We start from the raw sequence: 56,936 nt of genomic DNA on the forward strand, positions 1-56,936 counted from the left end.
CCCGGCCAGCACGTTGCCGTCCAGGTAATCCATCCGCCCCGGATCTGGTCGGAGCTGCTCGGTCATCTCGCCTCCAGGGTCCTCGGGGTCAGCCGGTCGGACCGAACCGTTCGGTCTTGATCCGCCGGGGCTCGTGCCCGAGCGCGACCAGGATGTCGGAGACCGCCTCGACGAAGCCGGTCGGCCCGCAGACGAAGTTGACCGGTTCGAGCTGTGCCGGCCAGCCGTGGGTGTTGACGTCGGCGACGGCGACCCGGTGTGCCTGGGCGGAGAGCCCTTCCGGCACCTCCCGGGTGTAGACGTAGGCGACGTCGAGGCCCCGGTCGTCCCGGGCGCGCCGACGCAACTCGTCGGCGAAGTAGACGTCCCGCTCGGAGCGGACCGAGTAGATCAGCCGGAATGGTGTCCGGCTTTCGGCCTCCCGGCGGGCCCGGATCATCGCCATCAGCGGTGCGATGCCCGAGCCACCGCCGACCAGCAGTACCGGCGAGGGGTCGGTCACCCGCCAGACGAAGTAGCCGCCGACCGGGCCGCGGACCTCGATCTGGTCGCCGACCGAGAGGCCGTCGAGCAGGTACGGCGAGACCTCGCCGTCCGGCACCCGCTGGACGGTGACCTCGATCCGGTTGCCGTCGGCCGGCGCGGAGACCGAGTAGCTGCGGGCCGCCTGGTAGCCGTCCTCGGCGGTCAGCCGCAGGTCGACATGCTGCCCGGGCAGGTGCCCCGGCCAGTCCGGTACCTCCAGCACCAGCGTGCCGGAGGTGGCGGTCTCGGTCCGGCGGTCGACCAGCCGGGCGACCCACCAACCGGTCCGCTTCATCAGTCTCCCTGGTACCGCTGTTCGCGCCATGGGTCACCGTAATCGTGATAGCCGGCGGTCTCCCAGAAACCGGGCTCGTCGGTCAGGCCGAGGCGGATGCCGCGCACCCACTTCGCGGACTTCCAGAAATACAGGTGCGGCACCAGCAGCCGGGCCGGGCCACCGTGCTCGGCGGGCAGGTCGGCACCGTCGTACCGGTGCACCACCCAGGCCTGCCCGTCACGCAGGTCGTCCAGCGGCAGGTTGGTGGTGTAGCCGCCGTACGAGTGCACCAACGCGTAGTCGGCGGCGGTGTCGACGCCGTCGAGCAGGGTGTCCAGGGAGACGCCCTGCCAGTTGGTGCCGAGCTTCGACCAGTGCGTCACGCAGTGGATGTCCACCGTCGGCGTCTCGTTGGGCAGTGCCCACATCTCGTCCCAGCTCCACCGGAACTCGGTGCCGGTCTCGGTGGTGATCACGAACTCCCAGTCCGTCAACGGCACCCGGGGGGTGGGGCCGGCGGAGAGCACGGGGAAGTCCTCCGTCAGGTACTGCCCCGGTGGCAGGTTCGGCCCGGACTGCCGACGCCGGCCCTGGAAGCCTGGTGACACGATGCCCACCCGCTAGTCCTACCACCTCCCGGTGCACCGCAGGTCACAACCGGGGTTTCCGGCCGGGCACCGGCACGGCGGGGCAGCCGTCAGGACCGGTCCGGCCGGGCGGCCGCCGAGCCGGTCCGCTGGTCCGGTGCCGGCCGCCCCGGCGGCTCGTCGACCTCGCCCAGCACCTCGGCGGGCAGCCCGGGCCAGTACGCCGACGCGCTGTCGAGGAAGTAGCCCTCGCCCGGGTCCCAGGTGTGCCCGGTGGCCCGCCGGTGGTAGACGTAGCCGAGCGGGTGGGTCCGGTAGATCCCGCCGCCGTCCCGGCGTACCCGGTCCAGCAGTCCTAAGTCGACGGACCGGGGTACCGGCCGCCAGCCGCCGACCGCCTCCAGGTCGCCCCGGGCAATCAGGATCGTACCGCCGGCCACCACCTGGCAGTCGGACTCGGCGGTGCCGGACGGCCGGCGCAGCGTCACACCCCGGGTCTCCAGGTGCACGAACTCGGAGCCCTTGCCCACCAGCGTCGCCCCGGAGTAGTGCCGGGCCAGCACCAGGTCCCAGACGTGCTCGGCGGCGTAGCTGTCGTCGTCGTCGAACTTGCTGACCAGGCTGCCCCGGGCCCGCCGGGTCGCGGCACCGAGCGCGGCGCCGAAACTGGCGGCGGCCGGCACCCGGACGATCTCGTATGGCCGGCCGCAGCCGGCCAGCGCGGCCCGGACCGGTTCCGGCAGCTCGACGCCGTGCAGGCAGAGCACGATCTCCAGCTCCGGGTACGTCTGCGCGACCAGCATCCGGACCGCCTCCGGCAGCCGTTCGGGGCGCCGGGTCGCCAGGATCGCGCTCACCGACGGCACCGGCCCGAGCTGCGGGAACACCGCCGAGGCGAGCCGGGGCACGGCGAACGCGGCGGCGTGCCCGCGCAGCGCCGCCCGCCGCTGCACCACGCTGCGCACCTCCAGCGCCAGCGCCCCGGTCTGCGGCACCGGGGTGGTCAGCAGGACCCGCAACTCCGGCGCGATCAGCCCGGCGACCCGCTCCGGCAACGCCGGCACGGAGAGCACCGCGCCGGTCATCGCGATCTGGACCAGCAGCGCCGCCACCGCCACCGGTTCGGCGTCGGGGACCTCCGGGCAGTCGACCACGCCGGTCTGGCGCAGCGCGGCGAGCACCGGCGCGGTCACCCCGGGTCCGTCCAGCGGGTACGCCCCCGGGCCGGGCCGGCGGGCGGCCGGGGTGAAGTCGAGGCGTACCCGGGGAGCGTCCGGCTGGTAGCAGTCGGGCCGGCGGCCGCGCGGGTTGATCCGGAGCGCGTCGACCAGTACGGCCGGCGGGGTGTCCGGCGCCTCGATCCCGTGCCGGGTGGTCTGCCAGCCGACCGCGTACGGCGGTGTGCCCGACCCCACCCCGGTGCCGCCCGGCGCCCGCAGCAGTACGTCGTACGCCCGGATGTCGGGGCTGCCGACCAGCTCGCCGAGCAGCACCGTCCCGCCCGCCGGCAGGTACGCCGGCAGCGTCCCGTGGCTGGTCAGGCTCGGCTCGGCCGGTGCCGGCAACGGCCGCCCCGGTGCCAGCGCGTCCAACGCCGCCCGCAGCACCTCGCGCAGTTGCGCCGGCCGGGACAGCCGGACACTGACGACGGCGGTCCCCCGTCCCCGGCCGGGCAGCGCCACCCGGTGCCGGCGCAGGTGGTCCAGCGGCCCGATGCCGCTCGACCAGCCGCGCCGGGGCGCCCGCCAGTACGCCACCACGACGACCGCCCGGCGGGTCAGGTGCAGCGAGACGGGCTGGGCCAGCAGGTCCCGGAGCCGGTCGGTCGAACCGGCGACGACCCACACCCGGGGTAGGCCCGGGATCCGCAGCACACGCAGGCCGACCAGCCGACCGAGCCGTTCCGCCCGACCGGGCCGGGGCACACCCACCAACCGCCAGTAATCGGGCCACTCCACGCGGTGACGATACGTCCTGTCGTGCCCATTCGACGGCAACCGCCCGGGTCGACACGGCGACCATGCCGTGCCGACGGGGCCGGGCGGTGACCCGTTAGAGAGGGATTTCACCTCGGCCAGGCCGCAGCACGGCGACCAGGGCGGCCGATGACCACCACCGGAGCACGACGACCGAGCCGGGGGGCACAGCGACCGGGCCGGGGTATGGCGGCCGGCGGCGGCACCGCCTGGACCGGGACAGGGCGGGGTGTCCTATCGTGCACGGATGACCGCACCCCGACCGGCTGGGGCCGGCCCGCTCACCGGCGTCCGGATCGTCGAGCTGGCCGGCATCGGCCCCGGTCCCTTCGCCGCGATGGTCCTCGCCGACCTGGGCGCCGACGTGGTCCGGGTGGACCGGGTCGGCGAGGTCCGGCCGGAGCGGTTCGGCACCCCCCACCCCGACCTGCTCAACCGGGGCCGCCGGTCGCTCGCCGTCGACCTCAAGGCGCCGGCCGGCCGGCAGGTGGTACTCGACCTGGTCAGCGCCGCCGACGTGCTGATCGAGGGCTTCCGGCCGGGCGTCACCGAGCGGCTCGGGCTGGGCCCGGACGACTGCCTGGCGGTAAATCCCCGACTGGTCTACGGCCGGATGACCGGTTGGGGCCAGGACGGCCCGAACGCCCGGTACGCCGGGCACGACATTGATTACCTTGCGCTGACCGGCGTACTGCACGGGATCGGCCGGGCCGGCGAGCGGCCGGTGCCGCCGATGAACCTGGTCGGCGACTTCGGCGGCGGCGGAATGCTGCTGGCCCTCGGCGTGGTCTGCGCGCTCTTCGACATCCGGGGCGGCGGCACCGGGCAGGTGGTGGATGCGGCCATGGTGGACGGAGTGTCGCTGCTGGCCACGATGATCCACTCAATGCGCGGGATGGGCCAGTGGGGCGACGACCGTGGAGTGAACATCTTCGACGGTGGCGCCCCGTTCTACGACACCTACGAGTGTGCCGACGGCAGGCACCTGGCGGTGGGCGCCGTGGAGCCGCAGTTCTACGCCGAACTGGTCCGGCTGACCGGCTTCCCGCTGCCGCCGGACGAGGCGCTGGACCGCACCGATCCGGCGAACTGGCCGGCGCTGCACGACGCCTGGGCCCGACTGTTCCGCACCCGTACCCGGGACGAGTGGGCCGCCCTGCTGGAGCACACCGACGCTTGCGTGGTACCGGTGCTCGACTGGCGGGAGGCGCCCCGGCACCCGCACCTGGCCGCCCGGGACGTCTTCGTCGTACACGCCGGAGCCGAGCAGCCGGCTCCGGCGCCCCGGTTCAGCCGTACGCCGGGGGCGATCCGCCGGCCGCCGCCGCAGCCCGGCGAGCACACCGACGAACTGCTGGCCGAGCTCGGCCTCGACGCCGACCGGATCAGCCGACTCCGGGCCGACGGCACCGTCGCCTGAGCCCCCGGCCGGCGGTCCGGGAGGAGCTACCGACGGTCGCCGTCCTCCCGGTGCAGCCAGTCGAGCAGGTCCGCCGGGCCCAGCGTGGCCAGCCGGCGGCGGTAGTGCGCCAACTCGTCGGGACGCAGCATTTCCCGTCCCGCCCCATTGCCGCCCCGCCGGAAGAACGCCGCCTGGCTCTTCAGCACCCCGGACCGGTCCGGTACCAGCTCCGGCGCCCGGTCCCGCATCCGGGTGAAGGTGGCCGCCTCGACCAGCGCCGGCCAGCGCCGCTCCGGCACCTCGATGCCGAGCCGCCGCGCGATCCGGCGCATCTGCCCGCCGAGGTCCGCGGAGAGGTCGGCGTAGTGCACCAGCAGCACGTTGGGCAGGTGCCGCCGGGCCCAGGCGTCACCGAGGTGCCACAGTACTCCCGGCAGGGAGTCGAGTTCGTCGGCCGGTGCGACGTCCCGGTCGATCCAGGACAGCAGCCACTCCCGCACCGGTGGGCGTACCCGGGGTGGGCCGGTCGGCGCGGGCTGGCCGGTGAGCTGTGCGACCCGCTCCCGGTCCAGGTTGCCGCTCTGGTGGTAGAGCGACACCGCCATGTCCAGCGGATCCCGGGCGACCACGACGTAGGTGGCGCGCTCGTCGAGGGGAATCCCGTCCAGCGGGGTGTGTGTCTTGACGAACCGGCGGTGCGGCTGGGCCTGGAGCGCGGCGACGACGTCGTCCCGGGGCTCGCCGAGCCAGTCGAGCCAGGGTGACAGCTCGGCCAGCGGGGCCGGCAGCTCCGCCCGCTGGAAGACCAGCAGCGCGCAGATCATCTGCATCCAGGTGGTGCCGCTCTTGGAACGGGTGCTGATCACGATGTCACCCGGTCGGAACGGGAAGCCGGTCCACCGGGCGCTGTCCTCGTCGCCGGACCGGTACCGGACGAAAGCTTCGGGCATTCGGCCGAGAATACCGGCCGGTGATCCATCCGCCCGGGCAGGCGTGAGGGTGCGTACAACGGGTATCCGGCCGGCCGGTGAACCAGACAACGGGCGAGGAGCGGGATCCCATGGTGACCAACGCGGACGTACTGCGGTACCTGGAGTCGATGGACTTTCCGGCGCCCAAGGAGGACATCGTCCGGGAGGCCGAGCGCGCGGGGGCGCCCCGCGAGGTACTTCAGGCGCTGCGCGGGATGCCCCCGGTGGACTACCAGAACACCGAGGAGGTGGCCCGGTCCGCCAAGACCGATTTGGCCCCGGACGCCAGCCCGGCGGAGATGGCCGCCAAGACCCGCGACCGTACCCACCAGCGGGTCGCCCGGCACCAGCGCCAGATCTGACTCCCCCGTTCCGCGGATGCGGCGCAGACCCTGGTCCGACCCGCCGAAGGCCTCGATCCAGATGGCCGTCATCACGCTGGTCGGGGTCTGCGTCGGCATACCGGCCACTCTCCTGCTGTCGCCGCTGCTCGGGCCGCTGATCGGCTGGGACGCGGCGGCGGCAGCCTATGTGGTGTGGGCGTGGCGGGTGCTGTGGTTCCGGGACTCGCAGCAGACCGCCGAGCTGGCCGTCCGGGAGGACCCGAGCCGCCCGGTACGCGACGCGGTGCTGGTCGGGGCGGGGCTGGCCAGCCTGTTGGCGATCGGCATCCTGCTCGCCACCGACCACGAGGTCCGCGGCATCGACCGGGAACTGCACATCGGACTCGGCATCGTCAGCGTGCTGCTCTCCTGGACGGTCGTGCACTTCGTCTTCACCGCCCGCTACGCCCGGCTCTACTACACCGGCGACGACGGCGGGGTGGACTTCCACGAGGAGGACCCGCCAAAGTACACGGACTTCGCGTACCTCTCGTTCACCATCGGGATGACCTTCCAGGTCGCCGACACCGACCTGACCACGAAGACCATGCGGGTCACGGTGCTCGGGCACGCCCTGCTGTCGTACCTGTTCGGCGCGGTCATCATCGCCGCGACCATCAACCTGCTCGCCGGGCTCGCCAAATGACGGTCCGTCCCGAAGGGAGGGAAGGCACCGGACGGGGCGCCCGTCACATCCGCGCTCACACGCGTGTCCCGGGCGCCACGTCCGCCAGTGCCCCGGTGAGGTCACACGTCCGAACCGGACCCGCTCACCGGATCGCGGCGGCCGGCCCGAACCGGGCTGGCTGACGCCGCGCACCCATCTTACGATCCGGGATGGACCGTTCGGCCAGAATCCGGGAAACTGTGTGTGAAAGCACGCTGTTTCGCTGCTCAACGGGCGATTTCGTGGTATCTGTCCTCGAGATCAATCCTGGCCAGAGTACCCACCAACCAGGCCAGTTTCTCCGATTCCCCGCCGCCGGCCAGCGTGGCCAGGTCGGCCGCCGAACGCCCGAGTCCGAGCCGGCGCGCGGCGGCGAGGGCCCGGCGGTCGGCGACCGGCGCCGTTTCCGCCCACAGCGCCTGGACCTCGCGCAGGAACAGCTCCACCACCTCGGCGTCCACACCCGGCAACTCGGCGAGCAACGCCCGCTCCCGGGCCGGCGCGTGCTTCGCCGCGGCTCGCAGCCGGCGCAGGTCGCCGTGGTATCGCGCGACCAGCGCCTCGGCCAGCTCGCCCAGGGTGCCGGCCAACCGGTCGGCGTCGGCACCCCGACCGTGCTCGCGCAGCACCGCCGCCCGCGCCTCGGTGCGGGACCGCGCCATCCGGGCCGGGCTCTCCCAGCCCGCGTCCCGCAGTGCCCGGGCCGGATCGACCGCGCGCCGGACCTCGCCGGTGCGGCGCAGCAGGATCGCCAGGCAGAGCACCTGGAACAGGCTCGCCGGGTTGTTGGTGACCTGGAAGCCGTACTCCTCGGCGAAGCCCCGGCTGCGTGCCACCAGCCGGCGGACGAGCCGCTTACGGTCCTCGACGCTCGTCGTCGCAGTCGTCGCCATGCCGGCGACTACCCACGACGGGTCGGGCCAAAGCTGGCCGGGGCGCCGTTTTCCCGCCACCGCTGCGGCGGCCCGGCATCCTCGTCAGCCGACGGTCCGGCCGTACCAGTCAGCCGACGGTCCCGCCGTGCCAGTCAGCCGACGGTCCGGCCGTGCCAGTCAGCCGACGGTCCGGCCGTGGCGGTCGCGGCTCTTCAGCCGGGTTGTCGGCATCGGCGGAGCCGGCAGCGGATCCGAGTCGTCGCCCTGCACCCGGCCGAACCGGAGGCTGCCGGCCGCCCAGTCCGCGCGGGCCTCGGCGATCTCCTCGTGCGAGCGCCCGACGAAGTTCCACCACATCACCAGCGCGGAGTCGAACGGCTCGCCGCCGAGCAGCATCAGCCGGGTCGGGCCGGTCGCCCGTACCACCAGCTCGGGACGGCCGGCTCCGAGGTAGAGCAGCGAACCGGGGGTGAGCGTGACCCCGCCGATCTCGGCGGCCCCGGACATCACCAGCAGGCCGTGCTCGAAGCCGGCGGTCAGCGGCAACCGGGCCGGGCCACCGTCGGGCAGCCAGAGCTGCGCCCCGAGCAGCGGCGAGTGCACCACCGCCGGCGACCGGACCCCGGCCAGCTCCCCGACGAGTACGGTCACCGAGTAGTCCGGCTCGGTCAGCACCGGAAGCTCGGCGTGGTGGGCGAAGCCGGGCGGGCCGGACCGGGCCCCGTCGGGCAGCGCCACCCAGAGTTGCAGGCCGTGCAGGGTCGGCGGGTGCTCCGGTGGCGAGTACTCCGAGTGCGCGATGCCGTGGCCCGAGGTCATCACGTTGAGCTGACCGGGCCGGATGAGCTGGTCGTTGCCGAGGCTGTCCAGATGCCGTATCTCGCCGTGCACCAGCCAGGTCACCGTCTGCAGCCCGGTGTGCGGATGCGGCCCGATCCCCATGCCCGGCCGGTTGGCCACGTCGTCCGGACCGAAGTGGTCGACGAAGCACCAGGCACCGATGGTGCGGAGCTGGCGCTGCGGCAACAGCCGGCGCACGGTGGTGTACCGGCCCAGCGGCACGTCGTGACCGGGCAGCAGCACATTGGTCGGCCCGGTGTCCGCGCCCGTCCCGGTGCCCGGCGGCAGGGTCTCCCCCGGCATCGGCTCGGTGATGCTCACCCGTCGAGCCTACGCGGCGACCAGGGCGCCAGACCCGACTACCCGGCCGGCCGACACTGCCCGGATACCAGCCGACCGGCGCTGCTCTGATACCAGACTGGCTGGACCCGGATCGGCCGGATCCCGGCCAGCGGTGCGGTACGCCGGTTGACCTCGACCGTGGTCGAGGTTGTTGACTGGCCCGGTGGAGGTGCCGGCAGGCCGGGAGGGGCTGGGATGCGGGCGGTGTGGTTGCGGGAGTTCGGCGGTCCCGAGCGGCTGACGGTGGCGGAGACGCCCGACCCGGTCGCCGGGCCGGGGCAGGTGGTGGTCGACGTCGAGTTCGTCAACATCACCTTCGTGGAGACACAGCTCCGGGCCGGCACCGGCCCGTTCCCGGTGCGGTTGCCGACGGTTCCGGGCAACGGCGTCGGCGGTGTGGTCGCCGAGCTGGGTCAGGGGGTCGCACCGGCGCTGCGCGGCCAGCGGGTGGTGACCAGTACCGGCGGGTCGGGCGCATACGCCGAACGCGTGGCGGTGGACGCCGACGGGCTGGTCGAGGTACCCGACGGGCTGCCGCTGGACAGCGCGGTGGCGCTGCTGGCGGACGGGCGTACCGCACTGCTGTTGCTGGAGACCGCGCAGGTACGCCCCGAGGAGCGGGTCCTGGTCGAGGCCGCGGCCGGCGGCGTCGGCAGCCTGCTGGTGCAACTGGCCCGCGCGGCGGGTGCCACCGTGGTCGCCGTGGCCGGCGGTGACCGGAAGGTGGCGCTGGCCCGGGACCTCGGCGCCCACCTCGCGGTCGACTACTCGGTGCCCGGCTGGCCGGACCGGGTCCGGGCCGGGGCCGGCGGGCTCGACGTCGTCTTCGACGGGGTGGGTGGCGCGGTGGGCCGGTCGGCGTTCGACCTGCTCGACCGGGGCGGTCGGCTGGTCAGTTTCGGGTTGGCCAGCGGTAGCTGGACACAGGTCCCGGACGAGGTCGCGAAGGAACGGGGGGCGACCGTCGTCCGGTCGCTGACCCGATCACCGGAGCAGTTGCGGGAGCTGACCCGCCGCGCGCTGGCCGAGGCGGCGGCGGGCCGGCTGCGCCCGGTGATCGGGCAGCGGTTTCCACTGGACCTGGCGGCCGACGCGCACGAGGCCATCCAGTCCCGCCGCACGCTGGGCAAGACGCTGCTGGAGGTCGGCTGACTGTGAGCATGGCGGGATCGGTTCATCAGTGGTGAGCTGATTGTCGGCAGTAGTGGGTGTGACCCTTCGTCCGACTGGCTTTGTGCCTCTGGCGGGACCTGTCCGCCCACTGCTGCCGGCTCGACTCCTGACCGCGCGGCCACCGGGGCGGCGGCGAGCACTGCCGCCGCTCCGGGAGGTCCGGCCGAGAAACGAAGGCGCCTGCCGGACGAGGTGTCTCGTCCGGCAGGCACTCCTGCGAGGTACGGGTCGGCTCTCGCCGCCCGCCCGACGGTCAGCCGACCGAGGTCAGCTCTCGCGAACGGCCCCGGCGGCGGCTCGCGGTCCGCCACGCGACCGCCACCAGCACCAGCAGCACACCGGCGATCAGCAGCATGGTGCCGAGCGCGATCTGCGGCCCGGTCTCGCTACCGGTGACCGGCAGCGGTGGCTGCGCCTGCACGACGGTGACCGTGGTGCTCGCCACCCGGCCGGTGGTGAGCCCGGTGCCGGTGATGGCGACGGTGCCGGTCCGGCTGAACCGGACCCGGACCGAGAATTCCCCGGTCACGTTCGCCCGGACGGTCAGCGTGGTCGGGTTCCGGTGCACCGTTTGCGCCTGCTGCGCAACCGGCAGCATCGCGCCGACCCCGCCGGTGTCCTGCACCGCCGTCCCGGCACCGAGCCCCAGCGGCGTACGCGTGAAGACGAGCCGGACGAGTTCGTTACCGCCGTACCCGGAGCCGAAAACCGTGAAGGTCTGGTTCACCTCCACCGTCGGGTCACTGACGGTCAGCGCCGGCGCCTGTGGTGGGTACGGTGGTTGTGGTAGTGGCTGGGCCTGTGCGGGCGACCCCGCGATGGCGAACGCGCCCACCGTGGCGAGCGTCGCCACCGCCGAGCCGATGATGCGGGATAGCCGCATGATGGATCCTCTCTCTACTGATCGCATGACGTTCACAACGGATCGCATGACTTGTTCTGACGTGCCGGCCTACTGGCCACACGCGGGTGCGGAACTGACACGGGTGGTCCATGGGGTCGGGCCCGGGGTGAGCCACAACTCGACCGCGCCACTGGATTTCGGCGGGGTCAGCAGGCCCACTTCCAGTACGCGGGTACGTCCGGGTCCGATGTCGACGGCCAGTACCCCGACCTTCCGGCCCCGCTCGATGCCGCCGCCCATCGGCTTCGACTTGCCGTCCAGCCGGGCGCTCAGCGGCGAGCCGCGTACCGGGCTGAAGACCGAGACCAGAACGCGGGCGGTGTACGGGTCGCCGGACATCGCGAGGCCGCGCACCGACTCGCTGAGCCCGGAGGAGGGTGCGGACGAGCGCAGGGTGAGCCGGAGGTGGAGTTCCCGGCTACCGTCCGCGCGGCAGTCGCCGACGGTCAGCTCGGCCGAGCGGTGCAGGTAGTAGCCGAGCTTCGCGCCGCTGCCGTCGTTGAGGAAGACACCGACGTCGTGCACCGACTCCCGCTCCGGCAGCACTCCGGCGAGCCGGGTGTCGACGAGTTCCCGCTGCTCGCTCGCGTGCGCGCTCCAGAACAGGATCCGGCGCTCGGCGACGGCCGCGTTGACCGCCTGCACCACCGCGCGGGGGTTCACCGACCGCTTCAGCAGGGCGTCGAAGACCGCCCGGGCCGAGACGGCGAAGTACTTGTCCTGCTTGGCCGGCTCGTCGATCCGGCGGTACGCGTCCGACAGCAGGGTACGCACCGCGGTGGACGCGGTGAGGGTCGGATGCCCCGGCACCGGCACCGGTCCGATCGCCTTGAGCAGGTAGGAGAGCGCGACCGGGTCGGTGGCGAGTACGCCGTCGATGGCGCCGCCACCGGCCCGCTGGTACATCCGGCGGATCAGGGTGGCCGCGGTCGGGAAGTGCGGGGTGAGGTTCACGTCCGCCGGATAGATCCCGGGCAGGTCGGTATAGAGCGCGCGCAGCTCCCGGCTCAGTGACAGCGGCGGCTGGCCGTGATTGCTCAGGTCGGTGACCGGGCCCTGCTTGACCAGTTTCACCTCGCCCTTGCTGGCCCGGATGACGGCGTAGGCGCCGAAGATCCCGCCGGTCGCCCGGGGCTCGGCGAGGTTCTGGAAGACCGCCAGGTAGGTCCGGGTTCCGTTGCCGCCGAGCAGGGCGGGGAGCAGGGCACCGCTGCGCCGGACGGCGGAGATCGCCTCGACCAGTCGGTCCAGCTCGGCACGCAACTGTGACACCGCGTCCCGGACCGTGGGCACGAGCCCGGAGGTCGGCACCGCGAGGATCCGGTCCCGGACCTCGCGTACCGCGCTGTCCGCCTCGGCGACCGCGGGTACCGCGCCGCGCATGGCGGCCAGGTCGAGCCGTCCGGAACTGGGCAGCAACGTCTGAGGGTTCAGTTCGACCAGGGCCGGGAAGGCCCGCCGGGCGAGTTCGTCGACGCCGACCGCCAGCTCCCGGACCGCCGACATGCTGCGGCCGGCGTACGGGGCGGAGCCGGCGGCACGCCAGCCGATGTCACCGGTACGCGAGCGGGCGGCGGCGGTCTGCTGTTGCAGCGCCTCCAGGGTCCGGCGCGCCTGCCCGGTCTGGCCGTCCAGCACCTGCTGGCTCAACTCCCGGGCCAGGCTGGCGGCGTTCTCCAGGTGTCCACCGGCCTGCCAGCCGCGCAGTCCGAGCCAGCCGCCGCCGACGGCCAGCAGGCAGCCGATGACGAGTGCGGTGAGCAGGATCCGGCGGAGCTTCCGCCGGACCACTCGACGGCCCGCCGTCCGCCGTCCCGGGGACACGTCCCCCACCGCCACCACCGCTTTCGACTAAGTCGGATGAACTGGACACAACGCCTTTAGTGCCTATATCTCTATAGCACGGCTCACAGTTCACTGTTGGTATTTCAACCGCCCTTACAATGCTTTTGTGGGGCTATAGTGAGGAAAGTTCACAAACCGGCCAGGGCGATGCTGCGGTGACGGGCGAAGAGCCAGGTCAGCGCCGCCGGCGGCTGGCCACCGCTTCGGCCAGCAGCTGCTCCATCTGATCGACGCCGGTGCGCAGCGACATCCGGGACAGATAACTGTCCCGGGCCCGCTGCGCCATCTCCGCGCGAGCGGTACTCGGAATCACCGCAGCCAGGGCGAACCGGTCCGCCAGCGCCTGCCAGTCCTCGGGCGGACAGGAGAGTCCCGCCCGGGCCCGCTCCACCAGGTCGGCGGTGTCCCCGCCGGCGGAGGCGACCACCGGCGCCCCGGCGGAGAGCGCCGCCTGCAACTTCGCCGGCACCGCCCCGCGCAGCGCCGGAAGATCGCGCAACAGCACGAGTTGGTATTCGGCGGCCGCGTACAGGTCGGCCACCTCGGCCGGTGGACGCCAGCCGAGGAACCGGACGTTGGTCGCGCCGAGTTCCTCGGCGAGCTGCCGGGACTGCCGCTCCTCCGGCCCGGAGCCGACCAGGACGAGATCGAGGTCGACCTTGCCGTTGATCGCGGCGGCGGCCCGGACCGCCGTGTCGACGCGCTGGAACGGCCCCATCGTGCCGGCGTGCATCACGGTGGTGTGCCCGCGGTGCCCGATCGCCCGCCGGGCCGCCGGAGTGGTGCCCATGGGCCGGAACAGCCGCTCGTCAGTCCAGTTGAGCACCACCCGCACCCGGTCCGGATCGGCGCCCCGCTCGATCACCACGTCCCGCATCGACGGCGAGATCACCGCGATCCCGGCCGCCGACCGGTAGATCGCGCGCATCGTCCGGCCGAGCAGCCCGTGGGTGAACCCGCCGGAAGCGTCCCGCCCCGACTCGCCAGGCGGCGCGGTCACCCCCTCCGGCCAGATGTCCTGGATGTGCACCACCGCCGGCACCCGGCGCAGCATCCGGAGCAGGGCCGCCGCCGCGTACGCGCCGGCCGGCGGGAAGTGGACGTAGAGCGCGTCCACCCCGGCCAGGAAGCCCGGCGCGGCCAGCGCGCTGCTCATCGCGTACGTGAGCTGCCGCGCCGCCCGCCGGGCCGCCGTACCGTCGTGGCTGGCGTACGCCGGCACCCGGCGGATGGTGACCCCGCCGTCGTCGGTCTGGTGCCGCCACCGCTGCCGGTACCCGGGATAGACCTGGCCGGTCGGATGGTTCGGAAACCCGGTGAGCACCCGCACCTCGTGACCGCGTGCGGCCAGCTCTTCGGCCAGGCAGCCCGGTATGAAGGCGGGCTCGGGCGGAAACCAGTACGAGATAACGCCGATCTTCATTTTTCATCCCCCGATCACCCCGCGACCGGGCGAGCCCGCGTTATCGCGGTACCCGGTCGAGCTCCTCCGTGTTGTCCGCGGGCGCGGCGGCCACGACACCGTTCAGGGGGACGCGTACCGGGTCGGCGACGGGTGGCTCCTCGCCGCGCGTGGCGAGGACCGTCTCCACCGGCCCACCCTTCCGGTACGCCCGGTACTGCTCGACGTCGATCTTGTTCTCCTTCGACATGTTCAGCACGCAGCCGAGTACCCGGGCGGAGACCGCGTGCAGCGCCTGCGCGGCGGCGGCGGTCTGCGCGCTCGGGGTCTTGCCCTGCCGGGCCACCAGCAGCGCGCCGTCGGCCTGCACCGCCACCACCACGCCGTCGGTGAAGGCCAGCAGCGGCGGGGTGTCGATGATGACGATGTCGGTCAGCTCGCGCAGCGACAGCAGCAGGTCGGCCATGGCCTTCGAGCCGAGCAACTCGCTCGGGTTCGGCGGTACCGAACCGCCCGGCAGCACCAGCATGGACTTGTCGCCCCACGGTTGCAGCACGTCCTCGACCGCGACCTCGCCGATCAGCACGTCGGTCAGGCCGGCGCCCGAGCCGAGCCCGAGATAGCCCGCGACCCGGGGCCGGCGCAGGTCCGCGTCGACCAGCAGCACCTGCCAGCCCGCCTCGGCGAGCGTGATCGCCAGGTTGCAGGCGAGCGTGGACTTCCCCTCGGCCTGCACCGCACTGGTCACCGCGATGACCCGGGCCGGCTCCTGGGCGTCCACGAACCGCAGGTTGGTCCGGAGTTTCCGCATCGCCTCGGCCCGGGCCGTCTGGGCGGCGCCACCGACGATCAGCGGGCTCGACCGGGCCTGCCCGTCGTACGGGATACTGCCGAGCAGCGGTGCCGAGGTCGCCTCCTGGAGCGTCTCGCCGTCCCGGAAGGTGGTGTCGGTCAGTCCGCGCAACACGGAGAGCGCGGCGCCGAGTACCAGCCCGAACACTCCGGCCAGGACGAGGTTGCGGACCGGGCGGGGCGACACCGGCTCGGCGTTCACCCGGGGGCCGCCGACCACCTCGATCTTGATGGGCGGTTCCTTCGCGCCGGGCGGGGTCTCGATGCTGTGCACGAGTTTCACGAACTGCGCCGCCAGCGCCTCGGTGAGCCGGAGCGCCCGGGCCTGGTCGGTGTCGGTGACGGTCGCGGAGAGCAGGACGGTGTCCGCCTCGACCTGCGCGCTGACCCGGGAGCGCACCTCGTCCGCGGTGAGTCCCACGCGTTCCTCCGCCGCGACGGTCTGCGCCAACCGGTCGCTGCTGAGCAGGTCGACGTACGACTTGACTCGCTGTTGGAGGAAGAGGCTGCCCTGGTACGCGTCGGTCATGCCGTGCCCGGAGGAGGTGACGAAGAAGGTCACCGAGGAGGCGTACTGCGGGGTCGCCCGTACCGTGACGAACCCGGCGAGGCCCAGCGCGACCATCACGGTCGCGAGTACCACCCACCAGCGTTGGCGCAGCGCGCGCAGGTAAGTGTGCAGATCCATCAGCCCCGGCCTTCCGTCCCGGCACCAATCGGCGCCAAGACCTCTAGTGATCATAAAAAAGGCGACAGTATGAAAAGTTCCCACTTGTCGCTCGGCAGTTCCTACCGAATGTAGATGATTGGGCGCCGTCAGTAGTCACACTCGGCCCAATAAGGCCGATAAGTACCAGCGACGTCTTCAGCCAGCGAGGTGTTCAGGCAGCGCACCCGGAGCAGGGCGGACGGGAGCGGCGGCGGAGCGGGCAGACGAAACGGCGCCGGCCATTCGGCCGGCGCCGTCGATGATGCCCGGGACTCAACGCGACGGGGGCGGCTCCGCACCCTCGTCCGCCTCCTCCACCTGGTCCGAGTCGGCGAGCGCCTCCCGGAACTCACGCGACAGGTCCGAGCCGGGAACGGCGGCCTCCTCGGCCTCCTCCGCGACCACGTCCCGCTTGTGCGGCCGTTCCGGCTCGGGCAGCGCCACGTCACCGGCGAACCCGTACTCGTTCGGCTCATCGTGCCTGGTCATGCAGTGATCCTCCGTTCGGGCCACAGGTCGGCCGTACCGACCGCCGGCCATCAAAACGGCTACCCGCATCCCGGCCGTCCCACACCCGGCAGTGGTCGTCAGGTCAGTTGGTGCACGGCGTCCACCAGCAACCAGACCCCGCAGATCCCGAACAGCGCGCTGGCGCCGTACCGGATCGTCTTCTCCGGCAGGCGGCGGCCGAGGATCCGGCCGACGCCGATGGCCAGGGCGTCGGCCGCCACCATGCCGACGGTGGAGCCGAGCCAGGTGCCGAACCAGCCGTACTGGGTGGCCAGGGTGATCGTCGCCAGCATGGTCTTGTCGCCGAGTTCGGCCAGGAAGAAGGCGACCGAGACCGCGATGATCGCGGAGCGGCGGGTCCGTTCCGCCTTGCGCCGCTCCTCCTCGGTGAGCGAGTCGCCGCGCAGCGTCCAGATGCCGAAGCCGAGGAAGGCGAGCCCGGCGACCAGCGCGATCCAGCCGGTGGGTAGCGCGGCACCGAGGCCGACACCGAGGGCGACCGAGGCCAGGTGCACGACCGAGGTCGCCACGGTGATGCCGATGATCACCGGTAGTGCCTTGAACCGGGTGGCGAAGGTCAACGCCATCAACTGCGACTTGTCGCCCAGCTCGGCCACGAAGATGACGCCGAAGCTGATCGCCAAGGCGGTGTTGAAGTCCTGCATGTCACCCTTCCCGGTCGATGCCGGGCGGGGGCATGGGCGACCTCGACCCGGCATTGCTGCCTGAGTCGAAGGTCTCGCCCGCCCCACCGGGGTGAGGCCGCGTGGCCGGGTGTGCGACACGCGCGCACCAGTATGTCGACCACGACATTGGGAGCTACTCCCCTTCGCTGCCGACGACCCTACCCGAGCACGCCCGACGGCGGCGAGGCGCCCTTCGGCTGACCGGGACCTCAGGTGGCCTGGGCGAGGGTCACCGCGAAGAGGCCGTCGTCGTCGGTCCACCGGGCCTGCACGGTGAAGCCGCCGGCGGCCAGTTCCGCGTCGACGTCCTGCGGACGGAACTTCGCCGAGATCTCGGTCCGCAGTTCCTCCCCCTCGGCGAAGGCCAGGTCGAGGTCGAGCACCCGGACCCGCATCGGCCGCCGGGCGCGCAGCCGCATCTCGATCCAGCGCTCGTCCGGGTCCCAGAGCGCGACGTGCGCGAACCCGTCCACCTCGAAATCCGCGCCCAGCTCGCGGTTGAGCACCCGCAACACGTTGCGGTTGAACTCGGCGGTGACCCCGGCCGCGTCGTCGTACGCCGGCACCAGCACGCCGGGGTCCTTGACCAGGTCGGTGCCGAGCAGCAGCCAGTCACCCCGCTCCAGTGCCGAGCGCAGCGCGGCCAGGAATCCGGCCCGCTCCGCCGGCAGCAGGTTGCCGATGGTCCCGCCGAGGAAGGCCACCAGCCGCCGGCCGCCGGTGGGCAGCCGGTCCAGGTGCCGGGTGAAGTCGCCGACGATGCCGCGTACCCGCAGCCCTGGATAGGCGGCGGCGATCTCGGCGGTCGACTGCTCCAACGCGCTGACCGAGACGTCCAGTGGCACGAAGGTACCGAGGCTGCCCCGCGCGGTCAGCGCGTCGAGCAGCAGGCGGGTCTTCTCCGACGAACCCGACCCCAGCTCGATCATTGTCTTCGCGTCGGTGAGCCGGGCGATCTCCCCGGCCCGGGCCGCCAGGACGGCCCGCTCGGCCCGGGTCGGGTAGTACTCGGGCAGCCGGGTGATCTCCTCGAACAGCTCGCTGCCCCGGGCGTCGTAGAACCACTTCGGCGGCAGCCACCGGGGCGTGCCGGTGAGCCCGGTCCGGACGTCCTCCCGCAGCGCCCGCTCCAGGTCCCGTTCCTCCAGATATATCTCCAACGGATCAGCGGTCACCCGCACACTCCCCTCGGTCGACACCGCCGCACCGTGCGGCGGGTCCGGTTCCTCGCACCGGCCGCACCGGCCGCTCAGCCCGGACTCTGCTGTTGCTCGCGCCGGCACTCCGGTCGCGCACGCCCCGGTGGCGCGCTCGGCGCTGCGTCGCTCGGCGCTGCGTCGCTCGGTCGAATCGCGGCCGACGGATCCGGGACGCGCTGGTCGCCGGCTCCGCGCCGGTGGTCCGTCGGCCAGATCGGCGCGATGTCGAGGTGGCCGGCGGCGGCCACGACGAGATGGCCGTCGGGGACCGGCCGCCAGCCCGGTTCCTCGGCCAGCGGCTCGGAACTGACCAGCACCGACTCCCCGGTGGCCCGGACCGACAACGCGTGCCCACCGGCGTTCGCCACCACCAGCCGCCCGTCGGTGAGCATCAGGTTCAGCCGGGAGCCGGGAGCCGCGGCGGCCACCTCCCGGACGGTCTCCGCCACCGCCTCGGCCGGCCCGGCCCCGGCGCGCAGCCGGTGGCGTACCAGGGCCCAGAGCAGGGCCGCGTCGGTCGGGGCGTCCAGGGTCATCAGGTCCCGGGTCGGCAGCCGGCCGGCCAGCGCCGCGATCGAGTCCGGCCAGCCGTGGACCGCACCGTTCAGGCTGAACAGCCACGGTCCCTCGGCGAACGGGGCGGCGGCGGTCTCGACCACCGGCATGCCGACGGTGGCCGAGCGCACCGCCGCCAGTACCGCGCCGGCCGAGGTCGCCGCGGCCAGCACCGGGAGGGTGTCGTCGGCCCAGATCGGGGTGGCCCGCCGGTAGCGCACCGGCGGGCCGTCCAGGGGGTACCAGCCGACGCCGAAGCCGTCGGCGTTGACCGTGCCGCCGCCGCGCATGTCCAGGGGTGCCCAGGACTGCCGCGCCAACGAGTGCGGCGGGTCGAACAGCAGCGCGGCCAGCGGTAGCGCGGGGCCGAGATAGGCCAGGTGACGGCACATCAGCGGGCCCCGCTCCGCCGGCCGGGCAACCGGTCGGGACCGGTCACGCCGTCTCGTCCGGCCGGGCGTCCCGGGCGCACCGGAAGCCGCTGAAGATCTGCCGGCGGATCGGCAGGTCCCAGTTGCGGAACGTACCCCGACAGGCCACCGGGTCGGTGCCGAAGGAGCCGCCCCGGAGCACCCGGTAGGCGGAGCCGAAGAAGACCTCGGAGTATTCCCGATAGGGGAAGGCGGCGAACCCGGGATAGCCGAGGAACGGACTGGAGGTCCACTCCCAGACGTCCCCGATCAGCTGGTGGACGCCGAGCGGCGAGGCACCCGCCGGGTACGCCCCGACCGGTGCCGGCGCCAGGTGCCGCTGCCCCAGGTTGGCGTGCTCGGGCGTCGGGTCGTCGTCCCCCCACGGATAGCGGCGGGACCGGCCGCTGTCCGGGTCCCAGCGGGCCGCCTTCTCCCACTCGGCCTCGGTCGGCAGCCGCTTGCCGGCCCAGGCGGCGTACGCCTCGGCCTCGTGGAAGCCGACGTGTACCACCGGCTCGTCCGGGACCAGCGGGGCGAACCGGCCGAACCGGGTGTAGCCCCAGTCGGTGCCGTCCCGCCGCCAGTGCATCGGAGCGGTCAGTCCGGCCGACGACCGGTGCCGCCAGCCCGCCTCGCTCCACCACCGCTGGTCGGCGTAACCGCCGTCGGCGACGAAGGCGAGGTATTCCGCGTTGGTCACCGGCGCCGCGTCGATGACGTACGCCGGCAGTTCCACCGGGTGGCCGGGGCGCTCGTTGTCCAGCGCCCACGGGTCGGTGGAGGTGCCCATCGTGAACCGCCCGGCCGGAACCAGCACCTCACCGGCGACCGGTCCGGCCGAGGGCGGCGGCTCGGGTGCGGAGAGCACCGGCGGGCCGGTCCGGAGCTGGTGGGTGGCGAGCATGGTCTCGTCGTGCTGCTGCTCGTGCTGGGCGATCATGCCGAACGCGAACCCGTCGGCGACCAGCCGGCTGCCGTCGAACCGTACGCCGTCGAGCAGGTCGAAGACCTTGTCCCGGACGGTCGCGACGTAGCGTCGGGCCTCGGCCGGGCCGAGCAGCGGCAGGGCCGGCCGGTCCTTGCGGGGGTGCTTGAAGGCGTCGTAGAGGTCGTCGATGTCCTGCCGCACCGGATCGCGGCCGCCGACATCGCGGACCAGCCACAGTTCCTCCTGGTTGCCGACGTGGGCGAGGTCCCAGACCAGCGGGGACATGATCGGTGAGTGCTGCCGGACCAGGTCGTCGTCGTCGACCGCCTCGGTGAGCCGGACGCTGCGGTCCCGGGCCCGGGTGAGTTCGGTGGCGATCCGGTCGCGCAGCGGCCCGGTCGGCCGGTTGTCGGGTCGGACGTCGGTCATGTCGATCCCTCCCGCGCGGCGGCGAACCGCCGCGCCACGATCCGGGTGATCTCCTCGCAGGTCGCCGGCGACAGTCCGGTGCGGTGCAGCGACCGCAGCGCGAGGTCGAGCAGGGTAGCGGCCGCTTCGGCCAGCAGCGGGTCCCGCAGCCCGCGCCGGGCCGCCTCGGCCCACCGGCCGGCGACCGGTTCGCAGGCCGCCCGGGCGGCGTCCCGGGTGCGGTCGTCGTCGAGCAGCGCCGCGAGCACGCCGACCGGCGCGATCCACTCACCGTCGGGTTGCGCGTCGAGGTAGCGGATCTCCAGGTACCCCCGGGGGCGTACCGGCGGAAACAGGGTGCTGAGGTGGTAGTCCAGGTCGTCGGTGGTCGGCGGCCGGGGCAGCGCACCGGCCAGCCAGTCCCGGAAGGTGATCCCGGGCGGGACCGTCCAGTCCCCGCCGTCCCGGCGTACGCAGAGCAGCGGCGCGGCGAGCGCGTACCGGACCCAGGCGTCGACCGGGTCGGCCGAGCCCGGCGTCGGCGACCAGGCCGGACGGGTCCGGGCCGGGTCGATGAACTGCCAGGCGGCCATCCGGGCAGAGGCCCAGCCGGTGTCCCGGCCGGCGTGCCGACGGGCGGTGGCGAAGAGCGCGAGCAGGGGCGGTCCGAAGGCGTGTGCGGCGGCCCACCGGTCGGCGAACCGGTCGACGGTGCCGGCGTCCAGGCAGACCTGGAGCCCGGCGGTGCTGTACATCATGGTCCGGCCGGCCGCGCCGAGCCGGTCGAAGGCGCAGCGCATCGCGCGGTAGCGGGGGGTGTCGACCACCGGCGTCGGTGGCCGGTGCGGATCGATGCCGGTGTCGCCGCGGACGAGTCCTGCGGCGCCGAGCAGATCGGTGAGGTGGGCGAGGTCCGAGGTGGTGCTCTCGTGCAGCTCGCCGAGGAGGTGACGCGGGGCGGTGGAGAGTTCCACCTGGCCGCCGGGCTCCACGCTGACCGTGCCCGAGCGGGGCAACGGCTGGCCGGGACTGTCGGGATCGAGGGTGGTCGGGGCGTACGGGCCGAGTGCGGTGCGGAGCCGGGCCGGGTCCACCGGTCGGCTCGGAACGGCCGCGTCGTGCACGGTCCATTCCAGTTCCACGCCGCTGAGCGTGGGTGGCCCGGTCTTGAAGCAGATCTTGGCGACATATCCCTCGGCGTCCTCCATCGCCCGCAGGATCGTGCCGCTGTCCAGGTCGGATGGCATCAGTGCAGGTCCTCCCTCCTGGGAACCGACTCCCCTTACCCGCTTTTCCGATGCACACGCTCCGGACTACTGCCGAGCGCCGCGCATGCATAACTTGCTCGGCATATTACTGAGTTGGTATGTTCGGGGTCATGGCCACGCCGTTCGAAGTCCTCGCCGAGCCGGTCCGGCGACACATCCTGGACCTGCTCCGGGAGCGCCCGCGCTCGGTGGGCGAACTCACCGAGCAGTTGGGGCTGACCCAGCCGGGCACCTCGAAACACCTGCGGGTGCTGCGCGACGCCGGGCTGGTCCGGGTCCGCCCGGAGGCGCAACGCCGCTGGTATGAACTCTGCCCCGAACCGCTCGCCGAACTCGACGCCTGGCTCGCACCCTACCGATGGATGTGGTCCAGCCGGATCGATGCTCTTGAACGGCATCTGAACACCATGCCACCCGGGTCCGACAATTCCGCCGGGCCCGAGCACCCGCCGGTCGTCGAGCCGCCGCCACCGGCGCGTTCCGGCCCCGCCAAGAAGCGGCGGACCGATCCGAAATCCGAGGAGTTGTCGTGAACGAGAGCCTGGACACCGCGCACGGACGGCAGGTGCTGCGCATCGAGCGCCGGCTGGCCCATCCGGCGGAGAAGGTCTGGCCCGCCGTCACCGAGCCCGAGCACCTCCGCGAGTGGTTCCCCGCCGAGATACGACTGGACCCGCGCCCCGGCGGGCGGATCACCTTCAGCTTCGGGTCCGGTCCCGACGCGCCGCCGGAATCGATCGGCCGAGTCGACGCGTACGAACCGCCCCGGCTCTTCGCCTTCACCTGGGAGGACGAGCTCTTCCGGATCGAACTGCACCCGGACGGTCCGGGCTGCCTGCTGGTGTTCAGCCACGTCTTCGACGACCGGGCCGGCGCCGCGAGCTTCGCCTCCGGCTGGCAGATCTGCCTCGACGCGCTCGAATGTGTGCTGGACGGCCGGTCCGTCGACCAGTCGGCACGCCCGTCGGGGCGGCTGCACGAGTCGTACGTCGAGCGGTTCGGGCTGGCCGAGGGGGTCGCCGACACCACCGGGGACGGCTGGCGGGTGCGCTTCGAGCGGCAACTGACCCGGCCCGCCGAGGCGGTCTGGGCGGCACTGACCCGGTCCGCGCCCGACCGGCCGGCCACGCTCGGCGCGCCACCGCCGCCGGGCTTCACCACCGACGAGTTCCCGGCCGGCCCGGTCACCGCACTGCACCCCCCGACCCTGCTGGAGTACGCCTGGGAAGCGGCCGGAGCACCGGCCGGCCGGATCCGCTGGGAACTGGCCCAGGGCACCGGGCACGGCGCCCGGCTGGTACTCGAACAGACCGGGCCGGCCGACGCGCCGGGCGGCAAAGCGACCGCGCTGGCCGCCTGGCGCTGCCGGATCGAGCCGCTCGCCCGCCAGCTCGCCGAGGAGGCGGACCAGCTCGCCGGCTGACCCGACCGGGTCAGCCGGTGAGCCGGACTCGGCGCGGCGCCGGTTGGATAACGGGACGGAACGTAACGGCGTTCCCGGCTTGACACCAAGCTTGCGAATATGTGCACTTGTGACACTCCGCTCCAGCCGGCACCGGTGCCCGCTCAGCAGTCGGAACCGGACCGGCCACCACCGTCACGGGGAGGCACGATGGCACGACGCGCAGGCACGCCCCGCACAGACCTCCGGCTCGACCGGCGCCGGCTACTCGGGCTCGGCCTCGCCGCCGGGGCCGCTCCACTACTGAGCGCCTGCGGCGGCGCGTCGACCACGGGCTCGGACGAGGAGGGGTCGATCACCTTCCTCTCCACCCAGTTCACCCCGGTCGAGGAGCGGCAGCGGTTCGAGCAGATCCTCCGGGACCGGGTCAAAGGCGGCGCGGTCGCGTACAACACCGTCGAGCCGAACGTCTTCTCCTCGACCATCACCTCGCAGGTCGGTGCCGGGCGGGTCGAGGTCAGCCTCGCCGGCGGGCTGCACGGCGACTTCGCCCCGCACGCCGACAAGTTCGAGAACCTCGACGACCTGGCCGGCAAGCTGGCCGACCGGAAGTTCCCGACCGACCTCGCCCAGCTCGGCAAGCTGGCCGGCGGCGCCACCACCTACCTGCCCTGGATGCAGGCGTCGTACGTGCTCGCCGTCAACAAGCGGGCGTTGCAGTGGCTGCCCAGCGGTGCCGACGTGCAGAACCTGACGTACGACCAGTTGCTGACCTGGGTCGGCAACGCCCGGCGGGCCAACGGCAACAAGCCGGTCTTCGGCCTGCCCTGCGGCCCGAAGGGTCTCTACCACCGGTTCTTCCAGGGCTACCTGCTGCCGAGCTTCACCGGCGGCCAGATGACCACGTTCCGGGGCCCGGAGGCGGTGCGGGCCTGGCAGTACATGGTGGAGCTGTGGGCACAGACCGCGCCGGCGTCGACCAACTACGACAACATGCAGGAGCCGTTGCAGCGCGGCGAGGTGCTGATCGCCTGGGACCACGTCGCCCGGCTGGTCAACGCCCCGGCCGACAAGCCGGACGACTGGATCATGGCGCCCGCGCCGCGCGGTCCGAAGGGGCTCGGCTACATGCTGGTCGTCGCCGGCCTGGCGATTCCGAAGGGCGCCCCGGAGCCGGACCGGGCACGCCAGGTGATCGAGGCGTTGACCACTCCGGACGTGCAGTTGGAGGTGCTGCGCCGCAACGCCTTCTTCCCGGTGATCGAGGCCGCGCTCCCGACCGACCTGCCGCCTGCCGTGGCGCTGGAGGCCGAGGCGGTGCGCCGGCAGCAGGACGCCGAGGGCGCCGTGCTGGCCCTGCCCCCGGTGGGGTTGGGCGGCAAGGACGGCGAGGTGTCCCAGATCTTCAAGAACTGCTTCAAGGAGATCTGCCTGGACCGCCGGCCGGTGCAGCAGGTCCTCGACCGGCAGGCCCAGCAGCTCAACAGCATCCTGGACGAGGTGAAGGTGCCCTGCTGGCGCCCGGACCCGGTCGCGGCGGGGCAGACGTGCCGGGTGCAGTGACCACCGCGCCGGATCCGGCGCCCACCGAACGGTCCCCGGCGGCACCGGCCCGGCCGGGCCGTCGGCGACCCCGGCCCCGGGTGCCGACGGCGGCGCTGCTGGTCGCCCCCTCGGTGCTCTTCCTGGCCGCGCTCTTCCTCTGGCCGATCGTGGTCGGCGTCGGGCAGGCGTTCACCGGGACCGACGGGCCCACCCTGGCCCACCTGCGCCGGATGCTGGACGACCCCTACTTCTGGACGGCGACCCGGAACACCGCACTGCTGATCGTCGTACTGATCCCGTTGCAGTTCGCGTTCGCGCTGACCATGGCGCTGCTGCTGCGGGAGCGGCCGAGGCTGTCGTCGTTCTACTTCTACGTCTGGTGCGTACCGCTGGCGATCAGCGACCTGGCCGCCGGGCTGGTCTGGCTGTCGATCTTCGCCGACCGGGGCTACCTCAACTCGGTCCTGGCCCACCTCGGGCTCGGCGACGGCTACGCCTGGCTCTCCTACGACAACCAGACCACCATGTTCGTCGCGGTGCTGCTGGCCGAGCTGTGGCGGGCCACCTCACTGGTGCTGGTGATCGTGGTGGCCGGACTGCAGAACATCCCGCGCGACTACGACGAGGCGGCGGCTGTCTTCGGCGCGACCTACTGGCAGCGGCTGCGCCACGTCATCCTGCCGCAGTTGCGCCCGAGCCTCCAGGTGGCGCTGATCCTGCGGACCATCCTCGGGTTGCAGACCTTCGCGGTCGCCCAGGCACTCACCGGCCGGAGCTTCCCGCTGCTGGTCGGCGAGACCTACCAGTGGTACGTGACGTTGCAGAACGAGCGGGTCTCGGCGGCGATCGCCCTGGTGATCCTGCTGATGTCCCTCGGCACCGCGGTGGTCTACCTGCGGGTGCTGCGCGACCCGGCAGCCACCGGCGGTGGTCGGTGAGCCGGCTGAAGGCGGCCCGGCGCCGCACGATCGTGATCCACGTCGCCTGCGTGGCGGTCACCCTCTTCATGGGGCTGCCGATCTACCTGATCGCGCTGGCCGCGCTCTCCAGCCGGGAGTCGCTGAACCGGTTCCCGCTCTCCCTGCTCCCCACCGACGTCTCGACCGAGACGATGCGGGTCTTCCTGGACAGCACCGGGGTGGTCGGCGGGTTCCAGAACTCCGTCGAGGTGGGCCTGCTCAGTCTCGCCCTCTCGCTGGCCCTCGGGGTGCCGGCCGGCTACGCCGTGGCCCGGTACGCCTTCCGGGGGCGGGAGCCGTACCAGCTCTTCCTGCTGCTCACCCGGGCGCTGCCGATCGTGGTGCTCTCGGTGCCGCTGGCCCGGGTCTTCCTGGCCACCGGGCTCTACGACACCACGTACGCGGTCGCGCTGCTGCACACCGCGCTGGCGCTGCCGACCACCGTCCTGATCACGTCGGCGATCTTCGTGGCGGTACCGGTCGAGCACGAGGAGGCGGCGATGGTCTTCGGGGCCAGCGCGCCGCGGGCGTTCGCCCGGGTGGTACTGCCGCAGGCGCTGCCCGGGATCGCCGCCGCCGCCATCTTCACCTTCGTCACCTCCTGGAACGAGGTGCTCGGCGCGGCCGTGCTCACCCTCAACCGGCGTACCCTGCCGGCCCAGGTGCTCTCCACGCTGGCCGACTCGCCGCTGGCGTTCCGGTTCGCCGGGGGCTTCGCGCTGGTCGTACCCGCCCTGGTCTTCATCGCGTTCATGCGCCGCTACCTGTTGAACATGTGGGGAACCACGATCCGCTGAAAGGGACGAGCGTTGGCCGAGATCGTGTTGCGGAACCTGGTGAAGACCTATCCGGGGACCCGCTCCCCCGCCACCGACGACATCAGTCTGGAGGTACGCGACGGCGAGTTCCTGGTGCTCGTCGGGCCGAGCGGCTGTGGCAAGACCACCCTGCTGCGGATGATCGCCGGGCTGGAGACCCCGGACGCCGGCAGCGTACACATCGGCGGCCGGGACGTGACCGACCTGCCGGCCCGGCAGCGCGGCCTGTCGATGGTCTTCCAGTCGTACGCCATCTGGCCGCACATGCGGGTACGCCAGAACATCGCGTTCGGGCTGGCCATGCGGAAGACGCCGAGGGCGGAGATCGACCGCCGGGTGGGCGAGGCTGCCGAACTGCTGCACCTGACCGAATACCTGGACCGCTATCCGGCGCAGCTCTCCGGCGGGCAGCGGCAGCGGGTCGCGGTGGCTCGGGCGATCGTGACCGACGCCGACGTGCTGCTGATGGACGAGCCACTGTCCAACCTGGACGCACTGCTCCGGATGGAGTTCCGCACCGAGCTGAAGCGGATCGTCGGCAAGCTCGGCACCACCACGGTCTACGTCACGCACGACCAGGCCGAGGCGCTCTCCCTGGGTGACCGGATCGCGGTGCTGCGCGAGGGGCGGGTCGCGCAGGTCGGCCCGCCGCTTGCGGTCTACGACAGCCCGGCCGACGAGTTCGTCGGCGGTTTCCTCGGCGCCCCGCCGATGAACTTCCTCCCGGCCCGGGTCGACCGGGCCGACGGCCGGCCCCGGCTGCGGATCGGCGACCAGTCCACGGCCGCCCCCACGGTGCTGGGCGACTATCCGGGCGACGAGGTGACGGTGGGCGTCCGGGCCGAGAACATCGAGGTCTTCGACGCCGACGGGCCGGGCCGGCTGGCGGCCCGGGTGGAGGTGGTCGAGCCGACCGGGGCGGCCATCCTGCTCACCGTGGACCTGGCCGGCCGGCAGCTCAAGGTGCAGGCGCCGCCGACGTTCCGGATCGGCCCCGGCAGCCCGGTCTGGCTCGCCGTCGACCCGGACCGGGTGCGCTGCTACCACCCCGCCGACTCGACCGCGATCGCCGTCTCCGGCTGATCCGGCGACCGGTCCGGCGGGGTGCCGGACCGGTCGCGGTGGCCTCCGGGTACGGTGATCGACGGCACCACCAGCCGACGCGGCACAGTCGCCGCCGCGATTGCGTACCCGGCCACACGGCTGGGTACGGTGTGCACGTGCTGGAATCGGGAGTCCTGCTGGGCGGTCGTTACCGCCTTGACGAGCGTGTCGCCACCGGCGGGATGGGCGACGTGTGGCGCGGTACCGACGTGGTGCTCGGGCGCCGGGTCGCGGTCAAGGTGCTTCTCCCCTCGCTGCTGTCCGACCCCGACTTCATCGCCCGGTTCCGCGCCGAGGCCCGGATGCTGGCCACCCTGCACCACCCGGGCATCGTGCAGGTCTTCGACTACGGCGAGGACGAGCTGCCCTCCGGCCGGACCGACTACCTGGTCATGGAGTACGTCGACGGCGAGCCACTGTCGGCCCGGATCCGGGACACCGGACGGCTGAGCGTGGTCGACGCGATGCGCGTGGTGGCCCAGGTCGCCCAGGCACTGCACGCCGCCCACCAGGGCGGGATCGTGCACCGCGACGTGAAGCCGAGCAACCTGCTGGTGCAGGCCGACGGCGCCGTCCGGCTGCTCGACTTCGGGGTCGCCCGCTCGGTGAACATCACCAGCATCACCAGCTCGAACGCGGTGCCCGGGACGGCGCTCTACATGGCGCCGGAGCAGGCCGCCGGCAAGCCCGTCTCGGCCGCCACCGACATCTACGCGCTCGGCGCGGTGGCGTACCAGTGCGTGGCCGGGCAGCCACCGTTCACCGGGGAGAACCCGTTGCAGGTCGCGGTGAAGCATCTGCACGAGGATCCGGATCCGCTCCCCGCCGACGTGCCCGGGCCGGTGGCCGAACTGATCGGGCGGGCCCTGGCCAAGGACCCGGCCGACCGGTACCCGGACGCGGCGGCGCTGGCGACGGCGGCCCGGGCCGCCGCGAACCACCCGGAGGTGCTGGCGGCGGACGCGGTGGGCGGGGTCGACGGTGGCGGCATCGCCCCGGCGGAGCCGACCGCGGTGACCGGTCTCGGCGTTCGCGCGGGCGCGGCGGGTGGCAGCGGCAAGGCGGGCACGGCGAGCGGGCCGAGCACGCTGACCGACAATCCGGTGGTCGGCCCGGACGGCCGGGACCGGGAACCCGGAGTCCGCGTCCTCACCCTGGCCGGGATCGCCGCCGTGATCGGGCTGGGCGCGGCGGTGGTCACCGCCGTGATCGCCTTCCGGTTGTCCGACGACGCCCCGGCGACGAACGCACCGCCGTCCCCGACGCCCAGCAGCACCGCGACGGTCGAGGCCCACACTCCGGAACAGCCGTCGCCGACGCTGCCGAGCGGGCAGGATGCGAACTCCCCCCGGCCTCGGGACAGTCCCCGGCCGCGTCCCACCGCCTCGCCGACGCCGAGCCCGACCCCGGACAGCGAGCCGAGCGACGACCCGACCGAGCCGCCGCCGACCAATCCGCCGGCGAGCAACCCGCCGACCGGCCCTGAGGACCCGCCGGGCAGCGGCGGGCCGGTCGAGCCGGGGGACGGCTGAGCCGAACCGTGCCACACTGTTGGTAGCCTCTCCGCTACCAACAGTGTGTGTAGCGTCGCGCTGCCAGCACGACGATGGGAAATACTTCCCTTTATCCCTGTTTCGAGGGTGATCAACGATAAATCACCCTAAGGTGTGCACCACGTCGTCCGAGTACGGTGGGAGCCCCTTATGAGCAGCGAAAAGCTGGTTGTCGTCGGTCAGGGATACGTCGGTCTGCCCCTCGCGGTGGCCGCTGTGGAGTCCGGACTGGACGTCGTCGGACTCGACCTCGACACCGACCGGATCAAACGGCTCGGCAGTGGGGAGTCCTTTGTCGAGGACATCTCCGACCAGCGGCTCGGTACGGCGCTGGCCACCGGCCGCTACCTGCCTACCAGCGACTACGCCGACGCCCGGGACTTCGATGTCTGCGTGATCAGCGTGCCGACCCCGCTGCGGGACGGCGTACCCGACCTCAGCTATGTGGAGCAGGCCGGCATGGCACTCGCCCCGTACGTCCGGCCCGGCTGCATCGTCATCCTGGAGTCGACGACCTATCCCGGGACCACCGAGGAACTGCTCCGGCCGCTGCTCGAATCCGGCAGCGGGCTGCGCAGCCCGGACGACTTCCATCTCGGCTACAGCCCGGAGCGGATCGACCCGGGCAACCCGGTCTGGAGACTGGAGAACACCCCGAAGGTGGTCTCCGGAATGGGACCGGAGGCGCTGGACCGGGTCGACTCGTTCTACCGCCGGATCGTCCAGCAGACCGTACCGGTCGACTCGACCCGGGTCGCCGAACTCACCAAGCTGATCGAGAACACCTTCCGCCAGGTGAACATAGCGCTCGTCAACGAGCTGGCCACCTTCAGCCACCAACTCGGCATCGACATCTGGCAGGCCATCGACGCGGCGGCGACCAAGCCGTTCGGGTTCATGTCCTTCCGGCCCGGCCCCGGAATCGGCGGCCACTGCCTGCCGATCGACCCCTGCTACCTGTCCTGGCAGGTGAAGCGGCGGCTCGGCCGGCAGTTCCGGTTCGTCGAGCTGGCCAGCGACATCAACCACGCCATGCCGGAGTACGTGGCGCAGCGGGTGATGGCCGGGCTGAGTAGCCGGGGTCGGCCGCTGCGGGGCGCCCGGCTGCTGATGATCGGCCTGGCGTACAAGAAGAACACCGGCGACCTCCGGGACTCTCCGGCGATCGACCTGGCCGGCCGGCTGCACGCGCTCGGAGCCCGGATCAGGGCGGTGGAGCCGTACGCCGATCCCCGGCAGGTGCCGACCGAACTGGCGATGGTCGAGTTGACCGAGGACGAGGTCCGGGACGCCGACGCGGTGGTGGTGGTCACCGACCACGACGTACTCGACTACGACATGATCATCAGAACCGCCCGGTACGTCTTCGACAGCCGCGACCGCTGCCGCGGCCCGGTGGTCGAACGCCTGTAGCCCGGGTGGTCCACGCACCGGTAGGTCGGCGCGGCCCGTCGGGTAGCGGTAGGTCGGCGACCCGGCCCGTCGGAGCGGCCAGGCCGGTGGTCCGGTCCCTCGTACACCGGCAGGTCGGCGACCCGGCCGCCGGATGGCGGTGGGTCAGCGGGCGCGGGCCAGCGCGCCGGGGGACTCGGCAGGCTCGGTCGGCCAGCAACCCCGGGCCATCGCGAGCCTGTGGTAGAGGTCCCGGGTGGCCGCCACCAGCCGGGGCGTGCCGAACGCCTCCCTGGTCTCGGCCAGCGCGGTGCGGCCCATCCGGTGCCGCAACTCGTCGTCGGCCAGCAGCCGCAGCACCGCACGGCTCAGCCCGTCGATGTCCCGGCGGTCGCAGAGCAGCCCGGTCCGGCCGTGCCGGATCACCTCGGCGGTGCCGCCGACGTCGGTGGCCACCACCGCCCGACCGGCGTGGCCGGCCTCGATCAGCGTCAGCGGCGTCCCCTCGTGATCCGAGGTCTGCACCACCAGGTCGGCGGCCGCGTAGACCGTCTCCAGATCGGACCGCCAGGGCAGGAAGGTCACCTCGATCCGGTCGGCGGCGGCCGCCCTGACCGTCTCGGCCAACTCGGCACCCTCGCCGCAGACCACGAACCGGACATCGGCCCGGGTACGCCGGACCGCCCGGGCCACCGTGAGGAACCGGTCCGGCCGTTTGGCCGTACTGAGCGGACCGATGTACGCCACCACCGGCCCGGTCTCGGGCAGTCCGAGGGTACGCCGCGCGTGGTCCTGCCCGGGCAGCGGCGACAGGCTCGCCCCCGGTGGCATCACGGTGTACTGGTCAGGACGGCCGATCGAGGCGGCCAGGAGTTCGTCGCGGAGCCGGGCGCCGACCGCGACCAGGGCGTGGCTGGTCCGGGCCAGCATCCACTCGGCACCCGCGGCCACCTGGCCGGCGATGCGCGACGAACCGGGCACTGGATGGGTGTGGAAGGTGTGCACCCGGATCGGCACCCGGCAGGTGACCGCCGCGACCCGGCCCAGCACGCCGGCCCGCACGTCGTGGGTGTGCACCAGGTCGGGCTGGAAGTGGCGGATCTCCCTGATCAACGCGGCCAGCGCCCGGAGGTTGTCGACCGGCCGGGCCGGACTGCGGAGCGCGGGCAGCACCCGGACGGGTACGTCGGAGGCCCGCAACCGGCGGTAGTCGCCGGTACCCAGCTCGACCGGGCCCGCGTAGAGCCGTTGCTCGAAGCGGTCCGGATCGAGCCCGCGCATCAAGGCGCCGACCTGCGGCGCGGCCTCGCCCACAGCCATTCGGGAGATGATCCGCAGCACCCGAAGCGGTCGCATGACCAGACCTTTCACGCCTCGCGGCACGGCCGATCCGGTGATCGGTCGCGCCGAAATCAACCTTTGGTCCCGTTATACGCTGATTTGCAGGGGCAGACCGATGATCGGGCAAATTAGGAGGGTCGACAATGGCCGGCGGCCGACGGCCTTGCTGGTCGCCCCTACCGGCGGCGCCCGGACGAGGGCCGGCGACCGAACGGGAGGACGCGGATCAGTCACCCGCCCGGAACGTGCCGGATTTCGGCCGCCAGCCCGCCGGAGGGTCCTCGCCGACGAGTCCGTCCACCGCCTCCCGGAGCAGGTCGGCGTGCCCGGTGTGCCGGCCGTACTCCTCGACCAGATCGAAGACGAGCCGACGCAGGCTGGCACGCCGACCGTCCGGCCAGGACAGGTGCACAAGCTGGTCGAGCCCGTCGGTGGCCAGGGCCGCCCCGAGCCGCGCCCGGGACCGCTCGACGGCGCCGTCCCAGTATCCGTAGAGCTGTTCGGGCGTGTCGTCGGCGGCGGAGGTGAAGACCCAGTCGCCCCCGCCCGCGGCCTCGATGGTGTCCCACGGTGCGCCGATCGGCTCCCCGGTCAGCCTGGTGGTGAAGAGATGGTCCTCGACCAGGGCAAGATGCTTGAGCAGGCCGCCGAGGGTCAACGCGGAGACGCCGAGCCGGGTGCCCAGCCCGGCCGCGTCCAGGTTGTCGGCCTTCCACCGGAAGGTGGTGCGCAACCGGTCGAGCGCACCGAGGAGGTGCGCGACCTCGGTGCCGACCAGGGGCGGTTCCCAGGGACAGTCGCTGTCGGTCATGGGCGCTACCGTAACCGTCGGCACCGACGGCCGACCCGCACACCGGCCGCCGGTCAAACCCCCGCCGCGACCTCGACCGACTGGACCGCCTCAGCGCGGTGGTGCTGCGGGGACGACTCGTCCGGGCGGCGGCCGGATAGTCCAGGACCGGTGTACGTCCCGGCCAGCGGTCCAGCCCGGACCGGGCCGGCGGCTCAGCGGCGTTCCAGCAGCACCACGGGGATCTGCCGGGGTGCCTGTCCGGCGTATGTCCGGTACATCGGGAAGATCCCCGCCATCAACTCCCAGAGCCGGGGTCGCTCGACGGGGTCGGCGACCCGGGCCCGGGCTACGAACCGGTCGGCCCGCACCTGTACCCGCACCACCGGGTCTGCCAGCAGGTTGAGAAACCAACTCGGATCGCGCGCGGCGGCGCCGTTCGAGGCCACCACGACGTACCGGTCGCCGTCCCGTCCGTAGATCAGCGCGGTCCTGCGCAGGGCGCCGGTCCGCCGGCCCCGGGTGGTGATCAGCAGCGTCGGAAAGCCGTGGTAGTCGTGTCCCTCCGCCCCGTCGGTCGCCAGATAGCGCCGGATGTGCGCCGACACCCAACCGGTGGGGCTGTCCCGGACCTCCTCCGGTGCCTCGTGCCGTTCGTCGTGCGTCCCGGTCATCCGTCGCCCCCGATCGTCCGCCGTCCCACCGCTCGGGGCCGCGCCGGTTGCGGTGACTGGTTGTCGCTGCCGCCGCCCGCCGGACCGACCGCGCTCCGCCCGAGGCGTACCTCCGGCGGCACGACGCGAACCGGCGGCACCGCGACGCTTCGCCGGGCCTGGCCGCCACTGCGTGAGTGGCGGCGTTTGCGCCTGATCGGGCGATGGGTATCAGGTCGGCAACACTCCCGGCGGGCCGGGGCCGGCAGGAGTTCGGCCCTCGGTCACCGCGCCGGGTCGATCCGCATTCCACCCCCGAGGAGGCTCTCATGCGTTACGGATCGATAGGCGGCGTCATCGTACTGCTATGGCTGATCATCGGCGCGATCGCGGCCGGACAGCGCGGATACTTCGACCGGAGCAACGACAACTGCGCCGAGGTGGGCACCACCGCCGTGACGGTGGTCGCCGGACCGCTCAACTATGTCGGCTTGAACCCCGAGATCGAGTGTGACGTGCCCGAGCCCTCGCAGTGACCTCGGCCGGTCGGGACGGCCAGCCGGATCCCTCGTCCGGGCCCGTCCCGGCGGCGAGTTCCCGCTGCACGGTGCCGATCTCCCCGGCCCGCAGCGGCAGCCGAAGACAACCCGTCCACCCCACCGACAGCATCGCGCCGGGCCGACCTACTGGGTCGGCCCGGCGCGGTGCCGTCGGGCCGGTTGCCGGCCGGCCGACGGGGGGACGTCCGGGCGGACGTATCGGAATAGACGGCTCCAACCAGCGGAGATTCGTATATCCGGATTTAGCTATATAGATGATTCTCATTCACGTGCAAGCCCTGACATTTGTCATAGGTACCCGTGCACGACGCACCTCTGGGGATGACTTAACACACTAGTAACACCTCGGATCCGACCAGGAGACTCGGATGCGTCGATGAAGCACGGTCGCCCAGGGACCACCCGAGGAGCCGCGACGATGGACGAAAGATACGACGCCTACTGCGCGGTCGATCCGCTGTTCTACGACTCCCTCAGCACCACCTCCGCAACCACCGCCGCCGGGTTCACGGCCGCCGACCGCCCGGTCCCGGCCGGCTGGCAGCGCGAGCCGAGCGAGGACTGGCTGGTCTACGGTCCCGAGGACGGCAAGCTGCCCCAACAGGGCTGGAAGATCCATGTGTCGGCCTGTCTGGACAACGCCGATCGGATCCTGGACAGCGTCTTCGACTACTGCGTCCCCCGGGGGATGTCGTTCAAGTTCCTCCGCGGTCCGCGGATGCTGCTGATGCGCAACTCGAAGTACGCCCGGCGCGGCTCCAGCGGCAAGTTCGTCACCATCTACCCTCGGGACGAGGCCGAACTCGAACTGGCCTGCAAGGAACTCGCCGAGCGGCTGGACGGCGAGGCCGGGCCGTACATCCTCAGTGACCTGCGCTACGGCGCCGGCCCGGTTTACGTCCGGTACGGCGGCTTCGCCGCCCGGTACTGCGTCGGCGCCGACGGCCAGGTGGTACCCGCCGTCGAGGACGGCACCGGCACCCTGGTACCGGACCGGCGCGACCCGGTCTTCCACGTACCGGACTGGGTGACCCTGCCCGAGTTCCTCGGCCCGCACCTCGCCGCCCGCAACGCGACCACCACCACCGAGCTGCCGTACCGGATCGAACGCGTGATCCACTTCTCCAACGGCGGCGGCCTGTACGTCGGCCGGGACACCCGCACCGACACCCAGGTGGTGCTGAAGGAGGCCCGCCCGCACGCCGGGCTGGACGCCACCGGCACGGACGCGATCACGAGGCTGCACCGCGAGGCCGAGATGCTCCGCCGGCTCGCCGACGTGCCGGGAATCGCCCGGGTGCACGACGAGTTCGTCCTCGGCGACCACCACTTCCTCGCCCTGGAGTTCGTCGAGGGCCGGGCGCTGAACAAGCTGGTCGTCGAGCGGTACCCGCTGGTCGACGCCGACGCCACTCCGGCCGAGCTGGCCGACTACACGGACTGGGCGCTGCGGATCCACGCGCAGGTGCAGCGGACCGTGGAGGCGATCGCGGCGCACGGCATCGTCTATGGCGACCTGCACCTGTTCAACATCATGGTCGGGCCGGACGACCAGGTCACCCTGATCGACTTCGAGGTCGCCGCCCCGGTCACCGGGGCGAGCCGACCCGCGCTGCGCAACCAGGCGTTCGCCGCCCCGCGCGACCGGACCGGCCTTGCCGTGGACCGCTACGCCCTGGCCTGCCTCCGGCTCGCCCTGTTCCTGCCGCTGACCCAGATGGTCCGGCTGGCCCCGACCAAGGCCGCGCACCTCGCCGACGTGGTCGCCGCGCACTTCCCGGTGCCCCGCGACTTCCTGGACGCGGCCGTCGCCGAGATCACCGGCGGCGCCGCCCGCCCCGGCGAACCCGGCGGCCGTTCCGACGAGGCCGCCGCCCGGGCCGACGAGGCAGCTACGCGGGCCGACGAGGCAACTACGCGGGCCGACGAGGTGCCGGCCGGTCGGGCCGAGGGCTCGGCGCGGGCCGACACGGGCCACCCGGTGCCCGGGACCGACGACTTCGCCGCCGGCCCGTCGGCCTGGCCGAGGCTGCGTGACCGAATCGCCGGCGCCATCCTCGCCAGCGCGACGCCGGACCGCGACGACCGGCTCTTCCCCGGCGACATCGACCAGTTCCGCACCGGCGGACTCAGCCTTTCCTACGGCGCGGCCGGCGTCCTGCACGCGCTGCACGCCACCGGCGCCGGCCGATACCCGGAGTACGAGGACTGGCTGGTGAAGCGGGCACTGCACCCGGCCTCCGGCACCCGCTGCGGCTTCTACGACGGGCTGCACGGGGTGGCGTACGCCCTGGAGCACCTCGGCCGGCGGCAGGACGCGCTCGACGTACTCGACATCTGCCTCGGAGAGCCCTGGGAAGAACTCGGCGAGGACCTGGTGAGTGGGCTCTCCGGCATAGCGCTCAACCTCGCCGAGATGGCCGGCCGGACCGGCGAACCGACGTTACGGCAGGCTGCCTGGCGCGCCGCCGAACTGGTCGCCGACCGGTCGACCGACGGCGCCGGTGCGCCGGCCGGAGGCGACACCGCCGGCAGCACCGGCGCCGGGGCGCAGATCAGCGGCGGGCAGCACCCGTACGCGGGGCTGACCCGGGGACGTACCGGCCCGGCCCTGATGTTCCTCCGGCTCTACGAGTGCAGCGGCGACACCGAACTGCTGGACCGGGCCGGCGACGCGCTCCGGCACGACCTGCGCCGGTGCGTGGTACGCCCGGACGGGGCGCTGGAGGTCAACGAGGGCTGGCGGACCATGCCGTACCTGGCGCACGGCAGCGTCGGCATCGGACTGGTGCTCGACCAGTACCTCCGGCACCGGCCGGACCCGGAACTCGCCGAGTCCGCCGACGCCGTCCGGCGGGCCGCCCGAGCCCCGTTCTATGCGCAGTCCGGACTCTTCGCCGGCCGGGCCGGCATCATCGCCTACCTGGCCGCGCGGGCGGCCGACCGGAGCCGCCCGGCCGGGGAGCACCCGAGCGGTTCGGGGCCGGACCGGGCCGACGACCGGGCCGAACTGGACCGCCAGGTGGGCCGGCTGGCCTGGCACGCGCTGCCGTACCGGGACTTCCTCGCCTTTCCCGGCGAGCAACTGCTGCGGCTGTCGATGGACCTGGCCACCGGGAGCGCGGGCGTACTGCTCGCCACCGGGATGGCCCGGCACGACGAGCCGGTGACGCTGCCCTTCCTCGCGCCGCTGACCGGCGCGACCAGACTCCCCTCGCTGCCGCGAGGGGCATATCGGACCGACATCTAGGAGGAGGTGAACACACATGGCGCTTCTGGACCTTCAGGGGATGGAGCTGGCCGACCGCACCGGTGGGGGCGGCGGTGGCGGCGGTAGCCGCGCGAGCCTGCTGCTGTGCGGCGACAGCTCGCTGTCCGTGACGACCTGCAACTGATCAGGTCAGCATCGGGGCCCTGGGTGGGCAGACGTCCCCACCCAGGGCAACCCCGTGTCGACGGGAGGGTGGTACGCGTGGCCGCCGACGGGAACCGGCTGTTCCGGGCCGACGGGAACCGGCTTCTCCGGCAGGCGATCGCGTACGGCGGCGGCTGGACCGTCACCCTCGGGGCCGCCGCGCTGCTCGGCGCGGCGGCCGAACTGCTGTTGCCGGCCGCCCTCGGACTGGCCGTGGACGCCGCGCTCGGCGAGGCGGACCGGCGGTGGCCGCTGGCCGCCTGCGGCCTGGTCGTGCTGATCGTCGCCACCGACACGCTGAGCAACCTGGCCGGCGGAGCCGGCACCGCCCGCACCACCGCACGGCTCCGGCACCGGCTGCTGGGGCACCTGCTCGCCCTTGATTCGCGCCGTGCCGCCCGCTATCCGGTGGGCGACCTGGTCGGCCGGCTGGTCGGCCAGGCAGCCGACTCCGGGCAGGCGGGCAGCACCGTCGTACTCGGCGTGACCGCCGCGCTGCCCCCGCTGGGCAGCGTCGTCGCACTGCTGCTGCTCGACTGGCGCCTCGCCGTCACGTTCGGTGCCGGGCTGCTGCTGCTCGCCTTCGGCCTGCGGGCCTTCGTCACCGACGCCTCGGCCGCCGCCGCGGGCTATCTCGGGGTACAGGGTCGGATCGCCGGGCGGCTCACCGAGGCGCTGCACGGCGCCCGTACCATCGCCGCCGCCGGCACCGTCCGGGCCGAGATCGACCGGGTACTCGCCCCGCTGCCGCAACTGCGCGCGCACGGTACCCGCACCTGGACCACGCTGGCCCGGGCCTCCGGCCGGACCGCTGCGGTGGCCCCGCTGCTGCAACTGGCGATCGTCGCGGTCGGCGGCTGGTCGGTGGCTGACGGGCGACTCACCCCCGGCCAGCTCTTCGCCGCGGTGCAGTACGCCGCGCTCGGCGCCGGCCTGGGCAGCATCGTCGCCACGCTCAACCGGCTGGTTCGGACCCGGGCCGGTGCGCAGCGGGTCGCCGTCGTACTGGCCGAACCGCCCCGGTCGTACGGGACGGCGGCGCTGCCCGCCGGCGGCGGCCGGCTGGTCCTCTCCGGCGTGACCGTGTACGGCGACGACGGCCGGCCGGTGCTGGACAGAATCGACCTACGGGTACCGCCCGGCGCCACGATCGCCGTCGTCGGCCCGTCCGGAGCCGGCAAGTCGACCCTGGCCGCCGTCGCCGGCCGGCTCCGGGACCCCGACGCCGGCGAGGTGCTGCTGGACGGGGTACCGCTGCGTCGGCTGACCCGATCCGCCCTGCGACACGCGGTCGGCTACGGCTTTGAACGGCCGGTGCTGATCGGCGCCACGATCGCGGAGGCGGTCACGCTCGGCTCCGCCGTCGGCTCCGGCGGGCGGCCCGGGACCGGACAGCCGACCGTCGACGGGCGACCCGCCGCCGGGCAGCTCGTCGCGGTGGCCCGGGCCGCCGCGATCGACGAGTTCGTCGAGCGGCTGCCGGACGGCTACCACAGCCGGCTCGACGCGACCCCGATGTCCGGCGGCGAGGCACAGCGGCTCGGCCTGGCCCGGTCCCTACACGCCCAGCGGCTGCTGATCCTCGACGACGCGACGTCCAGCCTGGACACCGCGACCGAGTACCGGATCGCGGCGGCGGTCGCCGCGCACCCGGACCGGCGTACCCGATTGGTCGTGACCCACCGGGTGGCCACCGCCGCCGCTGCCGACCTGGTCGCCTGGCTGGACGGCGGTCGGCTGCGCGGCGTCGGCCCGCACCGGGAGCTGTGGCGGGATCCGGCCTACCGGGCTGTGTTCACCGCGTCCGCGCTGTCCGGGACGGAGCCCGCCGAGCCGGCGGAGTCACCGGTCGAGGCGGTTCGATGAGCAGCGTCGTCCGGTTCACCGCCGCCGCGCTGCGCCGCCGGGCCGGCCCGCTCGGCCGGCTCGCCGGCTGGTCGGCCGCCGAGGCGCTGCCGGCCCTGCTCGCCGGCTACCTGACCGCGCGGGCGGTGGACGACGGGTTCCTGGCCGGTCGGCCGGGCACCGGACTGGGCTGGCTCGGCGTACTGGCCGTCGCGGTCGCGATCGGCGCGGTCGGCACCAACCGGGCGTACGCCTGCCTCGGCGACGTCGTCGAGCCGTTCCGCGACGAGCTGGCGGAACGGGTCGTCACCGGCGCGCTGCACCGGTCGACCGTGGCCGGAGCCCGACCGGAGACCGCGGCGGTGGCCCGGCTGACCCACCAGGTGGAGATCGTCCGGGACACCTTCGCCGGGCTGGTGATGGTGGTCCGGGGCTTCCTGTTCACCGCCGGGGCGGCCCTGCTCGGGCTCTTCTCGCTGACCCCGGTGGTGGCCGGGGTGGTCGCGGTACCGCTGGTCGCCGGGCTGGTGCTGTTCGCCGCCGCGCTGCCGGCGATGGTCACCCGGCAGCGCGACTACGTCCGTGCCGACGAGCGGCTCGGTGCGGCGGCCGGCGCCGCCTTCGCCGGGCACCGGGACGTGGTGGCCTGCGGCGCGCAGGAGATCGTCGCCGACCGGGTGGGCCGGCAGGTGGACCGGCAGGCCGGGGCCGAGCACGCGCTGGCCCGGATGGCCGCGCTGCGCAGCCTCAGCCTCGCGGTCGGCGGCTGGCTGCCGCTGGCGGTACTGCTGCTGGCCGCTCCGTGGCTGGTCCGGCGCGGGCTCACCGCCGGTGCGGTGCTCGGCGCCCTGGTGTACGTCGCGACCGGTCTCCAGCCGGCGCTGCACGCGCTGGTGCAGGGCGTGGCCGGCGGCGGACTCCGGTTCGCGGTGACGCTGGACCGGATCCTCGACGCCACAACGCCCCCGACCAGGGCCACCGCACCCCCGACCAGCGCCACCGCCGCCGGAGGCGTCGAGGCCGAGCCGGCTCGCACGGGGGCCGCAGCCCGCCCCACAGTGGGCCGAGCACCCTTCCCGCCGGACGCCGGGACCGGGCCGCCGGACGCCGGGACCGGGCCGGCCTGGGCGGAGCTGCGCGGTGTGACCTTCCGCTACGGCCCACGGGCCCGTCCGGTCGTCGACGGCTTCGACCTCACCCTCGCCGAGGGGACCTACCTGGCGGTGGTGGGGCCGAGCGGGGCCGGCAAGTCCACTTTGGCCGGGCTGCTCGCCGGGCTGCTCCGGCCGCAGGCCGGGACGGTGCTGCTCGGCGGAACACCGGTCGGTGCTGTCGGGCCGGCGACGCTGGCCCGACACCGGGTACTGATCCCGCAGGAGGCGTACGTCTTCACCGGCACCCTGCTGGACAACCTGCGCTACCTCCGGCCCGACGCGCGGCACAGCCAGGTCGACGCGGCGGTGCACCGGCTGGGCCTGCTGCCGCTGGTACGCCGCCTCGGCGGGCTGACCGCGACGGTGGACCCCACGGCGCTCTCCGCCGGCGAACGGCAACTCGTGGCGGCGGTACGCGCATACCTCTCCCCCGCGCCGCTGGCGATCCTGGACGAGGCAACCTGCCACCTGGACCCGGTCGCCGAGGCGACGGTCGAAGACGCCTTCGGCACCCGCCCCGGTGCGCTGGTGGTGGTCGCCCACCGGATCAGCTCGGCGCTGCGGGCCCGGCAGGTGCTGATCCTCGACGGCGGTCGTCCGCTGTGCGGCCGGCACGACGAACTGCTGGCCCGCTCGGCGACCTACCGGGAACTGGTCGGGCACTGGCAGGGCGATCCCGTTGTGGCCGAGGCGGCCAATAGCTAGCCGAGGCACCCAGTCGATAGAGTTATCTCGATGGCAGCCATGCACGTCCTCGGCCTCAGCGCGCTGTCGCACGACGCGTCGGCATGTGTCGTACGGGGTGACGAGATCCTTTTCGCTGGCCACGCCGAACGCTACTCACGCCGGAAGAACGATCCTGACCTCACCCCCGGGCTGCTCGCCGAGGCACTCTCCTGGGGCCGTCCGGACCTGGTCGCCTGGTACGAGCATCCGCTGTGGAAGAAGCTGCGGCACGTACGGGCCGGGCAGTTCCGGCACGCCGTGGCCGTCGACGACCTGCCCCGCCGCTACCTGGCCCGACTCGACCTGCCGGAGCTGCGCGGCGTGCCGGTCCGGTACGTGGGGCACCACCACTCGCACGCCGCCGCCGGGCACTTCACCAGCGGCGAGCGGCATACGGCCGTACTCACCGCCGACGCGATCGGCGAGTTCGAGACGCTGACCCTCGGCGAGTTCTCCGACGGCGTCTACCGGGTCCTCGCCCGTTGCCGATATCCACACAGCCTCGGGCTGCTCTACAGCGCCTTCACCCGGCGCTGCGGATTCAAGCCGAACGAGGAGGAGTTCATCGTGATGGGGCTGGCCGCGCTCGGTCGACCCCGGTACGTGGCACAGCTCAAGGCAGACCTGATCGAACTCACCCCGCCCACCTTCCGGCTGCGCCGCAACGTGCACCGGGGCATCGGCGACTGGCAGCCCGGGGCCGATCCGGCGGATCTGGCGGCGAGCATCCAGGCGGTGACCGAGGAGGTCCTGCTCGGGGCGGCGCGCTGGCTGCGTACCCGGGTCGACGCGGCGACGCTGACCGTGATGGGTGGGCTGGGGCTCAACTGCGTCGCCAACGAACTGCTCGCCCGGCGCAGCGGCTTCGACCGGGTGACCCTGCTGCCGAACCCCGGGGACGCCGGGTCGAGCCTCGGCGCGGCGGCGGCGGTCCTCGGCCACCAGCTCAACTGGACCGGGCCGTACCTGGGCACCCTGATCGGGGGTGACTACCCGGTCGCGGCCCTGGCCGAGGCGCTGGCCGCCGGGACGGTGGTGGGGGTGGCCCGGGGTCGGGCCGAGTTCGGTCCCCGGGCGCTGGGCAACCGCTCGCTGCTGGCCGATCCGCGCGGTCCGGACAGCCGGGACCGGGTCAACCGGGTGAAGGGGCGGGAGCCGTTTCGCCCGTTCGCCCCGGTGGTCCGGCAGGAGGTCGCCGAGCGGTACTTCGACATGCCGGTCAGCGCGTCGCCGTACATGCAGTTCACCGCCCGGTGTCGGGATCCCCGGGCGTTTCCCGGGATCGTGCACGTGGACGGGACGTCCCGGGTGCAGACCGTGACCCGGGACCAGCACCCGGGCCTGTACGACCTGCTCGGCGAGTACGAACGGCGGACCGGCTGCCCGATCCTGCTCAACACCAGCCTGAACCTGAAGGGTGAGCCGCTGGTCAACGACCTGACGGACGCCCGGCGGTTCAGCAGCCGGACGGGCGTGCCCGTGCTGTGAGCCGTGGAACGCGACGGCGGGCGGGGCGTCGATCGTCCCGCCCGCCACCGGTCTCCGGCCGTCGACCCGGTCGACCGGTTCAGATCCAGCCCTTCTCCCGGGCGATCCGGATCGCCTCGATCCGGGTACGCGCGCCGGTCTTGCCGGCGATCCGTGACAGATGGTTCCGCACGGTGCCGGCGGACAGCGACAGCTTGCTGGCGATCTCCACCACCGGCCACCCTTCGGCGGCGATCTCCAGCACCTCCACCTCCCGTTCGGTGAGCGGGTTGTCCCGGCTGAGCGCCGCGACCACCAGATCCGCGTCCACGACGGAACCCCCGCGGGCGAGCCGGCGGACCGCCTCGACCACCCGCTCCGGCGTGACGTCACTGCCGAGGAACCCGAGACGCTGGCACTGGGCACGCAACGCGTCCCCGAGCACCCTCGGCCGGCGCGGGTCCACCAGTACCAGTACCGGAGGCGGTTCGGACGGCGCGACCCGGTTGGAGAGCGCCCCCGCCTCGAAGAGCTTGACGTCCGCGATGGCCACGTCGGGACGCTGCATCCGCAGCGCCGTGCCGACGTCCTCGGCTCGGTCGACCTCCGCGACGACCTCGATGTCGTCCTGAGTGGTCAGCACGAAGGCCAGGGCGCCACGGATGAGAGCGCCGTTCAGCGCGAGCAGCGTTCGGATCACGTTCCCCCCTGCTACTTGTCACCGCTAGATCACCCCGCGTGAACATTCAAACACGAGCACGCCGAGTACGCCCGTTGGAGCGACCGGAACCGACGAGGTCAGATCCAACCCGCCCGCTGGGCCTGCCGGACCGCCTCCAGCCGGTTGCGGGTCCCGGTCTTGCGCAGGATCACCGAGAGGTGGTTGCGCACCGTGCCGTGTGCGAGAAAGAGCCGGCGGGCGATCTCCTTCAGCGGCAGACCCTCGGCGACCACCCGCAGCACCTCCAGTTCCCGGTTCGTCAGCGGGCTCTCCGGCGGGTTCAGCGCGGCGACGGCGGCGACCGGGTCGAACACCCGCTCGCCGAACGCCACCGCCCGGACCAGTCGGGCCAGCTCCGCAGGTGGCAGGTTCTTGTCGACAAAACCCCGGGCACCGGCCCGGATCGCCCGTTGCAGCGCCTCCGGGGTCAACTGGGTACTCAACGCCAGCACCGCGCTGCCCGGCGCCTGCACACCGAGCTGCGCCACCACGTCGAGCATGTCGGCACCCGGCAGTTCCATGTCGACCACGACCACGTCCGGTCGCCGCCGACAGGCGACCGGCACCAGCTCAGCGGGCTCGTGAAGATCCGCCACCACGTCCAGGTCCTCCTCACTCGACAACACCGCCCGCAACGCCCCCCGCAGCAAACCCATCTCCTCCACGATCACAATCCGGATCACGAGGTCACTCCGATCTCGGTACACGAAACTCAGCGACAACTCGACGTCCGAGCGGGTCCCACCCGACCGGAGCCGATCACGAGCACGATTGAGTACGGCGCCGTCGGTCGGGCCCGCCACCTCGACGGGTACCGCGATGCCCGGTGCACCGACGGAGGCTCCACCGGCAGCTCCCGGAACGGGAACGGCCACGGCGGAGATGGAGAGCGACCGGGAGTACGGCCGCCGGAGCGGATCAGCCAGGCAAGGCCGGTACGCCCGGCGACCGGCCGGTGGGGCTGGCGTCGCCGTACGGGAACAGCGACGGAGTTCGCGTGGGCGACGGCGAGCCGGCCGCGGCCGGCAGTGCGGCGGTCTGTCCACCGCTGGACGGCGTAGGCCCGGCCTGCTGGGTACCGGTATCGGTGCCGACGGGTGAGCGTGGAGTGGACGGAAGCCCGGAGTTGGTGCTCCGGGCGACGGCACGCGAGGCCGAGGGACGGCTCGCGCCCGCCGCGCCGCCGGCACCCGGATCGAGCGAATGCCGCGGTGGCGCGGACAACCTGGGCGGTTCGGCGGGAACCGCGACCGCCGCGACCAGGGCCGGCGGGAGCGCCGGTGGCGCCACGGCGGACCCGGTGGACGGCTCGACCGGTTGGTGCACCAGCAACAGGGGCGACGGTCCGCCGGAGTAGCCTCCGCGCGGAACCTCACCGACGACCTCCGGCACGCTACCGACGATTTCCGGTACCGTCCCCGCCAGCTCCGGCAACCGTACGACCACTTCCGGGACGACTCCCAGCACGTCCGGCAGCGCCCCTCGCACGAGCGGCACCCCGGCCAGCAGGTCGGGGCGCGCACCGGTCAGCACGGGTACCCCGGCCGCCAGCTCCGGAAACGCGCCGGCCAGCACGGGCACCCCGGCCGTCAGGTCCGGGAGCGCACCGGTCAGCACGGGCACCCTGGCCGGGATCTGAGGCACAACCGCCGTCCCAAGTGGAGCATTACTGTCCTCGGCCGGGCGAGGGGTCTGCGACATGCCCCGGCCTGGCTGGATCGCGGTGCTCGCACCGTCGGGTCGGGACGCCGGGGCCGAGCGCCGGGCGCCGGGGCCCGACCCGCCACGCTCCGGACGGGACGCGGAACCACCGCGCGCCGAGCCGGCGGCCGGCTGCTCCGGCTGCCACCGAGACGCGGGGCCACCGCGTCCCACCCCGGAGGGGTGACGGACGGGTGCCGCCGCAGCGGATTCCGGACGGACACGCTCCGGACGGACACGCTCCGGACGAGCGAACTGCGGACGAGCGAACTGCGGACGGGCGGCGGGGCGAACGGTCTCGGGTGTCGCTTTTCGAGTCAACTGAACGTGATCGTCGAGGAGTGCCGGCAGAGCCGGCGCGACCGTCCGGACAAGCGAACCGAGCGGTTCCGGCCCGCTCGCCGGGGCGCCGCGGTCACCGGCGAGTGCCGGTCCGTCGAACGCGGCGAGAAGGAGATATCCGGTCAGTGCACCGCCGCCGAGCAGGGCAATTCGGGTCAGCAGTCGGACAGCTCGCCGCCCGGGGCCCGGCCGTCCCGGACCCGGCACGTGCCGGACTGCTGAGACCACGGCCATGTCGCGAAGGCGCTCCTCAAGTAGGCGGACAGAGACGAAAGCGTAACGCAGTGTCTATCACGCCGCACCCGATACACCACGCCGGCTCGCGGGCGCGGCCGGGAGTACCCGTTCACTCACGCCCTCAAGGCACCCGCCGACCTATGGTGGGCGGGTGACCGCACCCCGCCCGCCCGCACTGCCCGTCGTGCAGTTCCGGAGCCAGGCCGGGACCATCGACCTCGGTTGGGGACACCCGCATCCGGCGGCGCTGCCGACAGACGCCTGGGCCGAGGCGACCCACTCCGCGCTGCGCCGCTACGGTGCCGCCGCGCTCACCTACGGGCACGCGGCCGGCCCGGGTCCGCTGATCGAGTGGCTCTGCGAACGGTTGGCCGAGGTGGACGCCGGGGCGCCGGAGCCCGGCCAGGTCTTCGTCACCGCCGGCGCGTCGCACGCGCTCGACCTCGTCGCCGCCGTCCTCTGCCGACCCGGCGACGTCGTACTGGTCGACTCCCCCACCTACCATCTGGCGCTGCGGGTCGTCGCCGACCACCGGGTCGACACGGTGCCCGCCCCCGCCGACGAGGACGGCATCGATCCCACCGCCACCGCCGGATTGATCCGGGCCATCACCCGGCAGGGCCGGCGGGTGGCAATGCTCTACCTGGTGCCGACGTTCAACAATCCGACCGGGCGGTCACTGCCGGCGCAGCGCCGGGCCGACCTGCTGGCGGTGGCCGCCCGCACCGGCGTACCGGTGGTGGAGGACGACACCTACCGGGAACTCGCCTATCCGGCTCCGGCGCCGCCCTCCCTGTTCAGCGGCGCCGAACCGGGGACGGTGGTCCGGATCGGCTCGTTCGCCAAGAGTGTCGCGCCCGGGCTGCGGCTCGGCTGGCTCACCGGTGCCCGACCGCTGGTCGCGGCGGTGACCGCACGGGGCTATGTGGACAGTGGTGGCGGGGTCAACCACGCCGTGGCGCTGGCCATGGCCGAGTTCGCGGCGTCCGGCGGGTACCGGCGGCACGTCGCGGCGATCCGGATCCGGTACGGCCGGCAACGCGACGCGCTGGTGGCCGCCGTACGCGACGAGCTGCCGCAGGCCCGGTTCGTGGTACCCGGCGGTGGCTGGTTCCTGTGGTTGCGGCTGCCGCACCCGTACGGCGGCACCGACCTGCTGCCGTACGCCGAGGCCGCCGGGGTCTCGTACCTGCCCGGCCGGCAGTTCTTCGTGGCCGACACCGGGCACCGCCACCTGCGACTGTCGTACTCGATGTATGACCCGGAGACGCTGGCCGAGGGGGTGCGCCGGCTGGCCGGGGCGTACCGGGAGGCCGGACTGTCGAGCCGGTCCACCCCGCTGCCAGGCTGAACCGGAGGCGTTGCGCGGCTGCGGCGGCTCAGTTCTGCCGGCCGGAGCCGGTCAGCCGGCGCCACGCGGGGCCGACCTTCCATCTCGCCATCCCGGCCAGGTCGCGGGCGTGTTCGAGGACGTCCGGCCGGGCTGTGCCCTTGGCGACGGCGCGGTCGAGGTCGTGGCCGCAGCGCACCAGTACGGTGTCGAAGTCCCGGCGTACCGGTTCCAGCAGCTCGTAGCCGAACGCCCGGTACTGGCGAGCGAAGAGCGCACGGTACGGCCGCACCCCCTCGTGCAGCCCCGACCCGTACGCCAGCGGCTCCCTCGGCCGGTCCCGGACGTACTCCGGCAGCAGGTCGGCGTACGCGTGCCGGAGCAGCCACTGCCGCCGCCCGTCCCGCAGTTTCAGCTCGGCCGGCAGCCGCATCGCCAACTCGACCAGCGACAGGTCGAGGAAGGGCGGCCGGGCCTCCACCCCGTGCCCGAGGCTGGTCCGGTCCACCCGCTGCAATCCGGTACGGCAGAGGTTGCGGATCCGGTGCCGGAAGAGCCGGCCGGCCGCCTCCGGCCCGACCCGGCCCGAGCCCGGATGCCCGCCGAAGAGGTCGTCGACGCCGTCGCCGGTGAGCACCACCCGGACGCCGAGATCGCGGACCCGCCGGAACAGCGGCACCGAGATGACCGCGTCGATCAGGTCGGCGTACTCGGTGAGTTCGGAGATCCGGATGGCCGCCCGGATGTCGTCGAGCCGGACGTCCCGGGGCTGGGCCTCGATCACCTCGTGGTGCACGCCGAGCTCGGCGGCGAGCCGGCGGGCGCACTTCACGTCCGCGCTGTCCGGGGTGCCGACGGTGAACGCCACGCAGTCGTGGTGGAGCTGCCGGACGTGCAGCAGGGCGAGGGTGCTGGCCAGGCCGCCGGAGAGCAGCACCCCGACGGTGAGGTCGGTGTCGACCCGGGCCCGGATGCTGTCCCGGACCGCTTCGCGGAGCAGTTCCGCCGCCTCCTCGGTGTCGCGGACCGGCGGCTGCCCGCCGCCGAGCCGGGCCAGGTCCAGGTAGGGCACCAGCTCCGGCCCGCTGACGGCGTCGGCCCAGCCGTGGTGCCCGGGCGGCAGCTCCGAGATCGGCGCGCCGACCGGCACCAGCGCCTTGACCTCCGAGGCGACGTGCAGCCGGCGCAGGTGCCGGGACCAGTAGAGCGGGCGTACTCCGAGCGGGTCGCGGGCCAGGTAGAGCCGTCCGGTGGCGGTGTCCGCGAGGGCGAACGCGAACTCGCCGCGCAGCCGGGTGACCGCCTCCGGTCCCCAGGCCAGGAACGCCTCCAGCACCACCTCGGTGTCGCTCTCGGTGCGCAGCGGCCGGCCGAGCCGGAGCAGTTCGGCGGCGAGTTCCCGGTGGTTGTAGACCTCGCCGTTGTAGCAGAGCAGCCACCGGCCGTCGGCCGAGCACCAGGGCTGCACCGCGCGTTCCCGGTCGACGATCCGCAGCCGCTGGACGCCGGCCAGCAGGTCGGGACCGAGCTGGGTCTCCGCCAGGTCGCCGCGCGGGGTGAGTTCCGCCATCATCCGGTGGAAGGTGCGGCGGTCGGCGCCGGGACCGAGCAGTAAAACAATGCCGGACATGCCGCTCAACCTCCCAGTGCGGTCAGGAAGTCGCGCCGCAGCCGGCTGGCCGCGCGCGGGCTGACACAGAGGTGCCAGGTCTGACCCTCGTCGATCACGTTCACGTCGCCCCAGCCCTGCCGCTCCCGGAGCAGGGCAGCGACCACGCCGGGCGCGTCGAACCGGCGCAGCCAGGACATCTCCAGGTCCATCGCGTACCCCAGGCAGTGCCCGCTGGGCAGCATGGCCGCGTAGCCGAGGGCCCGGAGCCGGTGCTGGTGTTCGAGGCTGCGGGCGAGGCTGGTCACCCGCAGCGGCGGGGTCGGCAGCCCGGGGCGCCGCCGGGCGAGGTCCACGGCGAGCTGGTTGAGCAGTGCCACCACCTCGGGCCGGGTCCGGGTGGTCCGCGGCCCGGTACCGGCCGCCGGTACGCCGCCCCGGCCCGCCTGCGGGGTCGAGGGTGGCCGGACCCGGCACCGGACCGCGCGGGCCGCCCGGGTCAGCAGGTGCCCGGCCGGCCGGCGGTAGCGGAACCGGAGCAGGTCGGTGCGGCGGAGTGCCTCAAGGTCGACCAGTTCGGCGGAGCTGTGCAGGTCGTCGTCGGTCGGGAAGCCGGGCAGGTGTCCCCACCACATGACGTCGATCCGGGAGAGCAGGTAGATCCGGATCAGCCCGGCGAGGTTCCGGGCGGCGCTGCGGTTGTTCGGCCGGAAGTCGCGGATCTCCCGGACGAGCCGGTCGATGGCGTCGGCGGCGCCGCCGGGCAGCACGCCGAGCACGGCGGCGAAGTCCGGGCCGGTGATCCGGTCCGCCAGGGTCCGCTCCAGCCTCGGCAGGTCGTCGCGGCCGGCGTAGCCGGTCACCTCGGCGAGCAGGTCCACCACGGCCGCCCGGTATCCGACCAGTTCGGAGAGGGACGCTCCGGTGACGGGACCGGGACGCGGCGGCCGGCCGGCGGTCACGCGCCCCTGCTGCTGCCCGCTCGGCCGGATCCGTGATCCGACCTCCCCGGCGACCTCTTGGCTGGGCATCTCCGGCCTCTCCCAGGTTTCGGCGTGACCCCGAAAAGTACTGCCGGTTTTGACCGTAACACCCGATAAACCAGAAAAACGCGCGTTGCTTCGGTTGCCCCTGCCGGCACCGCGGGCACCACCCCGCCCGCAGCCGACCGGAAGGCGCCGCCGGATCATCCTTGGAACGTTTTAGCCTTCCATTGACGAATGTAGATCAATCTCTTACCGTACCTGACAGGGTTCGCCGCACTCGCCCCTTGCCCCAACCAATGCCGCGATCGGCACGCTGGCCCGGGAGGTTTCACGACCGATGATGAAACGTTTCAGGATGCTCGTGGCCGGCGGCACCGCGCTGGCCTGCCTCGGCGTACTGGTGGCCGGCTGCGGCGACGACTCCGAGTCCGGCCCGGCCACCCTCCGGTACTCGTGGTGGGGCAACGCCGAACGGGCCGACCTGATGAAACAGGCGATCGCGCTCTTCGAGTCGAAGAACCCGGACATCACAATCACGCCGAGCTTCCAGGAGTACGAGGCGTACTGGCAGAAGATGGCCACCGAGACGGCCGGCGGCAACGCCCCGGACGTACTCCAGATGGACTTCTCCTACCTGCGCGAGTACGCCGACCGGGGCGTGCTCTACGACCTGAAGAAGCAGACCGGTGGCAACCTCGTCCTGACCGACCTACTGCCCGGCTTCCAGGGCGCCGGCGAGGTCGACGGCGCGCTGTACGGCGTACCGGTGGGCGGCAACACCTGGAGCCTGTACTACAACCCGGCGATTTTCGCCAAGGCCGGCGTACCGGAACCGACCGCCGGCTGGACCTGGCAGGAGTACCGGACCGGCATGGCGAAGATCGCCGAGGCGACCGACAGCTACGGCGGCGGCAACTACACCGGCATCATCTACAACCTCGAGGCGCGGCTGCGCCAGCAGGGCGGGCAGCTCTTCACCCCCGACGGCAAGCTCGGCTTCACCAGGGAGCAGCTCAGCGCGTTCTGGACCGAGGGCCAGGAGCTGATCAAGGCCGAGGTGGTGCTGCCGGTCGAGAAGGCGGTGCAGATCAAGCCCCGCTCCGGCTTCGTCGACGACCTGATCGCCACCGAACTCGGCTGGGACAACTTCCTCGTCCGGTACGCGGCCGAGGTCAAGACCCCGTTGAAGCTGGCCCCGGTGCCGACCGACAACCCAGGGCAGCTCGGCCAGTACCTGAAGCCGGCCATGCTGCTCAGCACCTCCAGCCGGACCGACCACCCGGAGGAGGCGGCCAAGCTGATCTCGTTCCTGATCAACGACCCGGAGGTCGGCCGGATCTTCGGCGGCAACCGCGGCCTGCCGGCCACCAACGCCCAGCGCGCCGCCGCCCAGCTCCAGGGTCCGCTGGCCGAGGTCGCCGCCTACGAGAAGAGCATCGCCGACCAGTTGACCAAGGCTCCCCCGGCACCGCCGAAGGGTGCCGGCAGCGTGGAGGCGACCTTCATCCGGATCAGCGAGGAACTCCACTACGGCCGGATCTCGGTCGCCCAGGCGGTGGAGCAGTTCTTCACCGAGGCGGAGCAGAAGCTCGGTTCTTGACCGGGGAGACGGTCGGTTCCCGACCGACCCGACGACCGGCGGCCGAGCGGCAGCCGGCGGAGAAGGGGCGCCAGCGGAGCATGACGACGACCAGCCAGAGCACCGTACGCCGGGACCAGCCGGCCGGTCCGGCGCCGCGTGCCGGCCGCCCCGGTGCCGCACCGGGGCGGCGGCCCCGGCGACCGGGTGACGGACCCGCCGGCTACCTGTTCCTGTCGCCGTGGATCCTCGGCATGCTGCTGCTCACCGTCGGGCCGATGGCCGCCTCGCTCTACCTCTCGTTCACCGACTACAACCTCTTCACCGCCCCCGAGTGGGTCGGGCTGGAGAACTACCGGCGGATGTTCGACGACCCGCGCTGGCTCCAGTCGGTCCGGGTCACCGGCGGGTACGTGCTGGTCGCCGTACCGGTCAAGCTGGCCGCCGCGCTCGCGGTGGCGCTGCTGCTGCACCAGCGCCGCCGCGGCGAGGGCTTCTACCGGGCGGCGTTCTACGGGCCGTCGCTGATCGGGGCCAGCGTCAGCGTGGCGATCGTCTGGCGGGCGCTGTTCAGCGACGACGCGGTGGTCGACCGGCTGCTCCGCGCCGTCGGGGTCGACGCCGGCGGCTGGGTCGGCAACCCGGACCTCTCGCTGCTGATGCTGGTGCTGCTGGCCGTCTGGCAGTTCGGCGCGCCGATGGTGATCTTCCTGGCCGGGCTGAAGCAGGTACCGGCCGAACTCTACGAGGCCGCCCAGGTCGACGGTGCCGGCCGCTGGCGCCGGTTCCGGTCGGTCACGCTGCCGATGATCTCGCCGGTGCTCTTCTTCAACCTGCTGCTGGAGACCATCAACTCGTTCCAGATCTTCACCTCGGCGTACGTGATCGGCGGCCGGAACGGCAGCCCGGCCGGCTCGACCCTCTTCTACACCGTCTACCTCTACGACCGCGGCTTCGCCGACTTCCAGATGGGCTACGCGTCCGCGCTGGCCTGGATGCTGCTGCTCGGCGTCGGCCTGGTGACCGCGTTCCTGTTCCGGACCGCCCGGGGCTGGGTGCACTACGCCGGAGACCAGCGATGACCACCACCGAGGTACCCGGGACCGGAACGCCACCCCGGACGGCGGGCGCCGGGCGGTCCGCCGCGCCCGGCCGCCGGTGGGGCAGCCTGGCCTGGCATTTCGGGGCGCTGGCGATCCTGGCCGTACTGCTCTATCCGGTCGGCTGGCTGGTGGCCGCCTCGTTCAAGCCGTCCCCGTCCATCCTCGGCAGCCTGCACCTGCTGCCGACCGAACCGACCGTCGCCAACTACCAGCGGGCCGCCGACGGGCTGGCCGGGATCGGCGTGCTGCGGTTCTTCGGCAACTCGGCGCTGCTCGCCGGGCTCTCGGTGGCCGGCACGGTGGCCTCGTCGGCGCTCGCCGGTTACGCCTTCGCCCGGCTGCGCTTCCGGGGCCGGGGGACGATGTTCGTACTGATGATCTCGACGCTGCTGCTACCGTTCCACGTCCTGATCATCCCGCAGTACGCGGTCTTCCAGCGGCTCGACCTGGTCGACACCTACCTGCCGCTGCTGGTCGGCAAGTTCCTGGCCGGCGAGGCGTTCTTCGTCTTCCTGATGGTGCAGTTCATGCGGACCATCCCAGCCGAGCTGGACGAGTCGGCCCGGATCGACGGCGCCGGGCACTGGGCCACGTTCTGGCACATCGTGCTGCCGCTGTCCCGGCCCGCCCTGGTGACCACGGCCATCTTCACCTTCATCTGGACCTGGAACGACTTCTTCGGCCCGCTCATCTACCTCAGCACTCCGGAGAAGTACCCGCTGCCGCTGGCGTTGCAGCTCTACATCGACCAGACCACCGTCTCGGACTACGGGGCGCTGATGGCGATGTCGATGCTGGCCCTGGTGCCGGTCATCCTCTTTTTCCTGTTCTTCCAGCGGTTCCTGGTGCAGGGCGTCGCCACCTCCGGGCTGAAGGGCTGAACGACCGCACGCCGGAGCTGAGTAGCGGTACTCGGGTTCCGGTGCGGCCGATGGTGGAGAGTCGGGGGTATGACCGAACGGCAGCCGGGCCACGCCCGGCACGCTCCGCTCTGGATCGTCGGACTCGCCGGCCTCACCGCGCTCGCGTACTGGGCGTTCCTCGGCTGGGACCAGCAGAAGGAGACCGATCCGGTGACCGGGGCGCAGACCGGTCCGTACTCGGCCTGGCAGGTGCTCGGCCTCGGGGTGGTACTGGCCCTGCTGGTCTTCGAGGCCGGGCGCCGGGGCCGGCCGTGGCTGGCCGGCATCGCGGTGTCGGCGGTGCTCACCGTGGCCTTCTCGGTCGACGCCGCGACCGACCCGGACGGCGACGGGCTCTGGGTGGTCGGTGCGGTGCTCGTGGCGCTCGGCTCGGCACTCGGCACCGGTCTGGTCGCGGCGCTCGGCGCCTACGCGGGGCGGCGTTCGCGCGCCCACTGAGCACCGGCGGGCCCGGCGGTGAGCCTGGCACCGCCGGGGTCTCCGTGCGGGGCGGGCGACGACCTGCTCCGCCCCTGCGGCTGCGGTGGCCCGGGGATACGGGCCGACAGGAAATGCGGTGTGCGGTGGCCTAGCGCCGGCCGGCGGGTTCGCCGTCGAGCAGCGGGTCCGGCTCCTGCCGCCGGATCATGTACTGGGCGGTGAGAGTGTCCACGCCGGTGCCCCGGGCGCTGTTCGGCCGGTACGTGACCGTCGCGGCCAGCGCCGAGGCCGCCTCGACCACTCCCGCCCGCCAGGTGCCTGACCGGTAGACCCAGACCGGATCGGTCGGCCGGTAACTGGCGGTGGAATCGATCTCCGCCGGGTCCCGTCGGTGCGGATCCACGTTGGGTACTGGCATGTTGTCACTGCCCTCCTGACTCGGCACCGGGTGTCGTCTCGATCAGTTCGCGTGGCATGGCCGGCGTGCCGGTGGCCTCGCCGGTCGTACCGCTCGACAGGCCGTACTGCGCCTGGCCCTGGACGTACCCCACGGACGGGCCGACGCAACCGGCGGCGTCGACATCGGCCGGGGCGAGTCCGGCCCGCCGGGTCTTCACTCGGTACATCGCGGCGTCGGCGAGGTTGAGCACCTCGGCCAACTGCACGCAGCCGTGCACCGGGGCGAGTCCGATCGACGCGGTGACCCGCAGGTCGCGCTCGGCCACCTGGATCGGCGCGGAGAGCAGCTCCGCGAGCCGTCGCGCGGACTGGTGCAGCCAGCGTCCGTCGGCCCGGGTGCCGGCGAGCAGGCCGGCGAACTCGTCGCCACCGAGCCGGGCCACCAGGTTGTTGCCCGCGTACGCCGCGAATCGCCAGGCCACCGCGACCAGCACCTGGTCTCCGGCGGCGTGGCCGAACCGGTCGTTGATCTGCTTGAAGTCGTCGAGGTCCAGCACCACCGCGACCAGCGGCGGCCGGCCGGGATCGGCGACCAGCGCGGCGCCGATCTGGTAGAAGGCCCGCCGGTTGAGCAGCCCGGTCAGCGGGTCGTGGGTGGCCGCGTGCCGTTCCGACTGCAACTCCTCGCGGAGCCGGACCACCTCCGCCTGGGCCATCCGCACCCGGCCGCGCATCCGCCAGGCCGCGCCGAGGCCGGCAACCGCGGCGGCGCCGGCCGCGAGGGTGAAGGGATCCACGGTGCCGCGTCCCTTCAGGAGACCCGGCTCGGGGACGGGTCGTGGCCCGGACCGAGACCCTGTCCGAAGGCCGGTAGCCGGGAGTAGTCGGTGACTGTCCGTGATCCAACTTCGCGTCCGCCAGCACGGGCCGGAACCGCACCGTCGCGATGCGTTGGCGTCCATCTGCCCAGGCAGGCGGGCATGCCAGCGATCTTGCCTGGTCCCCGACGCGTCGGCTGCGCTGGCAACGACACCCCGCCTCCATCACGAAAAGTGAACAAACGGACACACCCTTACCGCGCTATCATGCTCGCTGTCAGGTGCAGACGCAAGAGCGAATGCACGTGCAGATGGTCATGCAGAGGTGACCATCCGCGGTACTGCACGCACCGTCACGGCTGAGGACGCGTCCACGGGGAGGAATCAGTACGCAGTCGGGCCTACGCGACGCCCACCGCCCCCAGCCCTCCGGAACCTCCAGAAAGACTGGCGATGATTCAGACGTACAACGGCATGTCCACCGGCCAACTGCCGACCCTCGCGTGGCAGAAGAGCCGCCGCAGTAACCCGAGCGGGAACTGCGTCGAGATGGCCGAGTTGCCCGGCGGCGCCGGTATCGCCGTCCGCAACTCCCGGGACCCCGACGGGCCGGCGCTGATCTACACCATCGACGAGATCACCGCCTTCATCCTCGGTGCCCGGGACGGGGACTTCGACAACCTCATCCGCTGACCGGCGGTACCTACGGCGTCCGGTACGCCGGCGCCACCGTTCGCCACCATCCCGACCCGCTCCCGCGACCCGGACTGGACGAGGGTCGAGAAAATTAGCGCGTTGGGTCTACCCTCCTCACCGTCAAGCCATGGCATGCTTACCGACGGATTTGGCCCAGCCCTCGGTGGGCTGCGTCGAGCATGTGTGGAGGCGACACGTGGCGATGGCTCCATCCGGCCATGGTTCGGTCCCGGACGGCGAGGTCGCCGACCGTGGACCGATCGTCGACGGTGGACCAGTCTTCGCGGCTGGAGCGGCCGACCCCGGGATGGCGGGCGGCCCCACCGTGCTGCGGATCCTGCTCGGAAGCCAGTTGCGCAAGCTGCGGGAGGCCAGAGGCGTCAGCCGCGACGACGCGGGCTGGGAGATCAGGTCGTCCGGGTCCAAGATCAGCCGGATGGAGCTGGGCCGGGTGGGATTCAAGGAACGCGACGTCGCCGATCTGCTGACCCTCTACCAGGTGACCGACGAGACCGAACGGTCCGCACTGCTCGCCCTGGCCCGCCAGGCCAACAACCCCGGCTGGTGGCACCGGTACGGCGACGTCCTGCCGAACTGGTTCCAGTCCTACCTCGGGCTGGAGGCGGCGGCGGCGCTGATCCGGGCGTACGAGGTGCAGTACATTCCCGGGCTGTTGCAGACCCGGGACTACGCCCGGGCGGTGGTACTGCTCGCCCACGACGGGGCACCGCCCGACGAGATCGAACGCCGGGTCGAGCTCCGGATGGACCGGCAGAAGGTGCTGACCCGGCCCGGCGCGCCGCAACTGTGGGCCGTGGTGGACGAGGCGGCGCTGCGCCGGCCGATCGGCGGGATCGACGTGATGCGCGGCCAGATCGAGCACCTGATCGAGGCCGGCCGGCTGCCCAACGTCACGGTCCAGGTGATCCCGTTCCGGGCCGGCGGGCACGCCGCGGCCGGGGGCGCGTTCAGCCTGCTCCGCTTCCCCGACCAGGAGCTGCCGGACGTCGTCTACATGGAACAGCTCACCAGCGCGCTCTACCTCGACAAGCGTGACGACGTCGACTACTACGCCGCGGCGATGGAGCGGCTCTGCGTCGAGGCCGTCTCGCCGACCGAGACCCCGGCGTTCCTCCGCACCGCCCTGGCCGCCCTCGACTCCTGACCCGACCGCCGCCCGCCGAGCGGGCCCCGGTTCGGCGCTCCGTCCGGTCCACCGGCCCGGGATGGGCCACACTACCGGTATGACTTCCCGCCGCCTCGCTGGTGCCGTCGCCCTGGTCACCGGCGCGTCGTCCGGGATCGGCGCCGCGGCGGCCCGGCGGCTGGCCGGTGCTGGCGCGCGGGTCTTCCTCAGCGGCCGCGACCCCGAGCGGCTCGCGGCGGTCGCCGGGCAGTCCGGCGGTACGGCGATCCCGTGCGACCTCACCGACCCCGACCGGACGGCGGCACTCGCCGGCCGGGTGCTCGAGGACGCCGGTCGGGTCGACATCCTGGTCAACAACGCCGGCCAGGGCTACGCCGGGCCGCTCACCGAAATGACCGACGCCCAGATCCAGGCGCTGGTGGCGGCGAACCTGACCGCACCGATGTTGCTCGCCCGGGCGGTACTGCCCGGGATGCTGGCCCGGGGCAGCGGCCGGCTCGGCTT

The 56,936-nt window shown here is 72.9% G+C and carries 52 protein-coding genes and 2 pseudogenes (2 of these 54 cut by a window edge); 27 read left to right on the top strand and 27 right to left on the bottom strand.

Translation table 11 applies throughout. The features are described 5' to 3' along the window. From ACSMXO_RS22700 to ACSMXO_RS22715, 4 genes are all read right to left on the bottom strand, one after another. A protein-coding gene (locus ACSMXO_RS22700; RefSeq protein WP_455413668.1) for a DUF6510 family protein crosses the window boundary here: on the bottom strand, positions 1-66 show its beginning. It extends 261 nt beyond the left edge of the window; the window shows 66 of its 327 coding nt (coding positions 1-66); it begins with the start codon at positions 64-66; its stop codon lies beyond the left edge, outside the window. A 22-nt stretch (positions 67-88) separates the two neighbouring features. Continuing rightward, positions 89-820 carry a ferredoxin reductase gene (locus ACSMXO_RS22705; protein ID WP_346262321.1) on the bottom strand — a complete coding sequence of 244 codons (732 nt, stop codon included), beginning with the start codon at positions 818-820 and terminating at the stop codon, positions 89-91. Continuing rightward, entirely contained in the window at positions 820-1,410 is a 591-nt protein-coding gene (locus tag ACSMXO_RS22710; RefSeq protein WP_346262336.1) for a molybdopterin-dependent oxidoreductase, read from the bottom strand. Before ACSMXO_RS22710 ends, ACSMXO_RS22705 begins: the two co-directional genes overlap by 1 nt. A gap of 89 nt (positions 1,411-1,499) precedes the next feature. Further along, entirely contained in the window at positions 1,500-3,347 is a 1,848-nt protein-coding gene (locus ACSMXO_RS22715) for a glycosyltransferase (RefSeq protein ID WP_455413669.1), read from the bottom strand. Between the two features lie 265 nt (positions 3,348-3,612). Between ACSMXO_RS22715 and ACSMXO_RS22720 the strand changes: the two genes are divergently transcribed. Then, a complete protein-coding gene (locus ACSMXO_RS22720; protein WP_455413670.1) occupies positions 3,613-4,785 on the top strand; it encodes a CaiB/BaiF CoA transferase family protein in 1,173 nt (390 codons plus the stop codon). 26 nt (positions 4,786-4,811) lie between these two features. Here the strand turns inward: ACSMXO_RS22720 and ACSMXO_RS22725 are convergent, their stop codons facing one another. Then, positions 4,812-5,717, bottom strand: a complete 906-nt coding sequence (locus ACSMXO_RS22725) for a sulfotransferase domain-containing protein (RefSeq protein ID WP_346262318.1) — start codon at positions 5,715-5,717, stop codon at positions 4,812-4,814. Positions 5,718-5,794: 77 nt separating this feature from the next. On the opposite strand from ACSMXO_RS22725, the gene ACSMXO_RS22730 reads away from it, so the two are divergent. Further along, positions 5,795-6,100: a DUF2795 domain-containing protein gene (locus tag ACSMXO_RS22730; protein WP_346262317.1), complete on the top strand. Its 306-nt coding sequence runs from the start codon at positions 5,795-5,797 to the stop codon at positions 6,098-6,100. A 16-nt stretch (positions 6,101-6,116) separates the two neighbouring features. Next, positions 6,117-6,767, top strand: a complete 651-nt coding sequence (locus ACSMXO_RS22735; protein WP_346262316.1) for a DUF1345 domain-containing protein — start codon at positions 6,117-6,119, stop codon at positions 6,765-6,767. Between the two features lie 248 nt (positions 6,768-7,015). Here the strand turns inward: ACSMXO_RS22735 and ACSMXO_RS22740 are convergent, their stop codons facing one another. Both ACSMXO_RS22740 and ACSMXO_RS22745 read right to left on the bottom strand, forming a co-directional pair. Then, the gene (locus tag ACSMXO_RS22740; protein WP_346262315.1) at positions 7,016-7,681 is read right to left on the bottom strand and encodes an HhH-GDP family DNA glycosylase; all 666 of its coding nucleotides are present in this window, start codon (positions 7,679-7,681) and stop codon (positions 7,016-7,018) included. Positions 7,682-7,840: 159 nt separating this feature from the next. Beyond that, positions 7,841-8,824: a pirin family protein gene (locus ACSMXO_RS22745; protein ID WP_455413671.1), complete on the bottom strand. Its 984-nt coding sequence runs from the start codon at positions 8,822-8,824 to the stop codon at positions 7,841-7,843. Positions 8,825-9,040: 216 nt separating this feature from the next. Between ACSMXO_RS22745 and ACSMXO_RS22750 the strand changes: the two genes are divergently transcribed. Next, on the top strand, positions 9,041-9,997 hold the full coding sequence (locus tag ACSMXO_RS22750; protein ID WP_455413672.1) for a zinc-binding dehydrogenase: 957 nt from the start codon (positions 9,041-9,043) through the stop codon (positions 9,995-9,997). Between the two features lie 274 nt (positions 9,998-10,271). Here ACSMXO_RS22750 and ACSMXO_RS22755 read toward each other — a convergent pair whose 3' ends face one another. The 10 genes and pseudogenes from ACSMXO_RS22755 to egtA form a co-directional block, all read right to left on the bottom strand. Next, the gene (locus ACSMXO_RS22755) at positions 10,272-10,901 is read right to left on the bottom strand and encodes a hypothetical protein (protein WP_455413673.1); all 630 of its coding nucleotides are present in this window, start codon (positions 10,899-10,901) and stop codon (positions 10,272-10,274) included. Between the two features lie 69 nt (positions 10,902-10,970). Then, positions 10,971-12,755 carry a DUF4012 domain-containing protein gene (locus tag ACSMXO_RS22760; RefSeq protein ID WP_455413674.1) on the bottom strand — a complete coding sequence of 595 codons (1,785 nt, stop codon included), beginning with the start codon at positions 12,753-12,755 and terminating at the stop codon, positions 10,971-10,973. 187 nt (positions 12,756-12,942) lie between these two features. Beyond that, a complete protein-coding gene (locus ACSMXO_RS22765; RefSeq protein ID WP_455413675.1) occupies positions 12,943-14,190 on the bottom strand; it encodes a glycosyltransferase family 4 protein in 1,248 nt (415 codons plus the stop codon). A 40-nt stretch (positions 14,191-14,230) separates the two neighbouring features. Then, positions 14,231-15,709 (bottom strand): polysaccharide biosynthesis tyrosine autokinase, encoded by a 1,479-nt coding sequence (locus ACSMXO_RS22770; RefSeq protein WP_346262309.1) that lies wholly within the window; start codon positions 15,707-15,709, stop codon positions 14,231-14,233. Between the two features lie 294 nt (positions 15,710-16,003). Then, positions 16,004-16,219: a hypothetical protein gene (locus tag ACSMXO_RS22775; RefSeq protein WP_346262308.1), complete on the bottom strand. Its 216-nt coding sequence runs from the start codon at positions 16,217-16,219 to the stop codon at positions 16,004-16,006. 98 nt (positions 16,220-16,317) lie between these two features. Then, positions 16,318-16,905, bottom strand: a complete 588-nt coding sequence (locus tag ACSMXO_RS22780; RefSeq protein WP_346262307.1) for a TMEM165/GDT1 family protein — start codon at positions 16,903-16,905, stop codon at positions 16,318-16,320. Positions 16,906-17,135: 230 nt separating this feature from the next. After that, positions 17,136-18,101 (bottom strand): L-histidine N(alpha)-methyltransferase, encoded by a 966-nt coding sequence (egtD, locus tag ACSMXO_RS22785; protein ID WP_455413676.1) that lies wholly within the window; start codon positions 18,099-18,101, stop codon positions 17,136-17,138. 236 nt (positions 18,102-18,337) lie between these two features. Next, positions 18,338-19,072 (bottom strand): annotated as a pseudogene (gene egtC / locus ACSMXO_RS22790) (ergothioneine biosynthesis protein EgtC); the annotation flags it as partial. 43 nt (positions 19,073-19,115) lie between these two features. Continuing rightward, positions 19,116-20,450, bottom strand: coding sequence for an ergothioneine biosynthesis protein EgtB (egtB, locus tag ACSMXO_RS22795; RefSeq protein WP_455413677.1), 1,335 nt, complete (start codon positions 20,448-20,450; stop codon positions 19,116-19,118). Next, complete coding sequence (egtA, locus tag ACSMXO_RS22800; RefSeq protein ID WP_455413678.1) at positions 20,447-21,676, bottom strand: ergothioneine biosynthesis glutamate--cysteine ligase EgtA; 1,230 nt, start codon at positions 21,674-21,676, stop codon at positions 20,447-20,449. The genes egtB and egtA overlap by 4 nt, the downstream gene beginning before the upstream one ends. 131 nt (positions 21,677-21,807) lie before the next feature. Here egtA and ACSMXO_RS22805 point away from each other — a divergent pair, with 131 nt between their 5' ends. The 8 genes from ACSMXO_RS22805 to ACSMXO_RS22840 all read left to right on the top strand — a co-directional run bounded on the left by ACSMXO_RS22805 (position 21,808) and on the right by ACSMXO_RS22840 (position 30,491). After that, positions 21,808-22,230: an ArsR/SmtB family transcription factor gene (locus ACSMXO_RS22805; protein WP_455413679.1), complete on the top strand. Its 423-nt coding sequence runs from the start codon at positions 21,808-21,810 to the stop codon at positions 22,228-22,230. Further along, positions 22,227-23,120: an SRPBCC family protein gene (locus tag ACSMXO_RS22810; protein ID WP_455413680.1), complete on the top strand. Its 894-nt coding sequence runs from the start codon at positions 22,227-22,229 to the stop codon at positions 23,118-23,120. Before ACSMXO_RS22805 ends, ACSMXO_RS22810 begins: the two co-directional genes overlap by 4 nt. A 189-nt stretch (positions 23,121-23,309) precedes the next feature. Further along, the gene (locus ACSMXO_RS22815; RefSeq protein WP_346262301.1) at positions 23,310-24,662 is read left to right on the top strand and encodes an ABC transporter substrate-binding protein; all 1,353 of its coding nucleotides are present in this window, start codon (positions 23,310-23,312) and stop codon (positions 24,660-24,662) included. Continuing rightward, positions 24,659-25,582 (top strand): carbohydrate ABC transporter permease, encoded by a 924-nt coding sequence (locus ACSMXO_RS22820; RefSeq protein ID WP_346262300.1) that lies wholly within the window; start codon positions 24,659-24,661, stop codon positions 25,580-25,582. The genes ACSMXO_RS22815 and ACSMXO_RS22820 overlap by 4 nt, the downstream gene beginning before the upstream one ends. Then, positions 25,579-26,400, top strand: coding sequence for a carbohydrate ABC transporter permease (locus ACSMXO_RS22825; protein ID WP_346262299.1), 822 nt, complete (start codon positions 25,579-25,581; stop codon positions 26,398-26,400). The genes ACSMXO_RS22820 and ACSMXO_RS22825 overlap by 4 nt, the downstream gene beginning before the upstream one ends. A gap of 12 nt (positions 26,401-26,412) precedes the next feature. After that, entirely contained in the window at positions 26,413-27,504 is a 1,092-nt protein-coding gene (locus ACSMXO_RS22830; RefSeq protein WP_455413681.1) for an ABC transporter ATP-binding protein, read from the top strand. Between the two features lie 137 nt (positions 27,505-27,641). Then, positions 27,642-29,057 carry a protein kinase domain-containing protein gene (locus ACSMXO_RS22835; RefSeq protein WP_455413682.1) on the top strand — a complete coding sequence of 472 codons (1,416 nt, stop codon included), beginning with the start codon at positions 27,642-27,644 and terminating at the stop codon, positions 29,055-29,057. A gap of 171 nt (positions 29,058-29,228) precedes the next feature. Continuing rightward, complete coding sequence (locus tag ACSMXO_RS22840) at positions 29,229-30,491, top strand: nucleotide sugar dehydrogenase (protein ID WP_455413683.1); 1,263 nt, start codon at positions 29,229-29,231, stop codon at positions 30,489-30,491. Between the two features lie 144 nt (positions 30,492-30,635). Here ACSMXO_RS22840 and ACSMXO_RS22845 read toward each other — a convergent pair whose 3' ends face one another. From ACSMXO_RS22845 to ACSMXO_RS22855, 3 genes are all read right to left on the bottom strand, one after another. After that, positions 30,636-31,826, bottom strand: a complete 1,191-nt coding sequence (locus ACSMXO_RS22845) for a glycosyltransferase (protein ID WP_455413684.1) — start codon at positions 31,824-31,826, stop codon at positions 30,636-30,638. A 211-nt stretch (positions 31,827-32,037) separates the two neighbouring features. After that, entirely contained in the window at positions 32,038-32,622 is a 585-nt protein-coding gene (locus ACSMXO_RS22850; protein ID WP_455413685.1) for a mycothiol transferase, read from the bottom strand. Positions 32,623-32,816: 194 nt separating this feature from the next. After that, complete coding sequence (locus ACSMXO_RS22855) at positions 32,817-33,275, bottom strand: nitroreductase family deazaflavin-dependent oxidoreductase (protein ID WP_455413686.1); 459 nt, start codon at positions 33,273-33,275, stop codon at positions 32,817-32,819. A 308-nt stretch (positions 33,276-33,583) separates the two neighbouring features. Between ACSMXO_RS22855 and ACSMXO_RS22860 the strand changes: the two genes are divergently transcribed. The 6 genes from ACSMXO_RS22860 to ACSMXO_RS22885 all read left to right on the top strand — a co-directional run bounded on the left by ACSMXO_RS22860 (position 33,584) and on the right by ACSMXO_RS22885 (position 42,442). Next, a complete protein-coding gene (locus tag ACSMXO_RS22860; protein WP_318394000.1) occupies positions 33,584-33,790 on the top strand; it encodes a hypothetical protein in 207 nt (68 codons plus the stop codon). A 442-nt stretch (positions 33,791-34,232) separates the two neighbouring features. Continuing rightward, entirely contained in the window at positions 34,233-37,064 is a 2,832-nt protein-coding gene (gene lanKC, locus ACSMXO_RS22865; RefSeq protein WP_455413687.1) for a class III lanthionine synthetase LanKC, read from the top strand. A 16-nt stretch (positions 37,065-37,080) separates the two neighbouring features. Continuing rightward, complete coding sequence (locus ACSMXO_RS22870) at positions 37,081-37,209, top strand: SapB/AmfS family lanthipeptide (protein WP_101366223.1); 129 nt, start codon at positions 37,081-37,083, stop codon at positions 37,207-37,209. A gap of 77 nt (positions 37,210-37,286) precedes the next feature. Further along, positions 37,287-39,095: an ABC transporter ATP-binding protein gene (locus ACSMXO_RS22875; protein ID WP_455413688.1), complete on the top strand. Its 1,809-nt coding sequence runs from the start codon at positions 37,287-37,289 to the stop codon at positions 39,093-39,095. Next, positions 39,092-40,933 (top strand): ATP-binding cassette domain-containing protein, encoded by a 1,842-nt coding sequence (locus tag ACSMXO_RS22880; RefSeq protein ID WP_455413689.1) that lies wholly within the window; start codon positions 39,092-39,094, stop codon positions 40,931-40,933. Before ACSMXO_RS22875 ends, ACSMXO_RS22880 begins: the two co-directional genes overlap by 4 nt. A 30-nt stretch (positions 40,934-40,963) precedes the next feature. Continuing rightward, a complete protein-coding gene (locus ACSMXO_RS22885) occupies positions 40,964-42,442 on the top strand; it encodes a carbamoyltransferase C-terminal domain-containing protein (RefSeq protein ID WP_455413690.1) in 1,479 nt (492 codons plus the stop codon). A 79-nt stretch (positions 42,443-42,521) separates the two neighbouring features. Here ACSMXO_RS22885 and ACSMXO_RS22890 read toward each other — a convergent pair whose 3' ends face one another. From ACSMXO_RS22890 to ACSMXO_RS22900, 3 genes are all read right to left on the bottom strand, one after another. After that, positions 42,522-43,121: a response regulator transcription factor gene (locus ACSMXO_RS22890; RefSeq protein WP_346262288.1), complete on the bottom strand. Its 600-nt coding sequence runs from the start codon at positions 43,119-43,121 to the stop codon at positions 42,522-42,524. Positions 43,122-43,219: 98 nt separating this feature from the next. Then, complete coding sequence (locus ACSMXO_RS22895; RefSeq protein WP_455413691.1) at positions 43,220-43,825, bottom strand: response regulator transcription factor; 606 nt, start codon at positions 43,823-43,825, stop codon at positions 43,220-43,222. 235 nt (positions 43,826-44,060) lie between these two features. Beyond that, entirely contained in the window at positions 44,061-44,765 is a 705-nt protein-coding gene (locus tag ACSMXO_RS22900) for a hypothetical protein (protein ID WP_455413692.1), read from the bottom strand. A gap of 405 nt (positions 44,766-45,170) precedes the next feature. On the opposite strand from ACSMXO_RS22900, the gene ACSMXO_RS22905 reads away from it, so the two are divergent. Then, on the top strand, positions 45,171-45,407 hold the full coding sequence (locus ACSMXO_RS22905; RefSeq protein WP_455413693.1) for a hypothetical protein: 237 nt from the start codon (positions 45,171-45,173) through the stop codon (positions 45,405-45,407). Between the two features lie 166 nt (positions 45,408-45,573). Next, complete coding sequence (locus tag ACSMXO_RS22910; protein ID WP_346262284.1) at positions 45,574-46,773, top strand: aminotransferase-like domain-containing protein; 1,200 nt, start codon at positions 45,574-45,576, stop codon at positions 46,771-46,773. Positions 46,774-46,801: 28 nt separating this feature from the next. On the opposite strand, the gene ACSMXO_RS22915 is transcribed toward ACSMXO_RS22910, so the two are convergent. Next, a complete protein-coding gene (locus ACSMXO_RS22915; protein ID WP_455413694.1) occupies positions 46,802-48,382 on the bottom strand; it encodes an asparagine synthetase B family protein in 1,581 nt (526 codons plus the stop codon). A gap of 5 nt (positions 48,383-48,387) precedes the next feature. Beyond that, positions 48,388-49,392, bottom strand: coding sequence for a hypothetical protein (locus ACSMXO_RS22920; RefSeq protein ID WP_455413695.1), 1,005 nt, complete (start codon positions 49,390-49,392; stop codon positions 48,388-48,390). 292 nt (positions 49,393-49,684) lie between these two features. On the opposite strand from ACSMXO_RS22920, the gene ACSMXO_RS22925 reads away from it, so the two are divergent. The 4 genes from ACSMXO_RS22925 to ACSMXO_RS22940 all read left to right on the top strand — a co-directional run bounded on the left by ACSMXO_RS22925 (position 49,685) and on the right by ACSMXO_RS22940 (position 53,390). Continuing rightward, a complete protein-coding gene (locus ACSMXO_RS22925; RefSeq protein WP_455413696.1) occupies positions 49,685-50,947 on the top strand; it encodes an ABC transporter substrate-binding protein in 1,263 nt (420 codons plus the stop codon). Next, positions 50,944-52,008, top strand: a complete 1,065-nt coding sequence (locus tag ACSMXO_RS22930; protein ID WP_455413697.1) for a carbohydrate ABC transporter permease — start codon at positions 50,944-50,946, stop codon at positions 52,006-52,008. Before ACSMXO_RS22925 ends, ACSMXO_RS22930 begins: the two co-directional genes overlap by 4 nt. Beyond that, positions 52,005-52,910 carry a carbohydrate ABC transporter permease gene (locus ACSMXO_RS22935; protein WP_455413698.1) on the top strand — a complete coding sequence of 302 codons (906 nt, stop codon included), beginning with the start codon at positions 52,005-52,007 and terminating at the stop codon, positions 52,908-52,910. Before ACSMXO_RS22930 ends, ACSMXO_RS22935 begins: the two co-directional genes overlap by 4 nt. 69 nt (positions 52,911-52,979) lie before the next feature. Continuing rightward, positions 52,980-53,390 carry a hypothetical protein gene (locus tag ACSMXO_RS22940; protein WP_455413699.1) on the top strand — a complete coding sequence of 137 codons (411 nt, stop codon included), beginning with the start codon at positions 52,980-52,982 and terminating at the stop codon, positions 53,388-53,390. Positions 53,391-53,520: 130 nt separating this feature from the next. Here the strand turns inward: ACSMXO_RS22940 and ACSMXO_RS22945 are convergent, their stop codons facing one another. Together ACSMXO_RS22945 and ACSMXO_RS22950 are read right to left on the bottom strand one after the other, a co-directional pair. Continuing rightward, positions 53,521-53,790 carry a hypothetical protein gene (locus ACSMXO_RS22945; protein WP_318393982.1) on the bottom strand — a complete coding sequence of 90 codons (270 nt, stop codon included), beginning with the start codon at positions 53,788-53,790 and terminating at the stop codon, positions 53,521-53,523. A 190-nt stretch (positions 53,791-53,980) separates the two neighbouring features. Next, positions 53,981-54,568, bottom strand: a pseudogene (locus ACSMXO_RS22950) (GGDEF domain-containing protein); the annotation flags it as partial. A 474-nt stretch (positions 54,569-55,042) separates the two neighbouring features. Here ACSMXO_RS22950 and ACSMXO_RS22955 point away from each other — a divergent pair. The 3 genes from ACSMXO_RS22955 to ACSMXO_RS22965 form a co-directional block, all read left to right on the top strand. Next, entirely contained in the window at positions 55,043-55,282 is a 240-nt protein-coding gene (locus ACSMXO_RS22955) for a DUF397 domain-containing protein (protein ID WP_203856560.1), read from the top strand. 310 nt (positions 55,283-55,592) lie between these two features. Next, a complete protein-coding gene (locus ACSMXO_RS22960) occupies positions 55,593-56,450 on the top strand; it encodes a helix-turn-helix domain-containing protein (RefSeq protein ID WP_455419292.1) in 858 nt (285 codons plus the stop codon). Between the two features lie 79 nt (positions 56,451-56,529). Further along, positions 56,530-56,936, top strand: the 5' portion of a protein-coding gene (locus ACSMXO_RS22965) for an SDR family NAD(P)-dependent oxidoreductase (RefSeq protein WP_455413700.1). Its footprint extends 355 nt past the window's final position; the window shows 407 of its 762 coding nt (coding positions 1-407); its start codon is at positions 56,530-56,532; the stop codon falls past the right edge of the window.

This window comes from Plantactinospora sp. DSM 117369 (assembly GCF_053764795.1).

Coding starts and splice junctions, on each gene's coding strand:
- ACSMXO_RS22750 (WP_455413672.1), top strand. CDS start 9,041: ATGCGGGCGGTGTGGTTGCGGGAGTTCGGCGGTCCCGAGCGGCTGACG.
- ACSMXO_RS22870 (WP_101366223.1), top strand. CDS start 37,081: ATGGCGCTTCTGGACCTTCAGGGGATGGAGCTGGCCGACCGCACCGGT.
- ACSMXO_RS22915 (WP_455413694.1), bottom strand. CDS start 48,382: ATGTCCGGCATTGTTTTACTGCTCGGTCCCGGCGCCGACCGCCGCACC.
- ACSMXO_RS22755 (WP_455413673.1), bottom strand. CDS start 10,901: ATGCGGCTATCCCGCATCATCGGCTCGGCGGTGGCGACGCTCGCCACG.
- ACSMXO_RS22740 (WP_346262315.1), bottom strand. CDS start 7,681: ATGGCGACGACTGCGACGACGAGCGTCGAGGACCGTAAGCGGCTCGTC.
- ACSMXO_RS22735 (WP_346262316.1), top strand. CDS start 6,117: ATGCGGCGCAGACCCTGGTCCGACCCGCCGAAGGCCTCGATCCAGATG.
- ACSMXO_RS22840 (WP_455413683.1), top strand. CDS start 29,229: ATGAGCAGCGAAAAGCTGGTTGTCGTCGGTCAGGGATACGTCGGTCTG.
- ACSMXO_RS22805 (WP_455413679.1), top strand. CDS start 21,808: ATGGCCACGCCGTTCGAAGTCCTCGCCGAGCCGGTCCGGCGACACATC.
- ACSMXO_RS22955 (WP_203856560.1), top strand. CDS start 55,043: ATGATTCAGACGTACAACGGCATGTCCACCGGCCAACTGCCGACCCTC.
- ACSMXO_RS22780 (WP_346262307.1), bottom strand. CDS start 16,905: ATGCAGGACTTCAACACCGCCTTGGCGATCAGCTTCGGCGTCATCTTC.
- ACSMXO_RS22935 (WP_455413698.1), top strand. CDS start 52,005: ATGACCACCACCGAGGTACCCGGGACCGGAACGCCACCCCGGACGGCG.
- ACSMXO_RS22860 (WP_318394000.1), top strand. CDS start 33,584: ATGCGTTACGGATCGATAGGCGGCGTCATCGTACTGCTATGGCTGATC.
- ACSMXO_RS22885 (WP_455413690.1), top strand. CDS start 40,964: ATGGCAGCCATGCACGTCCTCGGCCTCAGCGCGCTGTCGCACGACGCG.
- ACSMXO_RS22720 (WP_455413670.1), top strand. CDS start 3,613: ATGACCGCACCCCGACCGGCTGGGGCCGGCCCGCTCACCGGCGTCCGG.
- ACSMXO_RS22925 (WP_455413696.1), top strand. CDS start 49,685: ATGATGAAACGTTTCAGGATGCTCGTGGCCGGCGGCACCGCGCTGGCC.
- ACSMXO_RS22960 (WP_455419292.1), top strand. CDS start 55,593: ATGGCGGGCGGCCCCACCGTGCTGCGGATCCTGCTCGGAAGCCAGTTG.
- ACSMXO_RS22855 (WP_455413686.1), bottom strand. CDS start 33,275: ATGACCGGGACGCACGACGAACGGCACGAGGCACCGGAGGAGGTCCGG.
- ACSMXO_RS22845 (WP_455413684.1), bottom strand. CDS start 31,826: ATGCGACCGCTTCGGGTGCTGCGGATCATCTCCCGAATGGCTGTGGGC.
- ACSMXO_RS22775 (WP_346262308.1), bottom strand. CDS start 16,219: ATGACCAGGCACGATGAGCCGAACGAGTACGGGTTCGCCGGTGACGTG.
- ACSMXO_RS22880 (WP_455413689.1), top strand. CDS start 39,092: ATGAGCAGCGTCGTCCGGTTCACCGCCGCCGCGCTGCGCCGCCGGGCC.
- ACSMXO_RS22940 (WP_455413699.1), top strand. CDS start 52,980: ATGACCGAACGGCAGCCGGGCCACGCCCGGCACGCTCCGCTCTGGATC.
- ACSMXO_RS22765 (WP_455413675.1), bottom strand. CDS start 14,190: ATGAAGATCGGCGTTATCTCGTACTGGTTTCCGCCCGAGCCCGCCTTC.
- ACSMXO_RS22770 (WP_346262309.1), bottom strand. CDS start 15,709: ATGGATCTGCACACTTACCTGCGCGCGCTGCGCCAACGCTGGTGGGTG.
- egtA (WP_455413678.1), bottom strand. CDS start 21,676: ATGCCATCCGACCTGGACAGCGGCACGATCCTGCGGGCGATGGAGGAC.
- ACSMXO_RS22815 (WP_346262301.1), top strand. CDS start 23,310: ATGGCACGACGCGCAGGCACGCCCCGCACAGACCTCCGGCTCGACCGG.
- ACSMXO_RS22725 (WP_346262318.1), bottom strand. CDS start 5,717: ATGCCCGAAGCTTTCGTCCGGTACCGGTCCGGCGACGAGGACAGCGCC.
- ACSMXO_RS22920 (WP_455413695.1), bottom strand. CDS start 49,392: ATGCCCAGCCAAGAGGTCGCCGGGGAGGTCGGATCACGGATCCGGCCG.
- egtB (WP_455413677.1), bottom strand. CDS start 20,450: ATGACCGACGTCCGACCCGACAACCGGCCGACCGGGCCGCTGCGCGAC.
- ACSMXO_RS22705 (WP_346262321.1), bottom strand. CDS start 820: ATGAAGCGGACCGGTTGGTGGGTCGCCCGGCTGGTCGACCGCCGGACC.
- ACSMXO_RS22945 (WP_318393982.1), bottom strand. CDS start 53,790: ATGCCAGTACCCAACGTGGATCCGCACCGACGGGACCCGGCGGAGATC.
- ACSMXO_RS22850 (WP_455413685.1), bottom strand. CDS start 32,622: ATGACCGACAGCGACTGTCCCTGGGAACCGCCCCTGGTCGGCACCGAG.
- lanKC (WP_455413687.1), top strand. CDS start 34,233: ATGGACGAAAGATACGACGCCTACTGCGCGGTCGATCCGCTGTTCTAC.